This is a genomic window from Sulfitobacter sp. 1A13353, from assembly GCF_043557255.1.
Taxonomy (GTDB): Bacteria; Pseudomonadota; Alphaproteobacteria; order Rhodobacterales; family Rhodobacteraceae; genus Sulfitobacter; species Sulfitobacter faviae.
Genome location: NZ_JBIFFS010000007.1, coordinates 105295 through 159733, shown reverse-complemented (window position 1 = coordinate 159733; position 54439 = coordinate 105295). Strand labels below are relative to the sequence as shown.

The following is a 54439-nucleotide window of genomic DNA, read 5'->3' as shown; positions in this document are numbered from 1 at the left end:
AGCGCCAGCGCGCGCTCGACCTGCTCGCCGGTTGGTCGGGTGAGATGAACGAACACCTGCCCGAGCCGCTGATCTATGCCGCGTGGATCCGCGCCCTGCAGGACCGGCTGATCCGCGATGAGTTGGGACCGCTGGCCGAGAAGTTCACCCATATCCAGCCGCTCTTCATCGAACGCGCCTTTCGCGATGTGCAGGGCGCCGCGAAATGGTGCGACGTGCGCCAATCCGCCCCGGTGGAGACCTGCCACGACATGGCGCGGCTGGCGCTCGACGACGCGCTGTTGTGGATCAACGAGACATGGGGCACGCAGCTTGAATCCCTCCGCTGGGGTGACGCGCATCAGGCCACCCATGACCACCCGGTGCTGGGCGACGTGCCGCTGCTGCGCTATTTCGTCAACATCCGGCAGTCGACCTCGGGCGGGGACAACACCCTGCAACGCGGGCTGACACGCGGCACGGGCAAAGACCCCTTCTTTAACGTTCACGGCGCGGGCTATCGCGGGGTTTACGATTTCGCCGATCCCGACAGTTCGGTCTTTGTCACCTCAACCGGGCAATCGGGGCATTTCCTGTCGCGGCATTACGATGATATGGCGCAACTCTGGCGGCGGGGCGAATATATCCCGATGTCGCTGGACGCCGAACTGGCCCGCGCCGCCGCCGTGGGCGTGACCCGATTGGAGCCTGCCCAATGACCGCCCGCGTAATCTTGCTGAACAAACCCTATGGCGTGCTGTCGCAATTCACCGACAAAGGCACCGAAGGCAGCACCCGGCCCACCCTCTCCGCCTATGTCGATGAAAAGGGGTTCTATCCCGCAGGGCGGCTCGACCGCGACAGCGAAGGGCTTTTGGTGCTGACCGACCACGGCCCGCTGCAGGCCCGCATCGCGCATCCCAAATACAAACGGCCCAAGAGCTATCTGGTGCAGGTCGAAGGCACGCCGGATGCCGCGGCGCTCGACGCGCTGCGCAAAGGTGTCGAACTGAAGGACGGCCTTACGAAGCCCGCCCAAGTGGACCAGATCGACGCGCCCGATCCGCTTTGGCCCCGCGACCCACCGGTGCGCTTTCGCAAAACGGTGCCCGACGCTTGGCTGCGCATCACCATCCGCGAGGGGCGCAACCGGCAAGTGCGGCGCATGACGGCCCATGTTGGCTTGCCCACGCTGCGGCTGATCCGTGAAAGCGTGGGCGACTGGACGCTGGCCGGGCTGCAACCCGGCGCATGGCGCTGGTCGACCGAAACGGGCCGTTAGGTAAAGGCGCGGGTGATCGCCACACCCGCCGTCGCCGCCGTCCCGGTCAGGACCGAGCCCCAAGTGAAGTCGCGCGCGACCATGGCCCATGTCCAATCCTTGAGCGTCGCCAAATTGGTGAACTCATAGGTGCCATAGCCCATCGCCCCGATCAGCAACGCATTGCCAAAGACCCAGAGCAGCGAATGATCCTGCACCATCGCGGGCCAAGAGACGAACCACAACACCACGGCCACGAAGAAGGCATAGAAGATCAGCGCCGGGGCGATGCGGAATTCATCCAACAGCCAGTTGCCGATATCACGCTCGAACGCAGGTTTGATGAGATAGGTCAGCCCGAGATAGTCCAGCCCGAGAAAGATGACGACGGTTGAGAGGTAGAGGATAACGAGGGTCATGTGGCGCGCTCCGTTTCTGGTCATAGGACCATATGCGGCGCGACGCGCGGAATTCGATGCCGGGGGCGGCAAAATTTCACCGCCCATGGCAAACCCGTCAAATTTGCTGGAATTCCGCCTCTTGCCGCGCGGACCAGCGCACGGTGATCTCGAACCCGTCGTCGGTCTGGCGCTCGCCCTCGACCACGTCCTGCGCGAACAGCCAAGCGCGTTTCTTGCCGTCGGCGAAACCGAGGGTCAGCACAGCCTCGCGCACTGCACCTTGCAGCGCCTCGGCGATGGTTTCTTGCAGCGTCTCCAGCCCCTCGCCGGTGATGGCCGAGATCGCCAGCACATCATCGTTGCGCGCAGCACGGGCGCGCATGGCCTCGGCCCGGTCTTCGGGCAGCAGGTCCAGCTTGTTCCATACCTCGAAACTGCGGGTCTCTTTCGGGACGCCGAGAGAGGCGAGAATATCGCGCACGTTCTGCGCCTGCTCCTCGGTCTCGGCGTGGGAGACATCGCGCACATGGCAGATGATATCGGCGGCCAAAACCTCTTCCAGCGTGGCGCGGAAGGCGGCGACGAGTTCCGTGGGCAGATCGCTGATGAAACCCACCGTGTCGCTGAGGATGATCTCAGGCCCATCGGGCAACACGAGGCTGCGCATGGTCGGGTCGAGCGTGGCAAAGAGCATGTCTTTGGCCATGACCTCGGCCCCGGTCAAGCGGTTGAAAAGCGTGGATTTCCCGGCGTTGGTATAGCCCACTAGGGCCACGATCGGGAACGGCACCTTGGCCCGTGCGGCGCGGTGCAGGGCGCGGGTTTTAACGACTTTCTCCAACTGGCGCCGCAGGCGCACCAATTGGTCGTCGATGGCACGGCGGTCGGCCTCGATCTGGGTCTCACCCGGACCGCCGACAAAGCCCAAACCGCCGCGCTGCCGCTCAAGGTGGGTCCATGCGCGGACAAGCCGCGTGCGCTGATAGTTCAGCGCGGCCATCTCAACCTGAAGCACCCCTTCGCGGGTCGCCGCACGGTCGCTGAAGATTTCGAGAATCAGCCCGGTCCGGTCGAGCAGTTTGACGCCCCAAGCCTTCTCAAGATTGCGCTGCTGTACCGGGGTCACGGGGCCATCGACCAGCACGAGCTCGACCTCTGCCCCCTTCATGCGCTGATCGAGCTCCTCGATCTTGCCCTTCCCGAAGAGCATCCCGGCATGAACGGTGCGCAGGGGCACAACTTCGGATCCCACCACCTCAAGCTCAGGCAGCGCCTCGGCCAGTGCCACGGCTTCGGCCAGCGCGGGCTCGGGCGCGCGCCGGTCGTTGTCGGATTTGATATCAGGATGCAGCACCCAAGCGCGCGTTACGCGGGGCCCGTCGCTGTTGTCGATCTGAAATGCTGGACGGCTCAAGAAGCGTCTTCGCCCTCATATAGGCTGATCGGCTGGCTCGGCATGATGGTCGAAATCGCGTGTTTGTACACAAGTTGCGATTGACCGTCGCGGCGCAGCAGAACGCAGAAGTTGTCAAACCAAGTAATGACGCCCTGCAATTTGACGCCATTGATCAGGAAAATTGTCACCGGTACTTTGGTCTTGCGAACGTGGTTTAGGAACGCATCCTGAAGGTTCTGTCTGTCTGACGCCATCGTAGTCTCGCCTTTTGTTCTTGCTGGCGTCCGCGTACCGGACCCCCCCATTGCCTCAAGTATGGAGTGCGAAAGCGTGAGTTTCCAGCCCCAATATCAGTGGACTAGGGCGGATCATGGGGCAAACGTGTCAAGCGCGCCACAAATTCGGGGTCATCAGCGCAATAATCGCCAAGGTTTCGAGCCGCCCCAGCACCATGGCACCGCTGAGGATGACTTTGGCCGCCAATCCCAGCTCGATCAGGTGAATGGGTTTGTCGGCGGCATGTTCGATCAGCGGCCCCGTGGTGGAGAGCGTAGCCACCGACATGACGACTGCCGCATCGAAGGAGGCGCCGGTCAGGGTCAGCAGCAGGGTCACCCCGGCCAGTGACATGGCGAAGAGCATGAAGAAGATCCAAGCGATGAAAGCCCCGTTGCTTTGCAAACGCCGCCCGGCCGCCCCCGCCCCGCTGACGGAGTTGGGATAGACCAGCCGGTCCATCTCGCGCACGCCGTTTTGGTAAAGCGCAAAGACCCGCAGCAGTTTCACCCCGCCCGCCGTGGTGGCCACCCCGCCGCCGATCAGCGCAAGCCCCATGAGCACCAGCCCCGGCGTGCGCAGCCCCGACCAATTCTGCGCATCGGCCCAATGCTCAGAGACGAAACCGGTGGTCGACAGGAAGGACAGCACCGTGAACAGCCCGCCCCAAAGCGCGTGCAAGGCGCGGGTGCCGTCGACCTCGACCTCCACCTCAAAAGCGCCAATCCAATGGCGCGCGAACAGCAGCAGCGGCACACCGATCACCACCAAAAGCCCGATGCGAAACTCAGGATCGGTCATCAGCCCGCCTTGGGTTGCGGTGACGGTATCCTTGGAAAAGGTCAGCCGCGACAGGGCGAAAAGCATGAAGAGCATCATCACCGCCTCGCCCGTCACGCCGACCTGCGCCTCAGCCACACCGCCGATGGGCGAGATGCCCGAGGTCGCCATGACCGACATGGCATGGCAAAGCGCCACCAAGGCCGTCTCTCCCCCGATGACGAGCAAGAGCCACAGCAGAAGTGTCAGCCCGAAGTAGATCGGCAGCAGCGCCTGCGTGGTGCGCAGCAGCCGTTGGCGCGGGGTGATCCGGCCCATCCGCGTGTTGATCCGGTCATCAGGCCGCCCCGGCTCGGCCTGCGCCGTGACCTCAAAGCCCCCCAAATGCAGCGGGGCCAGAATGGCCGAGGCCGTGACCCACATTAGCAGCCCGCCCATCCAGCCAACCTGCGCGCGCCACAGATGCAGCGTGTCGCTCAACCGTTCGGGGTTGAACATGGTGGCCCCAGTGGTGGTCAGGGCGCTGACCATCTCGAAATAAACATTCACGAAACGCGTCGTCGGCAGCGCCTCAAGAAAAGGCACCGCAAAGAACACCGGCAGCAACACAAAGGCCGAGAGCAACGACAAAAGCGGCCCGAGCGCCCCGTCCAAAGGTTTGCGCCCGGCATGGGCGATGGCGATCAGCGTGAAGGCCACAAGCCCCAAAAGCCCCGCATAAAGAAAGGCGCGGCTGGCCAAATGATCGTTCATCACCAGCCCGTGGATCGACGGCAAGATCATCGACAGGGCGGAGACGCCGAACAGCTGCAAGAACAGTGGCAGCTGCACAATCTCCCGGCGGATGCCGGCCGGGCCTATGCGGGTCGGTTGCGTCACAAAGGCGCTCCTGCGCTTAGAAAAAGTCGATCGAGACCTGCAAAAGCTGTTCGACCCGCGGCACATCCTCGGCCAGAGCAAAGAGGGCGACCACATCGCCTTCGTCGATCCGCGTGCTGCCCAAGGGGCGAATGACCTTGCCTTCTTTGCGCAGCATGCCGATCAAAACCCCTTCGGGGAAGTCGATTTCCGAGACTTTCTTGCCCGCAAGGGGCGAGGTTGACAGCACTTCGGCCTCAATCACCTCGGCCTCGGCGTCACCGATGGAATAGACCGCCCGCACCCGGCCATGGCGGATGTGACGCAGGATCGAACTCACTGTCGTGGCGCGCGGGTTGATATAGGCGTCGATTCCAAGGTGGGTCATCAGCGGCACCAGCGTCGGGTCGTTGATCAGCGCGATGACATAGGGGCAGCCCTCGGCCTTGGCGCGGACGCAAGACAGCATGTTGGTCTTATCGTCGTCGGTCACCGCCAGCATCGCATCGGCGCGGCTGATGCCCGCCTCGGCCAGCAGCGCCGCATCCAGCCCGTCGCCATTGAGCACGATTGTTCGTTCCAACCCTTCGGCAGCGCGCTCGGCGCATTTGCGGTTCTTCTCAATCATCTTGGTGCGCACGCGCAGCGGCCCGGCCTCAAGGTGCTGCGCCACGGTCAGGCCGACATTGCCGCCGCCCACGAGCACGACACGCTCTTGCTTGGTGGTTTGCTTGCCGAAAATCTCCATCGTGCGGGCGATGTCGTCGTGATGCGAGAAGACATAGCAATCATCGCCGACGAAAAGCTGGTCCTTCGCCTCGGGCGCGAATAGCGTGCCATCGCGGCGCACGCCCACGACGACTGCACGGAGGGTTGAGAAGAGATCGGTGAGCTGCCGCAACGGCGTGTTCACCACCGGGCAATCGCTGTCGATCGAAATGCCCAAAAGCTGCGCCTGCCCCTCCATGAAAATCTCGGTATCGAAAGCGGCGGGCGCGCTGAGCCGTTGAAGCGCGGCGGTCGCGACCTCCTTCTCGGGGGAAATCACCACGTCGATCGGCATGTGATCGCGGCGGTAGAGATCAGAGTAAATCGCGTCGAGATAGGACTGGCTGCGCAGCCGCGCGATCTTGCGGTTGATGCCAAAGACCGAATGCGCGACCTGACAGGTCACCATATTGACCTCGTCCGAATGGGTCGCCGCGATGATCATCTCGGCGTCGCGCGCGCCTGCACGGTCCAGCACATCGGGGTAGCTGGCGAAGCCGGCGATGCCCTGCACATCCAACGTATCGGTGGCGCGGCGGATCAATTCTGCATTGCTGTCGACCACGGTCACATCGTTGCGCTCTCCGCTGAGGTGACGGGCGATCTGCCACCCCACCTGCCCTGCGCCGCAAATGATGATTTTCATGAAGGCTTCCTTACCCTGAGCAAAGATCGTGTGAGGGTTGTCTTAGGTCGGTTAGAGGGCATGACAGATGGGTTGGCAAGGGTCAAATCAATTGTCTTTGCCCCGCAACGGCGGCATGATGGGGCCATGAAACCGATATCTCCCCGCCCCTCCCGCTCCGCTTTCGCCCTGACCTTTGTCGGCTTGGCGGCGGCGGCCTGTGCGCCGCTCAACACCTATTACAAACCGGGCGCGAGTATCGCGCAGGTCAATCGCACCACCACCGCTTGCGAGGTTCAGGCCCTGCGCGACGTGCCGATCTCGACGCAAATCCGCCGCGAACCGCCACGCTATGTGCCCGCGCGGCGCCACTGCGATGCCGACAACAATTGCACCACACGGGGCGGTTTTTATGTACCGGGGGAATTGGTGACCTTTGACCCGAACGAAGACCTACGCAACCGGGTCGAGGCGCAATGTATGGCCGACAAAGGTTTCGCGCCCGTGTCGATCCCCGCCTGCCCACGCAATGTGGCCCGCGCCGCACCGACGCGCGCGACGACCACGCTGCCCGCGCTCAACCCCAAGTCCTGCGTGATCCGCAACAGCGATGGGTCGTTCCAGATCGTCACCCAAGGGTGACGCAAGCGCGCGCGGGGCAGCCCCCGCGCGCAACCGGCGGGGTTTAACCCGCCGCTTCGACTTCCTCGTCCACATGGGCCACGCGCACGCCCGCTTTGGCCGAGGTCACGACGCCGAGCGATTTCAGCTTGCGGTGTAGGGCGCTGCGCTCCATCCCCACGAAATTCGCGGTGCGGCTGATGTTGCCGCCGAAACGGTTTATCTGGGTCAGCAGATATTCCCGCTCAAACGCCTCGCGCGCTTCGCGCAGCGGCAGCGTCGCCAAGGCGCCTGAAAGCACCACGCGCCCCTCATCGCTGCCATTCTCTTCTTCGCCCGGCAGTTCCCGCGCTTCGATCGGGCCGGTGCCATCGCCAAGGATCAGCACCCGTTCGACAAGGTTCTTGAGCTGGCGCACGTTGCCCGGCCAAACCATCGTCTGCATCAGCGCCACGGCGTCTTCGGTCAGCGCGCGCTGCGGCAAACCTTGCGAGGCGTTGAATTCCGCGATGAAATGTTCGGCCAGCAGCGGGATATCCTCCCGGCGCTCTTCAAGCGAGGGCACGGCGATCGGCACGACGTTCAGACGGTGATAGAGTTCCTGCCGGAAGGTATCAGCCTTGATCGCCTGATCAAGGTCGCGGTTCGTCGAAGAGATCACCCGCAGATCGACCCGGACCTTATCCGTCCCGCCAACGCGGGTGAATTGTTGATCGACCAGCACCCGCAGGATCTTGGACTGGGTGCCAAGCGGCATGTCGGCGACCTCATCGAAATAGATCACCCCGCCGTGGGCCTGTTCCAGCAACCCCGGCTCGACTCCGCGGTCCGGCGTTTCGCGGCCAAAAAGCACCTCTTCCATCCGGTCGGGCGCCACCCCGGCGCAGTTGACGGTGACAAAGGGCGCCGAGGCGCGGGCGGAATGGGCGTGGATATAGCGCGCGGCCACTTCCTTGCCCGATCCGGCGGGGCCGGTCAGCATCACGCGGCCATTGGATTTGGTCACCTTATCAAGCTGGCCCAGCAGAGCACGATAGGGCGCGGAGGTGCCGATCATCTCGGAGGTTGCCACATCACGGCGCTTGAGGTTCTGGTTCTCCCGGCGCAGACGCGAGGTTTCCATCGCGCGGCGGATCACCACCAGCAACTGATCGATGTTGAACGGCTTTTCAATAAAATCGTAAGCGCCCTGTTTGATCGCTGCCACGGCAATCTCAATATTGCCATGGCCCGAGATGATCACCACCGGCACATCCGGGTTGTCGCGTTTAACGGTTTTGAGGATGTCGATCCCGTCCATGCGGCTGTCTTTCAACCAGATGTCGAGGATGATCAGGGCCGGTGCCTCGGTGTTGATCTCGGCCATCGTCTCATCCGAATTGCTGGCCAAGCGCGTGGCGAAACCTTCATCCTCAAGGATGTCCGAGATCAGCTCACGGATGTCGCGTTCGTCGTCTACAATCAGAATGTCACTCATCTGCCTTATCCCCTTGGTCTGTCGTTGCGTCGATGGCCAAGGGCAGCGAAATGACTGCCATGGCACCGTTATGGTCTTGCCCGTCGAATGCGGGCGCGGTTTCGAGCGTCAGGCTGCCGCCGTGTTCCTCGATAATCTTTTTGACGATGGGCAGGCCCAGACCGGTGCCCTCGCTGCGCGTGGTCACATAGGGCTCAAACAGCCGGGCGCGGTCTTCGGGCAAGCCAATGCCATTGTCGGCAATGGTCAGCCGCAAGAGCCGGTTCTCGGGCGTGAGCGTCACGCGGATCTGCGGTGCATGCCCTTCAGGCGCACCCTCTTTCTTCAGGCTTTCAATGGCTTCGCCTGCGTTCTTGATCAGATTGGTCAGCGCCTGCGAAATCATCGTGCCGTCGATATTGGCCATGATCGGCTCTGCGGGCAGGTCGAGTTTGATCGCCACGTCTTCCTGTCTGCTCTGCTGAAGCAGCACCGCGTCGCGCAGCAACTGCCGGATGTCCTGACGGCTGGTTTCCGGCTCCGGCATCCGCGCGAATTTCGAGAATTCATCCACGATGCGCCGCAGGTCGCCCGTCTGGCGGATGATCACGCCTGTCATCTGCTCCAGCGCGTCGTCATCCCCCTCGGCCATCTTGGGGCCGAACTTGCGGCGGATGCGCTCGGCACTCAACTGGATGGGCGTCAGCGGGTTCTTGATCTCATGCGCGATACGGCGGGCCACATCGCCCCATGCGGCCATGCGCTGCGCCGAGACCAGATCGGTCACATCGTCAAAGGCCACCACATAGCCCTCAAGATCGCCATCCTTGGACCGGCGGGTCGCCATGCGGACCAAGAGGTTCTCCATCGCCCCTTGGCGCGAGACCTTAACCTCGGCCTGCGCCACCTCATCCGAGGCGGCCTTTACCGTCTCGAACAGCGGGCCGAACTCCGGCACCGCAAGGGTCAGCGGCAGGCTTTGCTGATCTTCGGACCAATCCAGCAGCCGCATGGCCGAGCGGTTGACGAACGTCACGCGCCCCTCGGGGTCCAGCCCCACCACGCCCGAGGTCACCGAGCTTAGCACGGAATCGAACAGGCGGCGGCGGCGTTCGATCTGGTCAGTATTCTCTAACAGCGTCTCCCGCTGGCCCTTCAACTGCCGGGTCATCTGGTTGAAGTAGCGGCCCAGCATGGCGATCTCGTCATCGCCTTCTTCTTCGCGGACCTGCACGTTCAAATCGCCCGCGCCCACCTGCTGCGCGGCCCCCGTGAGCCGCCCAACCGGGCCGGAAAGCCGTTCGGCAAACCACAGGCCCAGCCAAACGGCGGCCAGAATGAGGATCACCGCAAAGCCTAGATAGACAAGGGCGAATTCGAACAGCAGCCGCCCGCGTTCGGATTCAAGCTGTTGGTAGAGGCGCACCGTCTCCTTGGTTTCATCCAGCAGGGCGAGAATTTCACCATCCACCGCACGGGAGACATAGAGAAAACGATCGACATAGGCGTCCATCGGCACCAGCGCGCGGAATTCATTGTTGGGCCAGTCCTCGATGACCAAAAGCCCCTCTTCGCTGGCGGTTTCCAGCTGCGCCTCGGTGGGGGCCTCGAAATCAAAGAGATAGGACCGATCCCCCCGTGCCCGGATCTGCGCGGTGCTGTCGATCAGAAAAGCTTCGCGCAGGCCCCGTTGGATTTGCCGCTGGCCCTCGCCCAAAAGCTCACTGTCGCTGAGGTTAATGCCCTGTGCCCGGGCGCTGTCGATGCTGCGGGCAAGGGTCTGCGCGTCCAAGATCAGCGCCTCGCGCTGCTCGGCCTCGTAAGCCTCTGCCGCTGCCAAAGACGAGCCGACCACGCCACTGACCCGGTCGGAAAACCAGCCTTCAAGCCCGACATTCACCGTAAGCCCCGCGAAAATCGCCACGGTAACCGTCGGGATCAGCGCCATCAGCGCAAAGACCCCCGTCAACCGCAGGTGCAACCGCGACCCCGCCGATTTGGCGCGCCGTGCCGAGATCAACCGCCCGACTTGGATCAGCACCAGCGCCGCCACCAGCAGCACATAGACGAGGTCGGACAAGAGAATGAGCCGCAGGTTGAGCGTATCCGCCCCCTGCCCCAGAGGCCCGAGTGCCAAATAGGTCGCCAGCGCCAAGACCGGCCCCAGCACCACCAGCCCGAAGGTGGACCAATTGCGCAGCCGCTTGACCCGCCTGAGACGCCCCAACCGCTCGAGCTTGAACCTGCGTGACCGGGTTGCCACCCGCATACCTCACCGATGTTGTGATGCATCGCTGCATCAACCGCCATATTATGTGATCCTGAACGGGGGAGTTCCCCGATGGCCACTGTTATGTGGCTCTTTTACATCATCTTGCGGCCCCGTGTCACCTCAATATCGAGGTCGGTGATCTTCTTGCGCAAAGTATTTCGGTTAATACCCAGCAAAGCGGCACATTTCGCCTGGTTCCCTGCCGTCGCGGCAAGGGCGATTTCGATCATCGGCAGTTCAACCTCACGCAGAATCCGCGCGTAGAGACCCGGCGGCGGCAGCATGGAGCCGTGCAGATCAAAGTAGCGTTGCAAATGCCGCTCGACCGAGGCGCCCAGCCGTTCGGTATCCGCCTCGGTCTGCATCGGTGCCGGACCGCTTTGCGCGCCCAGCAACTGCTCAGCCTCGCTCGCCGTGATCTCGGCCGCTTGACTGGCCAGCGCGAGTTGCCGCATCGCATGTTCCAACTGGCGCACATTGCCGGGCCATGGGAATTTCAACAGAATCTGCGCGGCCTTGTCCGACAGCTTGCGCGGCGAGGCAGGGCCGGGATTGGCGCGGGCCAAGAAGTGGTCGGCCAAAAGCGGGATATCCTCGACCCGATCCCGTAGGGCGGGCACTTCGAGGGTCGCCCCCGACAGACGGTAATAGAGATCGCGGCGCAGCTTGCCCTCTTGCATCGCGGCATCCAGATCGCTTTGGCTGGTGGCCATGAAACGCGGCGCGTCATCGCCCGGCGCGTCCATCATCCGCACCAGACGGGCTTGAATATCCTGCGGGAAATCCGCGATCTCGTCGATCATCAGGGTGCCGCCGCCGACCCGCGCCAGCACCCGCGAGGGGCCTTCGATATCCGCAAGATCGGCATCCGTCACGGTCACGAACGGCAGGCTGCGGCGATCAGAGAAGTCGTGAATAGCCCGCGCGATCAGTGACTTGCCCGAACCGCTCTCGCCCCAGATCAGCACCGGCAAGTCGGTGTTCATCACCCGCGCCACGGTGCGGTAGAGCGCTTGCATCACCGGGGTGCGGCCAATCATCGGCAGATCATCACGCTCTGCGTCGATCTCAGCACTGTCATCGGCGGCGGCTTTACGGCTCAGCGTGGTGCGCTGCTCCAAGGCGCGCGCCGTGCGTTTCATCAGGTCCGGCAGGTCGAAGGGTTTGGGCAGATAGTCAAAGGCTTCGGCCTCTGCCGCCTTGATCGCCGTCATGATCGTGTTCTGCGCCGAGATCACGATCACCGGCAGGCCGGGCCGGTCCTGCGCGATTTTCGGCAGCATTTCCAATCCGTTGCCATCGGGCATGACCACGTCAGAGATCACCGCATCGCCCTTGCCCTCGCTGACCCATCGCATCAGGGTGGTCAGGCTTGAAGTGGCGTGCACCTTGCAGCCCGCGCGGGTCAGCGCTTGGGTCAGAACGGTGCGGATCGTGCGGTCGTCATCGGCGACGAGGATGGTGCCATCCATGTCAATTCTCCTTAAGGGCAGCGGCGCCTGCGCGCGGCAGCGAAATGCGGAATGCGGTTCGACCCGGGGCGGAACTGACAGAAATCCAGCCTCCGTGGTCTGAAATGATTTTGCTCACCAAGGCGAGGCCCAGCCCAGTGCCATTCTCCCGGCCCGAGACGAAGGGATCGAAAACATCGGCGCGGATATGATCCGGCAGGCCGGGGCCATCGTCGATCACTTCGATCTGGAGGGGCAGCGGCTGGCCATCCCCATCGGCGCGGCGCAGTTGGAAGCCATGCTCATAGAAACTGCGCAGCCGGATGGTTCCCCCCGCCTCGCCCGCCGCCTCAGCCGCGTTGCGAATAAGGTTGAGCAAGACCTGCAAAAGCTGGTCCTTGTCGCCAAGCGCGGGCGGCAGCGAGGGGTCATAATCCTCGGTGATTTTCATGTGCGAGCCGAAGCCGAGCAGAGCCGACCGGCGCGCGCGGTCCAACACGTCATGCAGATTCACGGGCTTGCGCTCAGGCGCCGTCAAATTTCCGAATTGCTCGACCTGCTCCAGCAGTTTCACGATACGGCGGCTTTCGGCGACGATCAGATCGGTCAGTTCCAGATCATTCTTGGACAGGTTCATCGACAAAAGCTGCGCCGCGCCGGTGATCCCGGCCAGCGGGTTCTTGATCTCATGGGCCAGCATCTCGGCCATGCCGATGGCGGATTTGGCGGCGGATTTCACGCTGTGATCTTGGGTGATGCGCCCGGCCAATTCGCGCGGCGTGATCATCAAGACCATCTCACCTGCGCCGCCCACCAGCGGGGCGATCTGCAAGCCGCACTGCAAGGGCGCGCGCTGCATCGCGCCCACATCCACGTCATTGACGAAAAGCGGCGTGCCTTGCAGCCGCGCACGGGCGAATGCGGCCTCAAGCGGGTGATCCACTGCGATCAACTGCCAGATCGACTGCCCGATCGTGGCCCGGGCGGAGGCATTAAGGAAGCCTTCGGCTGAGGGGTTCAGATCGACGACCTGGTCATCGGCACCGACGATGAAAGCAGGCACCGGCAGAGAGGTCCAAACCTGCCGCTCCGGGGTCTCGCTTCTCATGCTGCGGCCCGGGGTTGGGCGGTGGCGGCGTCATATTGCATGGCCTCCGCGATGAGATCGAAAGTGGTTTTCACCTCGCGCGCCGTGAGCAGCGCGCGGCGCAGATCGGCAGGGGTGGCGCAGTGATCCATATACCAGCCCAGATGTTTGCGCGCGACCTTGGCACCCAGTTCGGCCCCGTAGAAACGCAGCATCTCGTCGTAATGTTCGGCCACCATCTCGGCCATCGCCTGCCCTTGCGGGATCATCGGCTTGGGCCGTCCGTGCAGATCATGGGCGATCTGCGCCAGCAGCCACGGCCGACCTTGCGCACCGCGGCCCACCATCACACCGTCCGCCCCCGACAGCCGCAGCGCCGTGCGCGCCGTGTCACTGTCGATGATGTCGCCATTGGCGATGACGGGAACATTCACGGCCTCTTTCACCGCCCGGATCGCGGCCCAATCGGCGCGGCCCTTGTAGAACTGACAGCGCGTGCGCCCGTGAATTGTGATCATCTGCACGCCCACCTCTTCGGCCCGTTTGGCGATCGGGGCGGCGTTGAGCATGTTGTCGTCCCAGCCCAGCCGGGTTTTCAGCGTCACCGGCACCTTGACCGCGCCGACCACCGCCTCGATCAGCCGCAGCGCGTGATCGGGGGTCTTCATCAGTGCCGAGCCGGAGGCGCCCTGCGTCACCTTCTTGGCCGGGCAGCCCATGTTAATGTCGATGATCCGCGCGCCCATCGCCTCAACCATGCGGGCGGCTTCGGCCATCGGTTCGGCCTCGCGCCCGGCAAGCTGAACGGAGGTGCCGACAACATCCAGCCCCAGCTCCGCTTTCTCACGCGTGCCGGGGCGGCGGCTGAGCAACTCTTGGCTGGCGACCATCTCGGACACGACCAATCCGGCCCCGAATCGTGCGACAAGGCTGCGATAGGGCAGATCGGTGATCCCGGCCATCGGGGCGAGGAATACCGGCGGGTCGAATGTCAGGGGGTCGGCGGTCACGTGCTTAATCCTTGTGCGGTCCCTTGCTGTGTAGCTCTGCCACGGGGTGACCTCAATAAAACTACCCTGAAAAGCAGCTATGCGCCAAGGCACTGCCCATTTTTTAGGCAGTCACCCCAGATTGCACCCCGCCGCCGCATTGCCTAGACAGGGCCATGTTCGCCAGCTTTTCCGGATTGCCCAAATGAGTATCGCAGCTCTGATCGTTGCCGCAGGTCGCGGCAGTCGCGCCGGCGGTCCGCAGCCGAAGCAATGGCAGGCGCTGGCGGGGGCGCGGGTGATCGACCACACGATCGCCGCCTTTCGCGCCCTGCCCCAGATCACTGAAATCGTGCTGGTGCTGAACGCGGACGACATGGATCAGGCGGCGGCATTTACGGCGGATGGCATCACCGTCACCACCGGCGGGGCGGACCGCGCGGCCTCGGTCCAACGCGGGCTTGCGGCGATCCAGCAGGCGACGAAGGTGCTGATCCATGACGCCGCGCGGCCCTGTGTTTCGGCTCAGATCATCTTAGGTGTGATCGACGCGCTTAACCAACATCAAGCCGCCGCGCCGGGGCTGCCCGTGAGTGACGCGCTTTGGCAGGGGCACGAAGGCCGCGTCACCGGCACCCAAGACCGAAGCGCCCTTTTCGCCGCGCAAACACCGCAGGGCTTTGACCTCGCCGCGATCCGTGCGGCGCATACTGCTTATAATGGCCAAGCGGCGGATGACGTTGAGGTCGCCCGCGCTGCTGGCCTGACCGTTGCCATCACCCAAGGCAGCGCTGATAACCTGAAAATCACCCGGCCCGAGGATTTCGCCCGCGCCGCCCGCATATTGGAGACCCGCATGGACATTCGCACCGGCAACGGATTTGACGTGCACGCTTTCGGCCCCGGAGATCACGTGACCCTCTGCGGCATCGACATCCCACATACCAACGGGCTGGTCGGCCATTCCGACGCCGATGTGGCGCTGCACACGGTAACCGACGCCATTTACGGCGCGCTTGCACGCGGCGACATCGGCCAGCATTTCCCGCCGAGTGATCCGCAGTGGAAAGGCGCGCGCAGCGATATCTTCCTGCGTCACGCCGCAGAACTGGCGCGCGACATGGGCTTCACCCTAACCCACGTCGATTGCACGCTCATTTGCGAGACGCCCAAGATCGGCCCGCATGTGCAGCCGATGCGCGCCGCGATGGCCGAGATGCTGGGGATTGAGATCGACCGCGTTTCGGTCAAAGCCACCACGAGCGAGCGCCTCGGCTTTACCGGGCGGGGCGAAGGCATCGCCTGTATGGCAACGGCAACATTGGTGAAATCATGACCGCAGCACATCTGATCGCGACGCTTCTGGGCGTTGGCCACATCCGCCCCGCGCCGGGCACTTGGGGGTCGCTCATCGCCCTGCCCTATGCTTGGCTATTGCATGTGTTGGGGGGCTTTCCGCTGCTGGTGATCGGGCTTCTGGTGGCCATTCCCTTGGGCTGGTGGGCCACCGGGCGCTACACCGCGGGCGGGCCGGATCATGACCCCGGAGAGGTGGTGGTCGATGAATTGGTTGGCCAGTGGATCGCGCTTTTGCCGCTCTCCTATGCCGCATGGTCAATGCAAATCCCGATCCTTGCCATGTGGCCCGGTTGGATCGCCGCCTTCGCGCTGTTCCGGCTGTTCGACATCACCAAACCGCTGATCATCGGCTGGGCCGACCGTCTGGGCGGGCCTTGGGGCGTGATGCTGGACGATATTTTTGCCGGGGTTTTCGCGGCGCTCGGCGTCATGGCGCTGGCCGCGCTTTATCACGGGGTGCTGTAAATGAGCCTTGCCACGCAACTGTTGGAAAAGGCCCGCGAAACCGGTGCGATGGTCGCCTGTGCGGAAAGCTGCACCGGCGGCATGCTCGCCGCCGCGCTGACCGATCTGCCGGGCTCCTCAGCGCTGCTGGACCGGGGTTTCGTCACCTACACCAATGCGGCGAAGATGGCGATGCTGGGCGTGTCGGAGGAGACGCTGGCGGATTGGGGTGCGGTGTCGGAACAGGTCGCCGCAGAAATGGCAGCAGGCGCACTGGCGCGGTCCGAAGCGCGGATCGCCGTCTCCGTCACCGGCATCGCAGGCCCGGGCGGATCAGAGCACAAGCCCGAGGGCCGCGTCTGTTTCGGCCTTGCCACGGCAGCCGGGGTTCAGACAGAAACGGTGGAATTCGGCGCGCAGGGCCGTGATGCCGTGCGCTTGGCCGCCCGCGACCATGCGCTCGGCCTTTTGCTGCGAGGCTTCGCGGCGCTTTAACCCTTGGGGCCGTAAAGCTCTTTCGCGCGGTTCTCAAAGGCGCGCACGATGCGTTGCATCGCCTCGTTGAAAACCACCCCGATCACCTTTTGCAGGATCGCGTTGCGAAATTCGAAATCGACAAAAAAATGCACCTGACAGCCTTCGAGATTATCCTCGAAATGCCAGTTTGACTTCATATACTTGAAGGGTCCGTCGAGGTATTCCGTATCGATCTTCTTGGCCTCGGGCCACAGCACGACGCGGCTTGTAAACCGCTCCCGAAAGACCTTGAACGAGATCACCAGATCGGCGTCCATCACCCGATGATCGCCGCGGTCCTCGTCGCTGCGGATGCGCGCGGCGGCGGTCCAAGGCAGGAATTCAGGGTAGCGGCCCACATCGGCGACAAGATCATACATCTGTTGCGCGCTATAGGGCAGTTGGCGGGTCTCTGAGTGCGTAGGCATTGCGTTCCGTAGCGTTGCGGGTTAACCCCCTATTTCACGTCTCAACCCCGCAGATTCAAGGGCAAAACCATGGCACACGGGCCTTATGTCATCGACGAAATGATTTCGGCCAAGGCCATCGCGGCGCGGATCGAAGATCTTTGCCGTGAGATTCACGGTGAATTCAACGGCACCGATAAATTGGTCGTGGTCGGCCTGCTGCGCGGCTCTTTCGTCTTCATTGCCGATCTGGTGCGCGAGTTGGACCTGCCGATCGAAGTCGATTTCCTCGAAGCCTCCAGCTATGGCGACGGCATGGAGAGCAGCCGAGAGGTGCGCATTCTTAAAGACTTGCGCGGTGCCATCGAAGGGCGCGACGTGTTGGTTGTCGAAGATATCGTCGACACTGGCCACACGCTGCATCATGTCACCAACCTGCTGCGCTCGCGTGAGCCTGCGCGGTTGAAATCCATCGCCCTGCTCGACAAACCCACCCGGCGTGAGGTCGACCTCAAGGCGGATTGGACCGGCTTTGAAATCCCCGATGAATTCGTTGTGGGCTATGGCATCGACTTTGCCCAACGCGACCGCAACCTCCCCTTCATCGGGAAAGTCCGCTTTACGTGATGGACCCGCGGTGGCTGCTGCGCATGTCCCAATGGGCGCGCAATCCACCTTCGGGCAAACGCGTGATCTTGGTCCTTGCGATCATCGCCGCCGCCCTTGCCGTGGGGCTTGTCGAATGGCTGGGCTATTGGCCTGACTGGGCCGCAGCAGAGCGTATCCCCCGCCGGTTCTGACCCCGCCCGCAGTCTTATCCCGCTGATCACATTTTTGTTTTTTGCGACCTGCCCTTGCCATGTTACGCTGCGGCAAGAAAAGGGAGATGACCATGCATTTGACCAAAAGCATTACCGCCATTGGTATCAGCGCCGCCTTGATTGCCACCGCAGGCTTCGCCGCCAGCCATAGTGAGAAAGCCGCCAGTGCGGCGGTGAACGCGCGCCATGCGCAGATGCAACTGATTGCCTATCATACCGGCATTCTGGGCGGCATGGCCAAGGGCGAGACGGAGTATAACGCCGAGATGGCCACCGCTGCCGCGACCAATCTGAACGCCGCCGCCGGTTTCGCGCCGGGCACCCTCTGGCTCAAAGGGACCGAGCAAGGCGCTGTCGAAGGTTCCCGCGCCAAGGCCGAAATCTGGAGCGATCCCGAAGGGTTCAACGAAGCGCTGATGGCGCTGGAAACCGCCAGCGCGGATATGATCGAGGCCGCGGGCACCGATCTGGATGCGCTGAGGGCGGGCATGGGCGCAATCGGCAAGGCTTGCGGCGCTTGCCATGACGATTACCGCGGCCCCAAGAACTGATCCTTGCGACGGGTCATTCCTATACTGCTGGGCTGTGCCGCTCTCGGCGCGGCCCTTGGCTGGGCGCTCACCCGGCCCGATCCGCTTGAGCCTTCCTATGGTGCCGGGCTGACACCGGACCCGGAGGCGGGTGCGCTGGTCTTTGCCGCCGGCGGCTGCGTTTCCTGCCACGCCGCACCCGAAAGTGAAGAGGATGAGAGGCTGGTGCTGGCCGGGGGGCTGCCCTTCGCCAGTGATTTCGGCACCTTCCACGCGCCCAATATCTCCCCCGACCCGGATCATGGCATCGGCGACTGGACCCTGCCAGAATTCGCCCGTGCCGTGACGCGGGGCGTCTCGCCCGAGGGGCAGCATTATTACCCTGCCTTTCCATACACGGCCTACCAACACCTCGCCCCGCAGGATGTGGTGGACCTCTTCGCCTATATGCAGACCCTGCCCGCCTCGGATACGCCGAGCCTGCCGCATGAGGTGGGATTCCCCTTCAATATCCGCCGCGGGCTTGGCGCATGGAAGGCGCTGTTTTCACATGATGATTTCGTGATGGCCGACGCGCCCGATGCTGAGGTCGAACGCGGGCGCTATCTGGTCGAAGGGCTTGCCCATTGCGGCGAATGCCACACCCCGCGCAATGCCTTGGGCGCGCTTGACCGGGGCGCTTGGCTGACCGGCGCGCCGAACCCTTCGGGCAAGGGGCGTATTCCCGGCATCACACCGGATCAGCTTGATTGGTCAAAGGCCGATCTCGTGGCCTATTTCACCTCCGGCTTCACACCGGAATATGACAGCGCGGGCGGTGAGATGGCCGAAGTGGTCAGCAACCTCGCGCAGCTCCCCGAAAGCGACCGCGAAGCGATTGCGGCCTACCTCAAAGCCCTGCCCGGCGGTTAACGCCGGGCGCGTCTTTTCGATCAGGCGATACCGAGTTTGCGGTTCCGCGCCTCGCGCAGACGCGCGAAATCGTCGCCCGCGTGATAGCTCGACCGGGTCAGCGGCGTGGCCGAGACCATGAGAAAGCCCTTACCGTACGCCGCCTTTTCGTAAGAGGTGAACTCTTCCGGGGTGACGAACCGGTCCAGCGCATGGTGCTTGGGTGTCGGCTGTAGATATTGACCGATGGTGAGGAAATCGATGTCGGCAGCGCGCATGTCTTCCATGACCTGAATGACCGCTTGGCGGTCTTCGCCCAAGCCCACCATGATGCCCGATTTGGTAAACATCGAGGGGTCCAACTCCTTGACCCGCTGAAGCAGGCGGAGGGAGTGGAAGTAACGCGCGCCGGGGCGTACCTCGGGGTAAAGGCCCGGCACGGTTTCAAGGTTGTGGTTGAACACATCCGGGCGCGCTTCGACAACCTTTTCAAGGGCTTCGGGCCCGCAGCGGATGAAATCCGGTGTCAGGATTTCGATTGTCGTGTCGGGGCTGCGGTGGCGCACGGCGCGGATCGTCTGGGCGAAATGCTCTGCCCCGCCGTCTTCGATATCGTCGCGGTCAACGCTCGTGATGACCACATGGTTCAGCCCCAGTTTGGCGACCGCATCGGCCACGCGGCCCGGCTCGAACACATCCAGCGCCTCGGGCGGCTTGCCGGTGGCGATGTTGCAGAAAGTACAGGCGCGGGTACAGACCTCGCCCATGATCATCATCGTGGCGTGGCCCTGAGACCAGCATTCACCGACATTGGGGCAGCCCGCCTCTTCGCAGACCGTGGTCAGCTTGTTGTCGCGCATGATCCGCGCGGTTTCGGCATAGCCTTTGCCGCCGGGCGCTTTGACCCTGATCCAACTCGGTTTTTTCGGCTGGGCGTTGTCGGGCTTGCGCGCCTTTTCGGGGTGGCGCTGTTCGGGTATCTTCAGATCGCGCATCGGGGGCCTCTGATCATTGTGTCGCGCCCTGTTTATCACAGTCCTTAACCCGATGGCCACCTACTGCATACGCCCCCGCGACAAGGCTGCCATGCACAGGCGGCATCGCCCTAGATCGTTGATTTAGAACGTTGAAATGTAAACGTAAAATTACAATGCAGTTGCAGCATTGCGAGAGTTGCTCAGGCTTCCTATATGAGCTACCAAGCCACAAAGATTCCAATCCGAGAAAGAGAGACGCGATGAAACCCGGTATCAATGTCCCCAACGTCACCTTCAAAACGCGCGTGCGCGACGATAGCATCGAAGGGTCCAACCCCTTCCGCTGGGAAGACAAAACCAGCGATGATTTCTTCAAAGGCAAGCGCGTTGTGCTCTTCTCCCTCCCCGGTGCCTTCACCCCGACCTGCAGCACCTACCAGCTGCCCGGGTTCGAAAACAATTTCACCGCTTTCCAAGAACATGGCATCGACGCGATCTATTGCCTGTCGGTCAACGACAGCTTTGTCATGAACAAGTGGAAAGAGATGCAGGGCGTCCAGAACATCGACGTGATCCCTGACGGTTCGGGCGAATTCACCCGCCGCATGGGCATGTTGGTCGCCAAAGACAACCTTGGCTTCGGCCCGCGCAGCTGGCGCTATGCGGCCATCATCAACGATGGTCAGATCGAAGCATGGTTCGAAGAGCCCGGCATCCGTGACAACCACGACGAAGACCCCTACGGCGTTTCCAGCCCCGAGACCCTGCTGGAATACCTCGAAAACCAAAAGCAAACCGAAGCGGCCTAAGCGCCCTTTGCATGACCGGATCGGGCTATCTGGCCCGGTCCTTTTGACCCGACAGGCCTCACCGCACCTAGTATCTCGCGCGCAATTCTCCGGTCAGCCCCTCCCCCACTTCCTTCAGCGTCTCGGCCAGTTGCGCCGCCCAACCGCTGCCCGGCGTGCCAGCCCGGCGGACCAGCCCGATTTGCCGCGCAGGTTCCGGCGCGCCGAAACGGTGCAGGCGCAGCCCCGGTGCGGCATCAAGCTCGGTCTTGGCGGCGATTTCGGGCATCAGGGTCATGCCAAACCCCGCCTCCACCAGCCGCGACAGCGTGGCGAGGGAGGACGCCCCGGTGTGAATGCCCGCCTGCGTGCGGTCGCGCTGGCAAACCTCCAGCGCCTGATCGGTGAGGCAGTGGCCGTCCTCCAGCAACATCAGCGGTGTGCGGGCCAGATCGGTCGGGCGGGCGACATCCGCCCCCGCCATCCGGTCGGCGGATCCCGCCAGCAGAAAGCGATCCTCGAAAAGCGGCACCTCGGCGAGACCCGTTTCGCCCGAGGGCACCGCCATCACCGCCGCATCCAGCGCCCCGGCGCGCAGATCGGCCAGCAATTGATCCGTCTGCGCCTCGCGCACCTCCACGCGAAGCGAGATATCCTGCGCCCGCAACGCGGCCAACACGCCGGGCAAAAGATAGGGCGCTACGGTCGGGATTAGTCCGAGATTCAACGTGCCCGCCAGCCCCACCTGCTCCCGCGCCGTGGCCTCCAACAGCTTGGCGCGGCGCAGGATATCCTCGGCACGGGTCAGCACCTCGCGGCCCAAGGGCGTCAGCACCGAAGCGCGGCTCTGCCGCTCGATCAGCCGCCCGCCAAGCGTTTCCTCCAAAGTCCGAATCTGCACCGACAGCGCAGGCTGGGAGATATTGCTCGCCTCCGCCGCCCGTCCGAAGTTGCCCAAGGTCGCCAGCGCCCGAAAGTATTCGAGTTGTTTCAGGGTAAAGTTCATAACTTTTAACTATCGAAATTTTATAAAACTGCAATTGGAAATTATGGGCAGAATGGATCATGTTCCTGTCAGACACCAACCGAGGGGAACCCAAGATGAGCAAGCGTCTCACCACCACCGCCGGCGCACCGATGCCGACAAACGACACCAGCAAGACCGCGGGCGCCCGTGGCCCGGTGCTGCTGGACGACTACCAACTGATCGAGAAGCTCGCCCATCAGAACCGCGAGCGTATCCCCGAGCGTGCCGTTCACGCCAAGGGCTGGGGCGCCGAGGGCACCTTCACCGTGACCCATGACATCAGCCAATATAGCTGTGCGGCGATCTTCTCCGAAGTGGGCAAGACCTGCGAAATCATCTCGCGCTGGTCCACCGTGGCGGGCGAGCTTGGCGCCGCCGACAGTGAGCGTGATGTGCGCGGCTTCTCGGTAAAATTCTACACCGAAGAGGGCAACTGGGACGTTGTGGGCAACAACACCCCGATCTTCTTTGTCCGCGATGCCTATAAATTCCCGGACTTCATCCGCACCCAGAAACGCCACCCGCGCACCAACCTGCGCTCGCCCGAGGCGATGTTCGACTTCTGGGCGGCGCAGCCCGAATGTGTGCACCAGGTCACCATCCTGATGTCCGACCGCGGCATCCCGGTGAACCCGATGCATATGCACGGCTACGGCAGCCACACCTATTCGATGTGGAACGCCAAGGGCGAGCGTCACTGGGTGAAGTTCCACTTCCGCTGCCAGCAGGAAATCCGCAACCGCACCAATGAGGATGCGGAAAAGCTGATCGGGTCCACCCGTGAGAACTTCCAAGAGGATCTCTTTAACGCGATCGAAGGCGGCGACTACCCGAAATGGGAGCTGAACATCCAAGTCATGCCCGAGGAAGAGGCCGAGACCTGCGGCTTCAACCCCTTTGACCTGACCAAGGTTTGGCCGCATGCGGATTACCCGCTGATCCCCGTCGGCATGTTGGAGTTCAACCGCAACCCTGACAACTACTTCCAGAGCATCGAGAACGCCGCCTATTCGCCGTCGAACAAAATCCCCGGCATCGGCTTCTCGCCCGATAAGATGTTGCAGGCGCGGGTGTTCTCCTATGCGGATGCGCACCGCTACCGTCTTGGCACGCATTACGAGGCCCTGCCCGTGAACGCGCCCAAGGCCGCGCCGATGCATCACTACCACAAGGACGGCGCGATGCGGTTCTTCCCGCAGCAGACCGGCCACCCGGACGCCTATTACGAGCCGAACCAATACGAAGGCTCGGCCCGTCCCGATCCATCGGTGCAAGAACCACCGCTGCGCATCTCGGGCGATGCGGACCGCTATGTGCAGGAAGAGGCGGATGCCGATTACGTCCAGCCGCGCAAGCTCTATACCGAAGTGTTCGATCAGGCGCAGCGTGACCGTCTGCACGAGAACATGGCCGGTGCCATGGCGCCCTGTTCGCAATCGGTGAAAGAACGCTGGTATGCGGTGCTCGAGAAAGTGCACCCCGACTATGCCGCCGGTGTGCGTGCCGCTTGCGAGAAAGACGAAGTCGCGATCTCGGTCACAGATGAGACGCCGACAAAGGTCGCAGACTAAAACAACGGGGGCGGCAGGGTTATCATCCTGCCGCCCCTTCTTTACCCGACCCGCATTTACCCGATCATCGGGCCACCCGGCCCCACGGTTTCATCGTAATGCCGTTTCAGCCGCATGAGTGCGATCCGAAGCACGATCTTGCCCGAACGCGCGGACCAGCCGAGCCGCTTCTCGGTGGTCTCCAACCCCTCCAGATAGCAGCAACAGCGCAGCACCACGTCCGACAGGCCGGGGCCGAGGTCGGCCATGGCATCGGCCACCCTCTTGCGCGCCTCCGCCGCGGCCATGGCGCCTGCCCCATCTCGCCCGCCGCTGGGTTTGGCGCCGAGGGTCAGGAAATGGTCCCAGTTCTGCGTAATCTCACCGCCCATCTGCGCCAGTTCGAAATCTTCGCGCAGCCTTTCGCCCGCATGGACCAGCCCCTCGTTCAAGAAGGGCGCGCCGGATTTGTCGCGCCGCCGGGCGAGGGTCGAAAGCGGGCTTTCGGACAGGCAATAGCGGCCACGGCGCGGGGCCGTATCCGCATCTGCGCCCAAGTCTGCGGCGGGCGCGTCGGGCCCGCCCAGAAACGCGGTCTGATCTTCGGCAAAGCCGTCTGCGGCTGCACCCTGCTCTTCAAGCATGCGCCGCAGCGCCGCGCGCCCCGCGCTGGTGATATGATAGCGTGTCACCCGGCCTGTGCTGCCCGGCGCGATCCAATCTTTCAGCGCCATCGCCTGCGCCACGGCGCTGTCGACCACGGCGGTGCGTGCGCCCGGGCCGGTGTCCGTCTCGCGCAGGACGACGGCCTTTTCCATCCCTTCGGCCACGGCAAGGATCGCGCCTGCCTCATGCAGGCGCCGCAGGACGCGCAGCGCCTCGGCGGCGAAAGTGTCTTCGTCAAGAAGGGGGGCGGCGGGTTTCATCATTGTCGCTGTCTTTCCTGCTGGGGGGCCAGCAGTACAATCCAAGGCGCGCCGCACCGCCCCGAGCCTGCGCAGGGCGGCATCCACCAGCGGATCGTCGCGCCGTGTCTCGATACGGCGGATTTGGCGCATGATGGTCGAGGCATGACAGCCAGCTTGGCGTGCCAAGGCCCGGATCGGGGCGCCGGTCTCCGTATGTGCGAGGTAATGCAGGGCTCCGTGCGGCACCCATCCCGGCAGGACGGACTGTTGAATTTGGTGATGCGCCTTCAATTGACTGCCACTTCCATTTTGGCGGGTCCCCAAGCTGGGTGAGTTATCCCCAGAGTTATTCACAACCTATGGATGTTTTGGTTACCCGTTCGTTAAAATTGTCGCATTTGGCAATGATTGTTTCCAAAAGGTAAACGCCATCGAAAGGCGCCGTTCGCCGGGAACCCGCAACACGCAACACCCGGAAAGGTTGTGCAACACTTCACCGATCCGGGGTGATTCACCCCTCAGAAATCGGAGAGTGTGATGCAAGATCTACTGACCATGTTGCAAAAACTTCACCGCCCGCGGCTCTTGATGCGGGCCGCCCGCATCGGGGCCGAGGACTACCGCCGCGGCACCCATTTGCCACGGATACTGGGCTTTGGCATATTGCCACGCCACGGCACCGCGCTGATCAAACTGATCGAGATCGAGGCCGCGTTGGACACCCAGCGCAAGACGGCGGATGCAAGCTATAGTCTGATCCGCCATGTAGATGTTCTTATTGCCATGGTTGGCGAGGCACGGTTCCTGAAGGCCGCGATGATGCCCAGCGCCTGAATTGCGATGCGGGGGATCGCCCCCGCCGCAAAGCCTTAGCTAAAACTATCGGGTTCCGCCGCCTTACGGGTCGCGACAAAGGCATCGAGCGCTTCGCGAATGGCTGGATCCAGCGCGGGCTGCTGATAGTCGGCCAGCATCTTTTCGACCCGCGCGGTGGCAAGGCTCTGCGTGTCGCGCGCGCCCTCGTCCGACCAAGTCTCGAAGGGTTTGTAGTCCAACAGATCCGACTTCCAAAAGGCATCTCGGAAATTGCTCTGCGTATGGGCGCAGCCGAGGTAATGCCCCCCCGGCCCCACTTCGCGGATCGCGTCCATGGCCTGTGCGTTTGCGTCGATCTCCACCCCACGGGCAAGGTGATGCAACGTGCCCAGTTGATCCGCATCCATGACGAACTTCTCGAAAGAGGAAACAAGGCCCCCTTCCAGCCAGCCACAGGCGTGCAGCATGAAGTTCACCCCTGAGAGCAATCCCATGTTCAAGCTGTTCGATGTCTCATAGGCCGCCTGCGCATCGGGCAGTTTCGAGCCGGTGAAAGACCCGGCGCTGCGGTACGGAAGGTTGAGCCTGCGGGCCAGTTGCCCAGCGCCATAGGTGATATGCGCAGCCTCGGGCGTGCCGAACGTGGGCGCGCCGCTGTTCATGTCGATGGAGGTGACGAAAGCCCCCATGATCACCGGCGCCCCGGGGCGGACCAGTTGGCTATAGGCGATGCCCGCCAGCGTCTCGGCCAAGACCTGTGTCAGCGTGCCTGCTACACTCACCGGCGCCATGGCCCCCCCGACGATAAAGGGCGAAATGATACAGGCCTGATTGTTCTCGGCATAGACCTTGAGCGCGCCCATCATCACATCGTCGAACGTCATCGGCGAGTTGATGTTGATGAGCGAGGTCATCACCGTGTTTTCCTGCACGAAGTCCTTACCGAACAGGATACCGCACATGTCGACGGAATCCTGCGCCCGGCTGGGTTCGGTCACCGATCCCATGAAGGGTTTGTCGCTCAGCGTCATATGGGCATGCAGCATATCAAGGTGACGTTTGTTCACCGGGATATCTGTCGGCTCGCATACCGTCCCCCCCGAGTGGTGCAGCCATTTGGACATATAGCCCAGCTTCACGAACTTCTCGAAATCCGCCATCGTGGCATAGCGCCGCCCCCCTGCGGCATCGCGCACAAAGGGCGGGCCATAGACGGGGGCGAGCACAAGGTTCCTCCCCCCGATCACCACATCCCGATCTCGGTTGCGGGCCACTTGGGTGATCGTCGAAGGCGCGGTGGAACAGAGCTTGCGTGCCAGCCCCCGTGGGATACGCACCCGCTCCCCCTGAACATCGGCCCCGGCCTCACGCCAGAGCGCCAATGCCTCGGGGTTGTCGGGAAAGTTCACGCCGATCTCTTCCAGCACCGCATCGGCGTTCTGCTCGATGATCTCCAGCGCCTCTTCAGTCAGCACTTCGAAGTTCGGGATATTCCGTTCGATATAGCGCGCTGTCTCGAAAGAGACGGCTGTGCGTGACGCGCGTCTTGCTGCACCACCACCGCCGCGTACCCGTCGTGCTGATTCCGCCATTGCTCTATCCTTCCCGCAAGTCTTGGCCCGTCACTACCCCATTCCCGGCAGGCGCTTCGCGCGGATAACGCCCCCTAGCGGCAAAAAGCGACATCGCGTGCCGTCCCCGCGCCACTTGCGCGAATTAAACGCGGGCGGCACCGGTCTTCGGCCTGCTAGAGACTTGCCAGAGCGCGCGCACGGGCCTAATCACAGCCCCATGACAGATATCACCCATGACCGCCTTCTCATCATCGACTTCGGCAGCCAGGTCACGCAGCTTATCGCGCGTCGCCTGCGGGAGCTGAATGTCTTTTGCGAAATCCACCCGTTCAACACGGTGGACGAAGCCTTCCTCAAGGAATTCGCGCCTAAGGCGGTGATCCTGTCGGGTGGCCCGTCCTCGGTGTTTGCCGAAGGCGCGCCGCGTCCGCCGCAGGCCGTTTTCGAACTGGGCGTGCCGATCCTTGGCATCTGCTATGGCCAGCAAGTCATGATGCACTGCCTTGGCGGCCATGTGGAGCGCGGCCATGGCACCGCTGAATTCGGTCGGGCCTTTGTCACCCCCACGGGCCAACAGCTTGATCTGCTCGAAGGCTGGTTCGCCACCGACCGCGAACAGGTCTGGATGAGCCATGGTGACCACGTCAGCAAGATCGCCCCGGGGTTCGAGGTCTATGGCACCTCCCCCAACGCGCCTTTCGCCATTACCGCCGATGTTGAGCGTCACTTCTACGCGGTGCAGTTCCACCCCGAGGTGCATCACACCCCCAACGGTCCGCGCCTGTACGAGAACTTCGTGCGTCTGGCGGGCTTCAAGGGCGACTGGACCATGAGCGCCTACCGTGAAGAAGCCATTGCCGCGATCCGCGAGCAGGTCGGCGACCAAAAGGTGATCTGCGGCCTTTCAGGTGGCGTCGACAGTTCCGTTGCCGCGGTGCTGATCCATGAGGCCATCGGCGACCAGCTCACCTGCGTCTTCGTCGACCACGGTCTGCTGCGTAAAGGTGAGGCCGAAGAGGTCGTCACCATGTTCCGCGACCACTACAACATGCCGCTGATCCACGCCGACGAGCAGGAGCTGTTCTTGGGCGAGCTGGAAGGCGTCAGCGACCCCGAGACCAAGCGCAAGATTATCGGCAAGCTCTTCATCGACGTGTTCCAGAAACATGCCAAGGAAGTGGGCGATGCGACCTTCCTTGCCCAAGGCACGCTCTACCCCGACGTGATCGAAAGCGTCTCCTTCTCCGGCGGTCCCTCGGTCACCATCAAGAGCCACCACAATGTCGGCGGCCTGCCCGAGAAGATGGGCCTGAAACTGGTCGAACCGCTGCGTGAACTCTTCAAAGACGAGGTGCGCGAACTGGGCCGCGAGTTGGGCCTGCCGCCCTCCTTCATCGGTCGCCACCCCTTCCCCGGGCCGGGTCTTGCGATCCGCTGCCCCGGTGAGATCACCCGCGAGAAACTCGACATCCTGCGCGAAGCCGATGCGGTCTATATCGACCAGATCCGCCGCCATGGGCTTTATGACGATATCTGGCAGGCCTTCGTGGCGATCCTGCCGGTGCGCACCGTGGGCGTGATGGGCGATGGCCGGACCTATGACTTCGCCTGCGCCCTGCGTGCGGTGACCTCGGTCGATGGGATGACGGCGGATTACTACCCCTTCTCGCATGATTTCCTTGGTGAAACCGCCACACGGATCATCAATGAGGTGCCGGGCATCAACCGCGTGACCTATGACATCACCTCGAAACCTCCGGGCACCATCGAGTGGGAATAAAATGCGGGTGGCCCTGACCGGCCACCTACGCTGCGCCACCCGGGCCGAGGCGGATCGGGTGCGCGCAGGGCTCGACGCGCATCTGCGTCTCACCCGGGCCGAGCCGGGCTGCCTGCGCTTCGACGTGACCCCGACCGACGATCCCCTTGTCTGGCAGGTATCGGAGCTCTTTACCGACCGGGCGGCCTTTGAGGCGCATCAGGCCCGTGCCGCAGCATCGGACTGGGCGCGGCTCACCGCCGGGATCGCCCGCGACTATCAGATCACAGAAACCACATGAGCCCCACCTTTCGCGCTGCACTCTGGATGATCGGCTCCATCGGGTCATTCTCAACCATGGCCGTGGCGGGGCGCGAACTCTCGGCGCGGTTCGATACTTTCGAGGTGATGCTTTACCGCAGCGTGATCGGCGTAATCATCGTGCTGTCGCTTGCCGGTGCCACGGGCGCGTGGCGGCAGATCAACACCCGCAACTTCGGCCTGCAACTGCTGCGCAACCTTGCGCATTTCACCGGGCAGAACCTGTGGTTCCTGGCCGTGTCGCTGATCCCGCTGGCACAGGTCTTCGCGTTGGAGTTCACGTCGCCGCTATGGGTCATCGTCCTGTCAATCTTCCTGCTGGGCGAACGGCTGACCGCGACACGGGCGCTGGCCGCCATCATGGGGTTCATCGGCATCCTGATCGTGGCGCGGCCCGATATCGGCAACCTCAACACCGGCATTCTGGCGGCGGCGGGCTGTGCCGTCTTCTTTGCCCTGACCAATGTGCTGACCAAACGGCTAACGCGAACCCAAGGGATCACCACGATCCTCTTCTATCTCACCACGTTGCAACTGCTGTTCGGCTTGATCGCGGCGGGCTACGATGGCGATATCGCCAGCCCCACGGCTGAGACGATGCCCTTCCTGTTGCTGGTCGGCGCCTGCGGCCTGCTTGCGCATTACTGCCTGACCAACGCACTCAGCCTCGCCCCCGCGACCGTGGTGGTGCCGATTGATTTCGTGCGCCTTCCGGCCATCGCGGTTGTGGGCATGCTTCTCTATGCCGAAGCGCTGGATATCTGGGTCTTCGTCGGGGCCGCGATCATCTTTGCTGGTAACTACCTCAACATCTGGTTTGAGACCCGCAAAGCACACCCAAGGTAATGTTTGCGCAGATTTCAACCTGACCCAAGGTCAGTGATTGACGCAAACGGCAGCAATCCGCTTAGATCGTTTCTAACCTGTGCCGGGGAGGAACCGCACAGAAGTCTTGGGAGGAAAGCAAATGAAAACCTATTTCTTGGCAATTCCGGCACTGTTGGCATCTACGGCAATCGTTCAAGCTGGCGGCATCGATCGGTCGGGCCAATCCATCAATGCCCTGTTTGAAAGCGGGCGCTATGCGGAGTTCAGCTTTGGTGCAATTTCGCCCGATACAAGCGGCACATCTACAGCGGCAGTGCCACCGCCGTTCGGTGCTGGTGCCAATTCTGGTGACATGACGTCGAGCTACCTCCAGTTCGGCGCGGCCTATAAGGCCGACATCAACGAACGTTTGTCCTATGCCATCATCTATGACCAGCCCTTTGGCGCGGATGTCGATTACCCCGCTGGTACGGGCTATTATGCTCAGGGCTCGCAGGCCGATCTTGACAGCCACGCGCTGACCGGGCTGCTGCGCTACCGGATGAACGACAACTTTAGCGTTCATGGTGGCGTTCGCGTCCAGAGCATTGAGGCTACTGCGACCGTTCCATTCGTCACAGACACCAGAGGTCCGTTTGCTGGAGCGCCGTATCGTGTTGACGGTGACCGCGATATCGGGGTCGGCTATGCCGTGGGCTTCGCTTACGAAAAGCCCGAAATCGCGATGCGGGTCTCGCTGACCTACAATTCCAAGATCAAGCACGACGTGGATACGACCGAGAACTCTGTACTCGGCGGCCCTAATCAATCGACCACAGAGATCGAGACGCCGCAGTCGGTGAACCTTGAATTCCAGACCGGCATCGCGGAGGACACACTGCTCTTTGGCGGAGTTCGCTGGGTCGACTGGTCAGACTTCGACATTTCGCCCGCGAACTATGGCACGCTGACCCGCGGTGGCTCGCTCGTCAGCTACGATGACGACGTTTTCACCTACTCGCTCGGCGTCGGCCGCCGTCTGAACGACAACTGGTCGGTCTCGGCCTCCGTCGGCTATGAGAAGTCCAACGGCGGGTTCGCCTCCAACCTCGGGCCGACCGATGGCAACAAAAGCCTCGCTCTGGCTGCCGTCTATACTCGCGACAACATGAAGATCACCACCGGCGTGCGCTACGTCAACATCGGTGATGCAGAGACAACTTTGAACGGTGTGAATGCATCGGGCGAGTTCGAAGACAACGATGCTCTGGCCTTTGGTGTGAAAGTAGGCTTCACCTTCTGATCCACACCAGAACTGTTGAGATTACGCCGCCTGAGCCTCTCGGGCGGCGTTTTTTATGCATGCGCATCTTTCGGGTCGTGCCGATCAATGGAACAGCCTAAACCCAAGCCATGATCACACAGAAAACCATCCCCCCGCGCGCTTGGATCGAAATGGGCTGTCTCGCCCTGCTCTGGGGCGCGTCCTTTGTCGCCGTGCGGGTGGCCTTGGATGAGATCGGGCCGCTGACCTCGGTCGCTCATCGGGTGTTCTGGGCGATGTTGGTGCTTTGGGCCGCCGTCGCCACCATGCGCCTGCCACTGCCGCGCGACCCGCGCATCTGGGCGGCCTTCCTGCTGATGGGGCTTTTGAACAATGTGATCCCCTTTTCGCTGATGGCATGGGGGCAGCTGCACATCCCCTCGGGGCTGACCTCGATCCTCAATGCCGCCACCGCGATCTTTGGCGTGCTGGCCGCCGCCATCTTTCTGGCGGATGAGCGGATCACCCCGCGCAAGGCGATTGGCGTCTGCCTTGGCTTCGCCGGCGTCAGCACCGCTATCGGATTGGAAAATCTCACGAATTTCGACCTCGGCAGCCTTGCACAACTGGCCGTGCTGGGCGGGGCGATGTCCTATGCCATGGCCGGTGTCTGCGCACGCAAACTGCTGCCGGGCCAGCCGCCGCAACTGGCCGCCGCCGGGATGCTCACCGGAGCCACGCTGATCATGCTGCCGCTGGCATGGGTGGCGGAGGGACCGCTGACGCTCAACCTCGCCCCCGCCACGCTCATGGCCATTGCCTATTACGCGCTAGCTGCCACCGCGCTGGCCTATCTGCTCTACTACCGTGTGCTCGGCATGGCGGGCAGCAGCAACCTGATGCTGGTCACGCTGCTGGTCGCACCAGTCGCGATCCTCTTGGGCGCTTGGCTGCGTGATGAGACCCTGCGCCCCGCTGCCTATGGCGGTTTCGCCCTTCTCGCACTTGGGCTTCTGGTGCTCGATGGCCGCATCTGGCGTCTGGTGAAACACTGGGGTAGTCAGGGGAAACGAAGCACTTAACCTTGGTGATACATGCTCTACCCCACGGCTGACGATTGGCGCGCGGCGCCGCGGCGCAAAGTTCTGATCTTCGGCATGTCGGGCTTGGGCAAGACCCATCTCTCCAGCCTGCTGCGCGCCAGCGGGGATTGGTTTCACTACTCCATCGACTACCGCATCGGCACCCGCTACTTGGGCGAGCTCATCGCCGACAATGCCAAGGCCGAGGCGATGAAAGTGCCCTTCCTGCGCGACCTGCTGCTGAGCGATAGCATCTACATCGGATCGAACATCACCTTCGACAATCTGTCGCCCGTGGCGACATGGCTGGGCAAACCGGGCGACCCTTCGCGCGGCGGGCTGCCGATGGAAGAATACGCCAAACGGCAACAGGCCTTCCGCCGGGCCGAGATCAACGCCCTGCAAGACACCGCCTATTTCGCCAACCGCGCCGAGGCGCTCTATGGCTATCCGCATTTCATCTGCGACACCGGTGGCTCGATCTGCGAATGGGTCGACCCCGAAGACCCGAACGACCCGCTCCTGCGGCAATTGGCCGAGGAATGTCTGCTGGTCTGGATCAAGGGCGACGAGGCCCATACCGAGGAACTTATCCGCCGCTTTGACAAAGCGCCCAAGCCGATGGCCTATCAGCCCGAATTCCTCGCCCGGGCATGGGCTGATTATCTGGCCGAGAAAAACATCACCGAGGATGCGGTGAACCCCGACGATTTCATCCGCTGGACCTATGCCGCCGCCCTGTCGCACCGCCAACCGCGCTACGCCGCCATGTCGAAATGGGGCGTCACGATCACCCCTGCCGACATCGACGCGCTGAAAGCTCCCGAAGACTTTACCGACCTCATTGCCCGCCACCTGCCCGCGGGCGGTTGAACCCGCCCCGCCCAAGATTATCTGACTGCACTGGCTACCCCTGAAAGACCTGTCTCATGCCCATCAAGATCCCCTCCCGCCTGCCCGCCTTCGACGTTCTGCGCAACGAAGGGGTCATGGTGCTGGACGAGGAACTGGCCTCGCGGCAAGACATCCGCCCCCTGCGCATCGCTCTGCTGAACCTGATGCCCAAGAAAATCCAGACCGAGAACCAGTTTGCCCGGCTGATCGGTGCGACACCCTTGCAGATTGAACTGAGCCTCATCCGCATGTCCGACCACCGGACCCGCAACACCGCCGCCGAACATATGGAAAGCTTCTACCGCCCCTTTGAGGAGATGAAGGCCGAGAAGTTCGACGGGCTGATCATCACCGGCGCACCGATCGAACATCTCGACTTTGACGAGGTGACCTATTGGGACGAGCTGCGCGAGGTGATGGAATGGACCCAGACCAACATCCACTCCACCTTTGGCGTCTGCTGGGGCGGCATGGCGATGATCAACCACTTCCACGGCGTCAAGAAACACATGCTGAGCGAAAAGGCTTTCGGCTGTTTCCGGCACCGCAACCTCGCGCCCGCCTCACCCTATCTGCGCGGCTTTTCGGATGATTGCACCGTGCCCGTCTCGCGCTGGACCGAGATGCGGCAAGACGAGGTTGACGCCCATCCCGGCCTGACCACGCTTTTGGGCAGTGATGAGGTTGGCCCCTGTCTGATCGAAGACCCCGCGCACCGCGCGCTCTATGTCTTCAACCATTTTGAATACGACCGCGACACGCTCAAGCAAGAGTATGACCGCGATGTCGAGAATGGCGTGCCGATCAACGTGCCCTGCAACTACTACCCCGAGGATGACCCCGCGCGCACGCCGGTGAACCGCTGGCGCAGCCATGCGCATCTGCTTTATGGCAATTGGATCAACGAGATATACCAAACCACCCCCTTTGATATGAATGAGATCGGCCATTAAACTGCTGCTTGCCCTCCTCCTCGGGCTGGCGCTGCTTACCGCGCTCGTCCAATGGCGCGCCGCGCGGCATGAGGCGCGGGCCGAGGCAAGCCATCCGCCTGAGGGGGAAATCATCACGGTCGACGGCCTGCCAGTCCATGCCAAGATCATCGGCAGCGGGCCGGATCTGGTGTTGATCCACGGGGCCAGCGGCAACCTGCGCGATTTCACTCTAAGCTTCGCTGAGCGGCTGAGCGACCGCTACCGCGTCATCATGTTCGACCGTCCCGGCATGGGCTATACCGCCCGCCTCCCCGGCGCGCGCGGCGCGTGGAACCCGCTGGGCGAGTCGCCACAGGAACAGGCCGCCCTTTTGCTGAAAGCGGCGGATCAACTGGGCGTCGAAAACCCCATCGTGCTGGGCCATTCCTTTGGCGGGGCCGTGGCGCTGGCTTGGGGGCTGCAACGCCCTGATGAGACCGCAGCGCTGGTGCTGGTCTCTGCCGTGTCGGAGCCTTGGCCCGGCGGTCTGGGCTGGCTCTATAACGTCAGCGCCTCACGGCTTGGCGGTGCGCTCTTTATCCCAGCCGTCACCGCCTTTGTGCCAGACAGAGTGGTGCAAAGCAGCATCGCGGCGATCTTTGCCCCACAACAGCCGCCCGAAGGCTATGCCGATCACATCGGCACGGGCCTCACCCTGCGCCGCAGCGCCAGCCGCGCCAATGCGCAACAGGTCCACCAGCTTCGCCCCCATGTGGTTGAAATGGCAGCGCAATATGACCGCCTGACCATGCCGGTCGAGATCATCCACGGCGATGCCGATACCATTGTGCCGATGCATATCCACGCCGAGGAACTGATCAAAGACATCCCCGACGGCGCCCTGACCCGCCTGCCCGGCATGGGCCATATGCCCCATCACGCCGACCCGCAGGCGGTGGTCGATGCCATCGACCGCGCCGCCGCCCGTGCCGGTTTGCGTAAAGCGCCTTAACATCCCATATTGAAACAAGAACAACCCGCAAGGAGCGCCCATGGACCTGCCCTTTGACGGCGCAATCAGCGCCTTTTACGAAAACGACGCCCCCGAGGACATCCGCCAAGCGATCCAGCGAGCCGACAAGGACGATATCCTTTCGCCCAGCTATCCGCATGACGAACGTCTGTCACGCAAGACCTATGAGCGCGACTATGACCGTTTGCAGATCGAGATGGTCAAACTGCAATCATGGGTGCGCGAAACCGGGCAGCGGGTGGTCATGGTTTTTGAGGGCCGCGACGCCGCTGGCAAAGGCGGCACGATCCGCCGTATGCGCGAAAACCTGAGCCCGCGGTCTGCGCGGGTGGTGGCCTTGTCGAAACCCACTGAAACCGAACAGGGCGAGTGGTATTTTCAGCGCTATATCAAACACTTGCCCACGGCGGGCGAGATGGTTTTCTATGACCGCTCTTGGTACAATCGCGGGGTGGTGGAAAAGGTCTTTGACTTCTGCACCCCCGAACAGCGCGCGCATTTCTTTGAACAGGTCACCCCGTTCGAGCAGATGCTCGTCGAAGACGGCATTCACCTGATCAAGTTCTGGCTCAACGTGGGCCGGGCCGAGCAGTTGCGCCGCATGTTGTCGCGCGAGTCCGATCCGTTGAAACAGTGGAAACTCAGCCCCATCGACGTCCAAGGTCTCGCGAAATGGGAGGAGTATTCCGCCGCCATCGCCGAGACACTGCTGCGCAGCCACACGGATGAAACCCCGTGGACGGTGATCCGCTCTGACGACAAACGTCGCGCCCGTCTGGCGGCCATGCGCCATCTGCTGCACCGTTTCGACTATCCTCAGAAAGACGCCAAGGCGATCGGCAAGATCGACGATGAAATCTGTGGCAGCCCGGACATCTGGGATGCCTAAGCGCGGCTACCATCATGGCAACCTGCGCCAAGCGCTGATCGACGCGGCGCTTGAGTTGATCGAGCAGCGCGGCCCCACGGGTTTCACCCTTTCCGAGGCCGCCAAACGCGCGGGCGTCACCCCGGCGGCGGTCTATCGCCATTTTGAGGGCCGCGAAGACCTCATCGCCGAGGCCGCGCATCAAGGCTATGATATCTTTGCCGATTTGATGGAATTCGCCTATCAATCCGGCCAGCCCTCGGCGCTCAAAGCCTTTGAGGCGACGGGCCGCGCCTATCTCGCTTTCGCCCGCAAACATCCCGGCCATTACATCGCGATGTTCGAATCCGGCATCTCGGTCAACCGTACGCCGGAACTGGCCCATGCCGCCAACCGCGCAAATGCGGTGCTGGAACGCGCGGCCACAGACCTCAGCCAACATATCCCGGCGGACAAACGCCCGCCTGCCTCAATGTTCTCAGCCCATATCTGGGCGATGAGCCATGGCGTAGTTGAGCTTTTCGCCCGCAACTCGCCCGGGCGCGCCTCACCCTTCCCGCCCGATGACCTACTGGAAACCGGGATCGGGATTTATCTGCGGGGCTTGGGGCTGGTCAGCCCCGACGAATGAGGGCGGCGGCCCTTAGGCCGCCACTGTCATCTCCTGCAAGACATTCGCCGCAATCTCGAACGAGCGCAGGCGCGCGGCGTGGTCGTGAATCTGCCCGGTCAGGATCAACTCATCGGGGCGATGCTGCGCGATCAGCGTTTCCAACTGGCGTTTCACCGTCTCAGGACTGCCCACGGCAGAGATGCGCAATGCGTGGTCGACCCCTTGGCGCAGGCCCGCGCCGATCTCGGCATCGATGTCGCGCACCGGGGCCGGAAGCTTGCCGGGGCGGCCAGTACGCAGACGGGCGAAAGCCTGCTGCATGGTGGTCCGCAGATAGGCGCCCTCCTCATCCGTTTCGGCGGCAAAGACGTTCACCGCCAGCATGAAACGCGGTTCGGGGCAGGCTTCGGATGGTTTGAAATCCCGGCGATAGATCGCCGTGGCCTCTTCCAAGGCGTCCGGCGCGAAATGCGAGGCAAAGGCATAGGGCAACCCGAAATGGGCCGCCAATTGCGCACCATAGAGCGAGGAGCCGAGGATCCAGATCGGCACATACGTCCCCTCCCCCGGATGGGCGCGGACCGGTGCGCTGGGATCGGGCGCACCCAGATAGGCCATCAACTCGGCCACGTCATCGGGGAATTGATCGCCCGCGCTCATGCCCCGGCGCATGGCGCGCATCACCGCCTGATCCCCGCCCGGCGCGCGGCCCAGCCCCAGATCGATCCGGTCGCCATGAATCGCCGCAAGCGTGCCGAACTGTTCGGCAATGGCCAAGGGCGCATGGTTGGGCAGCATCACCCCACCCGCGCCGACGCGGATCTCTTTCGTGTGATCCGCCACATGCCCCAGCAGAACCGAGGTCGCCGCCGAGGCGATGCCGGGCATATTATGATGCTCCGCCATCCAAAACCGGTGATAGCCCTTGGCCTCGGCCAGTTGTGCCAGAGCGACGGAATTGGCGATGGCGGTGGTGGTGTCCGACCCTTCGGGCACTGGCGCAAGATCAAGAACTGAATACTGCATGACTGTCTCCTGTGTTGGGGCTGATATAGGCAGGCACAGCCCCGCCCGGAACCACGTCGCCCCAGAAAAACCAACGACTTGGGCGAAATTTCCGTCGATCACAATGTTATGTTCTAACGCATGCCAGATATGCGCAATCGGGCCTTGCCGCCCCCCGGTGAGCGCCCTATCCGATGGGCCTTCACAACCTGACCTCGCCAGTCGCAGACAAGCTATGGTCCAAAACTAGGCAAATGCCATGAATATCAAACATCTTATCGGGTTCGGCCTCACCGCCGGGCTGCTCTCCTCTGCTGCCTATGCGCAGGAAAACGTCACTACCGGTTTCGACCCGGTCATCGAAGACCGCAGCATGACTTCCATGGTTGGCTGGACCGCCGGCGTCTCTGCCGCGACACGGTTCAACACGTCGGATGATTTCGATCACCTCGAAAACGAAGTCGAAGGTTTTGTCGAACTGACCTACGGCGGCTTCCACACCGGGCTGAGCGCGACTTCGCTTTACCAAGACCCCAGCGATGACGTCGAATTCGAAGCAAACCTCGGCTACGGCGCGGACTTCGGTCAGGATCTCAGCTGGGATCTGACCTATGGCTACATCTGGCTGAACGATTCCAAAGACCACAGCGAAGAGATTACCGCGACGCTGGGCTTCCCCATCGGGCGTGACGCCTCGGGCGCATTCGCCGTGATCATCGACCCCGACAATGGCGAAAGCGATCAGGAAGTCGCGTTTGAAGCGCCCCTGTCCGAGCGTTGGACCGCCGTTGGCCTCATCGGCAACAGCGACCGCGACGACAACATCTATGCCGAAGCCGGTGCCGTTTATGACTTCGGTGACGGCGTCACCTTCGAAGCGCTTTACGAAGACACCAACGATGGCGACGGCGTGCTGGGCTTCACCGTGAGCTACGAAATCGGCGGCTAAGCCGTCTCGGGATCAGAAGCGATCCGACCCTAAGGCCGCTGCGGGAGACCGCGGCGGCCTTTTTCGTATCCCGCGGCCAACCCTGCTTACCGCAACGAAAAAGGGCCACCCCGGAGGGCAGCCCTTTCGCAAACTTGATCGGTAAGCTTAACGCTTGGAGAACTGGAAGCTCCGGCGCGCTTTGGCCTTACCGTATTTCTTACGCTCGACGACACGGCTGTCGCGGGTCAGGAAGCCTGCCGCTTTCAGCGCACCGCGCAGGGAGGGATCGTAGAGCTGCAGCGCTTTGGAGATGCCGTGCTTGACCGCGCCCGCTTGACCGGACAGACCGCCACCTTTGACAGTCGCGATCACGTCGAACTGGCCTTCGGTGTTGGTGATGCCGAACGGCTGCGCGAGGATCAGCTGCTGCACGGGGCGCGCGAAGTATTCGTTCTGCGGCTTGCCGTTCACGATGACCTTGCCGGAACCGGGCTTAATCCAAACGCGGGCGACCGCGTCTTTACGCTTGCCGGTGGCATAGGCGCGGCCCAGTTCGTCACGAACCGGCTCACGGGGGGTCACTTCGGTCTCGGTGCCCTGCGCGCCGCCGATGTTGTCGGTCACGGCTGCTTCCAGACCGTCGAGGGATTTGATTTCGTCAGCCATGCTCATGCACTCCGCGTGTTTTTCTTGTTCAGGGATTTGACATCCAGAACTTCGGGGCTCTGCGCCTCATGGGGGTGTTCGCTACCTGCATAGACGCGCAGGTTGGTCATGATCTGGCGGCTCAGGCGGTTGCCGGGCAGCATGCGCTTGACCGCTTGGGTCACAACACGCTCAGGATGCGCGCCTTCGAGGATCTGTGCCTTGGTGCGCGATTTGATGCCACCGGGGTGGCCGGTGTGCCAGTAGAAGTGCTCTTCGCGCTTCTTGCCGGTCATCTGCACCTTGTCGGCGTTGATGACGATCACGTTGTCGCCGCAATCCATATGCGGCGTGAAGGACGGCTTGTGCTTGCCGCGCAGGCGCATGGCAACGATCGAGGCGAGACGGCCCAGCACGACGCCTTCGGCGTCGATGATGATCCATTTCTTGTCGATATCTGCCGGTGTCGCAGAAAAGGTTTTCATGGATGAATTCCCGTTTGAGGTTGGTCGGAACGAGGAATCCCCGCCCGGTGTCTGATGGTGGCGTTATAAACACCTGCATCGCCGGGTCAAGCGCATCAATACCTGATTTTATTTTCGAAAACAATGTGTTATGATTTAGGTATAATAATACCCCATATTTCTACACGCTGATCTGCTCCGGTGGATTGTCCAGAAGGCAGCGCAGCCGCTGCATCGCTGCCTCGAAAGAGCGCAGGGAGACATGGGCGTTCACCGCAATGCGCACCGCATGGGGTGCGCGGCCATCGCGCAGGGCGAATTCATCGGCCGAGCGGATCTGCACGCCCTGCGCCTCTGCCGCGCGGCAGAACCCGGCGGCCCGCCACCCCGGCGGCAGTTGCAACCAGAGGAAGGGCACATCGCGCGACCATTCCAAATCGTGGCCGCCCAGATGATTCACCGCCACTTCGACATATTCCGCCAGTCTTTCGCGAATATCCGCGCAGATCGTCTTGAGCCGTGGGTCCGTCAGGAGAATCCGCGTGGCTTCGGCCAAGGGACGCGCGAGGCCGAAATAGCCATATTCCGCAACCCGCCGCAGGTCCGCCGCGCGGCCTGCGGGCGCCAGTGCAAACCCCACCCGCAAGGCAGGCGTCAATTCCTTTGAAATCGAAGAGACATGCCAGACATGCTCGGGCCAGAGCGAGCGATAGCTCGGCGCGCGGGCGAGGCCCATGCGGTAGCAATCATCCTCCAAAATCTCCAACCCATGCCGTTTGGCGACTTCCAACAGCGCACGCCGCCGTTCAAGGCTGGTGTGGCTGCCCGTGGGGTTATGCACCTCCGGCGTCGTGCAAAAGACCTGCGCCCCGCTGTCGCGCGCGGCCTTGTCCAGCGCCTCTGGCAGCACGCCCTCTGCGTCCATCGCCACCCCAACCACCTCGGCGCGCAACACCTCTGCCGCGCGGCGAAACCCGGCGTAGGAGAGGTCTTCGACCAGCATCACCGGCTTCGGCCCCGAGAGGATCGCTTGCAGTACCAATACAATCCCGCTCTGCCCGCCATGCGACAGCACGACGTCACGCTCGCTCAGCGGCCCGAGGGCGAGATGCGACAGCCAGTCGACCACCGCTTGCCGCACCGGGGCATAGGCGTCGCGGGTGGGATAGTTCATCAGGTCCTCGCCTGGCACATCCGCCACCTGCCGCAGGGCGCTGCGGATCAGCGCCACCTGCCCCATGTCCGGCAGGCGCGGGCTGAAGAGGCTGACCGCATCCGTATCGGCAACCTCCAACTCCTTGATCCAACTATCTTGTTCGCGATTCCAGACATCTTCGCGGATGGCCGCCTGCGGCGGGGCGACAAAGGTGCCACGGCCCACCTCGGCCTCTAGCAGACCCTCATCGGTGAGGATGGTATAGGCCCGCGCCACGGTGCCGGGGGTAATCCCCAATTGCCACGCCAGTTCCCGCACCGGCGGCAGCTTATCCCCCACCGCCAGAGCGCCGGAGTTGATCCCCTGCCGGATGGTCAGCGCGACGAGCTTGTACTTCGGCCCCTGCCCCTCGGCCAGTGTCGGCTGCCAAATTGTACCCATTACAATATTCCTGTGGTCAAATTGTATCGCGCTTTGTACCGTTGTATCTGTAGACATTCTACACTTTGTGTCAATACAATTTTGCCGATACAATTTCAAGGAGTTCCCCCATGACACAGGCACGCCCCCTTACCGCTGATGCAATGACATTGACGACATACCGCGCCCTGCCGGTCCCTGCGGTGATTGCGCTGCGCTTTGCGGCGGTCGTGACCACATGGGCGGCCCGCCGACGCACCCGGATCGCGCTTGCCGCGCTTGAACCGTGGGAGCTTGAAGATGCGGGACTTACACCGGAACAAGCCTCGGCCGAGGCTTCCCGCGTGTTCTGGCAGGCGTAGCTTCCCTGTGGCGACTGCCAGACCTCTTCCTCGGGCCGGGTTTTCCCGGCCCTTTTTTGTGGCCTTTGAGAATTCCTCGGCCCGGTCTCAAGCCGCAGGCGCCGGGCCATCGCCTGCCCGCCCCGGCGGGCTGGCGATTTGGTGAGGCTGGGCGCATTTGCGAGAAGGCGCATCACGGCTGCGCCATAAAGTGGCATGGACCGGCGTCGCAATCGCCACCCCACGGTCAGGCGCTGGCCCTAAACTCTGCCCCTCACCCCATCGACGCTGGCGGAATCGCATAGGTCAGCCCGGCCCGCGCGACCGGCCTGTCCGACCCTTCGGAATAGATCAACACATCCGTCACCGACAGCTGCCGCCCCAGCTTCAGCAGCTTGGCATGGGCCACCAGCGGCACATCCGCCAGCGGTTTGCGCATGAAATCAATCGAGCAATTCGTCGTCACCGCCAGCGCCTTGGGCCCGATCATCGCCAGCGTCACCAGATAGGCCGAGACATCCGCCAGCGCGAACATCGACGGGCCGGAAACAGTCCCTCCGGGCCGCAGATGGCGACGGCTGGTCAACAGGCGCATGGTGATCTCGTTCTCGGCCACATGATCCACGGCGAAATCATCCGCCACCTGATCGAACACCTCCCGCATGAAGGCCTCCAACGCCTCCGCATCCATCACCACGGCCATACTTGTCCTCCCTGCTGTCCTCGGCGTAACGTTGGCGTGATCAACCGGGGAGGGCAAGGTGGCAATTCTTGACGTTACGGCACGCGGGCCGGTGACCCACCTGCGCATGAACGCCCCCGAACGGCTGAACGCCCTGTCGGACGAAATGCTGGCCGCCCTGCACGCGCGCTTCGACCAATTGGCCCAAGACCGCGCCACGCGGGTCATCGTCCTTTCCGGCGCCGGCAAAGCCTTCTGCGCGGGCCACGACCTGCGCCAAATGACCGCCATGCGCCAAGCCGAAGACGGGGGAGCGGCGGGCTTCAAAGACCTTTTCGACCGCTGCGCCGCCCTGATGGCCCGCATCCAAAGCCTGCCGCAGCCCGTCATCGCCCAAGTGCATGGCATCGCCACCGCAGCGGGCTGCCAATTGGTCGCCACCTGCGATCTGGCCATCGCCGCGGATGACTGCCGCTTTGGCGTCAACGGCGTGAACATCGGCCTTTTCTGTTCGACCCCCATGGTCGCCCTGACCCGCAACATCCCGCGCAAACAGGCGTTTGAGATGCTCACCACCGGTGAGTTCATCTCTGCCCCTCGCGCTGCTGAACTGGGCCTGATCAACCGCGCCGTGCCGGGGGACCAACTGACCCAAGAAACCGAGGCACTGGCCGAGAAGATCGCCGCCAAACTCGGCACCGCCGTCGCCCATGGCAAAGGCGCCTTCTACCAACAAATGCAGATGGCCAGCGAACAAGCCTACGCCTTCACGGGCGAGGTCATGGTCCGCAACATGCTCGAGGCAGAAACACGCGAGGGCATCGACGCCTTCTTGGAAAAACGCCGACCCGATTGGCCCCAATGATTGTTTCCAAAACCGCCAGCCTTTGTTGCCACGCTGGGGCTGGCAAATCTGGCGAAATCACGGCATAGTTATGTTAGGGCATAGAAACCCTGATGATTTTGGGTCGCCACAGGCGGAAGGTCCCTCCGGGTCAGCCTCTCACTGACCGACCATTCCCGCCGCGGCGACCCCAAAACCATTCCTCTCCCGCAGCCTCATCGCCCCTTCTTGCCTGTTGCGTGCGGCGCTGCCCTGCCCTACATCGCCCCCATGACAGATACATTGCACATCATCGGCGGCGGCATGGCCGGATCAGAGGCGGCTTGGCAAGCGGCGAACGCGGGCGTGAAGGTCGTGATCCACGAGATGCGGCCCAAGGTCGAAACCTTCGCCCACCAAACCGGGCTTCTGGGCGAGATGGTGTGCTCCAACTCCTTCCGCTCGGATGATGACGAACAGAACGCCGTCGGCCTGCTGCATTGGGAAATGCGTGCCGCCAACGGGCTGATCATGGCCTGCGCCGACAAAAACCGCCTGCCCGCAGGCGGCGCATTGGCGGTGGACCGCGACCCCTTCGCGCAGAGCGTGACAGACACGCTGCTCGCCCACCCCAACATCACCGTCGAATATGGCGAGATCACCGAACTGCCGCGCGACGGCAAATGGATCATCGCGACCGGTCCGCTGACCTCGGGCAAGCTCGCCGAAGCCATCGCGGCTGAAACCGGCGCCGAGGCGCTGGCCTTTTTCGACGCCATCGCGCCGATCGTCTATTTCGACAGCATCGACATGTCCAAAGCTTGGATGCAGTCGCGCTATGACAAGGGCGAGACCGAGGAAGAGCGCACCGCCTACCTCAACTGCCCGATGGACAAGGAGCAATACGAGGATTTCATCGACGCGCTTTTGGCCGCCGAAAAGACCGAGTTCCGCGAGGGCGAAACCGCAGGCTATTTTGACGGCTGCCTGCCCATCGAAGTGATGGCCGAACGGGGCCGCGAAACCCTGCGCCACGGCCCGATGAAACCCGTGGGGCTGACCAATCCGCACCAGCCCAAGGTCAAGGCCCATGCCGTGGTGCAATTGCGCCGCGACAATAAACTGGGCACGCTGTACAATATCGTCGGCTTCCAGACCAAGATGAAGTACGGCGCGCAAACAGATGTTTTCAAACGCATTCCGGGGCTGGAAAACGCGCGCTTCGCCCGTTTGGGCGGCATCCACCGGAACTCCTTCATCAACTCGCCGACACTGCTCGACGACCAGATGCGCCTGCGCAGCCGCGACAATATTCGCTTTGCGGGTCAGATCACCGGTGTCGAAGGCTATGTGGAAAGCGCCGCCATGGGCCTGCTGGCGGGCCGCATGGCCGCCGCTGAAATCAAGGGCGGCAGCCTGCCCACCCCGCCCGACAGCACCGCCATGGGCGCGCTGATCACCCATATCACCGGCGGGGCCGAGGCAAAAACCTTCCAACCGATGAACGTGAACTTCGGCCTCTTCCCCCCGGTCGAAGGGCTGAAATCGGGCCGCCGTGGCCGCAAGGACCGCTACAAAGCCTATACCGACCGCGCGAAGGCCGATTGGCAAACATGGCTTAATCAAGGTTAACGCCACAGGGGTTAACACTGGATCCTCCCGCCCATCCCCCATATCCTAGGGGCATGACACAGCATTTTTTCGACAAGGCCTATGCGGCGCGGGACACCAATGTGATCCGCAGCCTCTATGACGAATGGGCAAGCAGCTATGACGAGGACATCAAGGCGCAAGGCTATGCCACGCCCGACCGCGCCGCTGCCACGCTCGCAGAATTCCTCGACGACAAAGAGCAGCCGATCTTCGACATCGGCTGCGGCACCGGGCTGTCCGGCGCGGCGCTGAAACAGGCGGGTTTCAGCACCATCGACGGCGGTGATGTATCCGCTGCCATGCTGGAGCAAGCGCGCAAAAAAGGCATTTACCGCAACCTATTAGAACTCGAAGTTGACGCGCCGCTTCCCTTTGCGCCCGGAACTTATGCAGCGATCAGCGCCATCGGTGTGATCGGCCCCGGTGCGGCTCCGATCACCCTCTTCGATACGCTCATGCATGGGTTAGAAAAGGGCGGTAAGCTCCTATTTTCACTAAATGAAAAGGCGCTGGAAGATCGCGGTGCTTTGGGCATGATCCACGAATGGACCGATTGCGGCGCGGCGATCCTTCTCTTTGCCGAGGAAGGGCCGCACCTGCCCGGGATCGACATGAAGTCTACCGTATATCTGATTGAAAAGAATTGACTCTCACCATCAGATTCGCGCCATCCCCGACCGGTCCACTGCACCTCGGCCACGCCTATTCCGCACTCTTGGCCCATGATCTGGCAACGGCGGCAGGGGGCGATTTTCTGCTGCGGATCGAAGACATAGACCAATCCCGCGCGCGTGCGCATTGGGAGGCGCAGATCTACGAAGACCTCGCATGGCTGGGCATCGACTGGCCGCAACCCGTCATGCGGCAATCGGATCGAATGGCGGCCTATCAAGCCGCCCTAGATGCCCTCTGGTCGCGCGGTCTGCTCTATGCCTGCACCTGCAACCGCCGCGACATTGCCGCTGCCACCAGCGCGCCGCAAGAGGGAGCAGAACCCGTCTACGGCCCCGATGGCCTCATCTACCCCGGCACCTGCCGCACGGCAGGCCACCCCAAGAGCTCCGGCGCGCTGCGCCTTGATATGCGTAAGGCACTGGAAACCCTTGGCAATACCAAGCTAAGCTTCACCGAAAACGGCCAGGGCCCGAATGCCGAAACCGGAAAGATCACCCTTTCCCCCGATCAGTTGATCGACACGGTCGGGGATGTGGTCTTGGCCCGCCGCGACATGGGCACGTCCTATCACCTTTCGGTCGTGCTCGACGACGCCGCGCAGGGGGTGACGCTGGTCCCGCGCGGGGCCGATCTGTTTGAGGCGACCTACATTCATGTGGTGCTACAGGCATTGCTCGATCTGCCGACGCCGCTCTATCACCACCACCGCCTGATCCGCGATGACAGCGGCAAACGACTGGCCAAACGTGATGACGCCCGCGCCATCGCGCTCTATCGCGAGAACGGCGCCACGCCCGACGAAATTCGTGAAACCGTCGGGCTTTAGCGCACGGTCTTAATCCATCGGCTTCATCAGTTCGACCTCTTCACCGTCCTGAATGCCCGTGTAAAAGCAGCTCCGCCGCCCGGTATGACAGGCCGGCCCGGTCTGATCCACCATCACCAACAGGCAGTCCCGGTCACAATCGACGCGCATCTCGACCAGCTTTTGCACATTGCCGCTGGTTTCGCCCTTCACCCAGAACGCCTGCCGCGAACGGCTCCAATAGGTGACCTTGCCGGTCTCGAGGCTGCGCGCGATGCTCTCAGCATTCATCCACGCCAGCATGAGCACCTCATGGGTCTCGGCGTCCTGCGCGATGGCCGGGATCAACCCCGCTTCGTTAAACTGAAGGTTTGCAGGATCAAATGTCATCGGGCACCTCGTGGAAATATTTGCATCTGTCTCTGCGGCGCTTATGTAGGGTTTCAGCACGAAAAGGAACAGCCCATGTCGGATGAGACGGACCTCATCAAGCTCTACTCCGCGCGCATTCTCGCGCTCGCGGCCGAGATCCCCCACTTGGGCCGCATGGAGGCCCCGCAGGCAAGTGTGAAACGCCGCTCACCGCTCTGCGGCTCCACCGTGACGGTCGATGTGCGGGTTGAGGATGGGCATCTGGCCGAGATGAAGCAGGACGTGAAAGCCTGCGCTCTGGGGCAAGCCGCCGCCGCCGTGGTGGGCGATGCCGCCCCCGGCAGATCGCTCGCGCAGATCACAACTGCACGCGATCAACTGCGTGCCATGCTTAAAGGCGAAGGCCCGGTGCCGGATGCCCCTTTCGACGGTTTCGAAGTGCTGACCCCCGCCACGGCCTATAAAAACCGCCATGCCTCCATCATGCTCAGCATCGAAGCATTGACGGAAGCGATGCAAGAGGCCGAAGCACCTGCCGAAGCGGGCGAACGCTGAACGCGGCCAACCTCAGCCCGCTTTCCCCACTGAAAAACTAAAAAAACGCCGCACATCCTGCGAAGGATGGCGGCGTCAGTCGGCGTGCCTCATGTGGGACCCACTTTGCCGAAACCCGACGCGGACAGGCAAGTCGGAGCATCAAATTGGGACGGATGCAGCGGCAAAACGGCATGAGAGCCTTGGCAGAACTCAGATAAAGGCGGGCAGATGCAGACCCACCACCAGCATCACGATCAAAGCGGCGGCCCCTGCTGCATCTTGCAGCAATGTGGCCTGTGATCTGACGGCGATAGATTTTAGGGCAGTGTAAGTCATCATCAGTACCTCCTTATCTGTGTTGCTCCTTTGTTCTCATCTCTCCACCCGCAAGTAAAGAACTTTTTGAGAACATTCGCGAACATAATGATGTTCTGATCTCTAACCCACTGTTATTAAACGGATCGCCTCATCCTGCCGCATGAGCCACAAAAGCAGTCTCACAGCCTTGCCGCGTGGCCCTTCGAGGCTGGGGTCATCGGCCAAAAGCTTGCGGGCATCCGATTGCGCCACCGCCATCAGGCCCGCCTGCCGCTCCAAATCCGCCACGCGGAAACGCGGCACGCCGGACTGCGCCGTGCCAATCAGATCCCCCGTGCCGCGCATCTTCAGGTCGGTTTCGGCGATGACAAACCCGTCCTCGGATTCGCGCAGCACCTCAAGCCGCTGGCGGCCCGTCTCACTCAGCGGCGCTTGATACATCAAAAGGCAGGTCGAGGCGCCTGAGCCCCGCCCGACGCGACCCCGCAACTGGTGCAGCTGCGCGAGGCCGAAAATTTCTGCCCGTTCCACCACCATGATTGTTGCATTGGGCACGTCGACACCCACTTCGATCACTGTCGTGGCCACCAGCACCTTGGTCTCCCCCGATTGGAAGGCGCGCATGGCGGCGTCCTTCTCGGCGGGCGGCATCTGGCCGTGGACCAGCCCGACGACGCCCTCGCCCAGAGCGGCGCGCAGACGTTTAAACCGGTCCTCCGCCGCCGTGAGATCACTGACTTCGCTTTCCTCGACCAGCGGACACACCCAGTAGCATTGCCGCCCCTCGCTGATTGCATGGCGCATCCGGTCGATGACCTCATCCATCCGTGCGGTCGAGACGAGCGCGGTGCGAATGGGCTGTCGCCCTGGGGGCTTTTCATCCAAAATCGAAACATCCATATCGCCGTATTGCGCCAGCGCCAGACTGCGCGGGATCGGCGTGGCGGTCATCACGAGCACATCGGCAAGCTTCCCCTTACGGCCCAGTTCCAGTCGCTGCCGCACGCCGAAACGGTGCTGTTCGTCAACCACGGCGAGGCGCAGATCGGCAAAGCTGACATCCGCCTGAAAGACCGCGTGGGTGCCGACGAGGATCTGGATATCGCCGCGTTCCAGCGCCGCGAGCTTGGCCCGACGCTCGCCCCCCTTGTCGCGCCCGGTGAGCAGTTCCAGCACAACGCCCGCCTGCTCCGCCAGCGGTTGAAGCCCCATAAGGTGCTGACGGGCAAGGATTTCCGTCGGCGCCATCAGCACCGCTTGTCCCCCCGCCTCAACCGCGCGCAAGAGCGCCATGAAAGCCACCAGCGTCTTGCCCGCCCCCACATCGCCCTGCAACAGCCGGTTCATCCGGGTCTCGCGGCCCATGTCGGCGGTGATCTCTTCGATCGCGCGCTGCTGCGCGCCTGTGGGGCGATAGGGCAAGGAGGACAGGACCCTTTGTTGCAGCCGCCCGTCGCCCCGATTTGCCCGCCCCATCTTGCGCCGTTCATTCTGTCGCGCCAGCGCCAAGGTCACCTGATGGGCGAAAAGCTCGTCATAGGCCAACCGCTCGCGCGCGGGCGCGGTGGCGGTCAGATCCTCGGCCTTCCGCGGATCATGGGCGGCCTCTGCGGCGGCAGCGAAATCGGGCCAGCCGGCCTGCGCCACCTGCCCCGGATCGGCCCATTCGGCGACCACGGGCAGCCGTTTCAACGCGCCGCGGGTGGCCTTGTACATCAGCTTTTGCGTCAACCCGGAGGTCAGCGGATAAACTGGCTCAAAATCGGGAATGCTGCTGGCCTGATCCTCCGGCACCGCGAAATCGGGGTGGACCATCTGCGCCATCCCGTCGAAAAATTCCACCCGGCCCGAGACGTTGCGGCGGCTGCCTTCGGGCAATTGGCGCTGCCAGTAATCGCCCCGCGCGTGGAAATAGACCAGTTGAAAACTGGTCTGCGCGTCCTCGACCATGATGCGATAGGCGCCGCCCTTGTTGCGGGCCGGGCGATGCGCACCGATGGTGACCGCGACGGTCAATGTCGCGGGCAGATGCGCGTCCTTCACACTGTCGCGCAGACGGCGGTCGATGCCGGAATGCGGCAGGGTAAAAATCAGATCGCGCGGCGCTTGGATGCCCAATTGCCCCAGCACCTGCGCGGTCTTAGGCCCCACCCCTTCGAGCGTTTCCAGCCCGGCGAAAAGCGGGAAAAGCTGTTCCGGTCTGCCGCTCATTGGCCGTCGATCAGGGCCAGCCAGCCGTCTTCATCCAAGGTCTCGATCCCCAGTTCGGCGGCCTTTTTGGCCTTGGACCCCGCCCCCGGCCCCGCGACCAGAATGTCGGTCTTGCCGCTGACCGAGCCCGAAACCTTGGCCCCCAAACGCTCCGCCCGGGCCTTGGCCTCGGCACGGCTCATCTTCTCCAAGGTGCCGGTGAAGACGACCGTTTTGCCCGCCACGGGGCTGCCTTCGGTGTCGGGCCGCTCGGCAGGAATCACGGTCAGATGGGCCACCAACCGGACGATGGAGGCGCGCTCCGCCTCCTGCGCGAAGGCCGACACGAGCGAGCCTGCCATGACGCTGCCCACCCCATCGACGCCGATCAGATCGTCCCACGCCGGGCCGTCCAGCCCGCGGGCCTCGGCCATGGCGGCCTCGAAACTCTGCCAATCGCCGTAGTGGAGCGCGATCAGGTTCGACGCCGCCTCGCCCACATGGCGAATGCCGAGGGCAAAGATCAGCCGCGCCATGGGAATTTCACGCCGATCTTCAATGGCTTGGAACAGATTTTCGGCCGATTTCGGCCCCCAGCCTTCGCGGTTCTTCAACTGCTGCACGCCGCTGCCGTAACGCTCTTTCAGGGTGAAGATATCCGCAGGCTCTGCAATCCAGCCGTCGTGGTAGAACTGTTCGACCTGTTTGGCCCCCAAGCCATCAATGTCAAAGGCTTTGCGGCTCACAAAATGGATCAGCTTTTCAACGGCTTGGGCCGGGCAGATCAGCCCGCCCGTGCAGCGCCGCACCGCATCGCCCGGCTCGCGGATCGCATCCGATCCGCATTCCGGGCAGGCGGTCGGAAAGACGAAAGGCGCCGCATCCTCGGGGCGTTTCGACAGGTCAACATCGGCCACTTTGGGGATCACATCGCCCGCGCGGTAAATCTGCACCCAGTCACCGACGCGCACATCCTTGCCACCGCGGATTTCGGCGCCCTTGCTGTCGAGCCCTTTGATGTAATCCTCATTGTGCAGCGTGGCGTTGGAGACGACGACACCGCCCACCGTCACCGGCTGCAACCGCGCCACGGGGGACAATGCGCCGGTGCGCCCGACCTGAATGTCGATGCTTTCAAGCCGGGTCCATGCCAGTTCGGCGGCAAATTTATGGGCCACGGCCCAACGCGGGGTGGTCGAGCGAAAGCCGAGCCGGTCCTGCAGGGCAAGGTCATCGACCTTGTAGACCACGCCGTCGATATCATAGCCAAGCGTGGCGCGCTGCGCCTCGATCGTCTCATAATGGGCGACCATATCGCCCGGCCCCTCGCAAAGCGCGGTCAAAGGGTTGGTCGAGAACCCCAGTTCCGCCAAACGGTCAATGGCGCCTTTTTGGGTGTCGGCCAAGGGCGCCGAAAGCGCGCCCCAAGCATAGGCGAAGAACCGCAGGGGCCGCGCGCGGGTGATTTCGGGGTCTAATTGGCGCAGCGATCCGGCGGCGGCATTGCGCGGGTTGGCGAAAGTCTTGCCGCCCCTTTCCGCCTGCCGCGCGTTCAGGGCCGCGAAATCGGCGTGGCTCATATAGACCTCGCCGCGCACCTCCAGCAGATCGGGCGCGTTCTTGAGCTCTTGCGGGATGTCTTGGATCGTGCGGGCGTTCGCGGTGACATTCTCGCCCACAGCGCCATCGCCGCGGGTGGCGGCCTGGACCAGCACGCCGTTTTCGTAGCGCAGAGAAAGCGACAGCCCGTCGATCTTGGGCTCGGCCGTATAGGCCAGCGGCGCATCGGCGCCGAGGCCGAGGTATTTGCGAATCCGCGTGTCGAATTCGGTGACTTCCTCGGCATCGAAAGCATTGGCGAGCGAGAGCATCGGCACCGCATGGCGTATCTTCCCAAAACCTTCGGCGACCGGCGCGCCGACCTGTTCGGAGGGGCTATCGGCGCGCTTTAGGTCAGGGAAACGCGCTTCGATCTCGGCATTGCGGCGTTTGAGCGCGTCATATTCCGCATCGGAAATTTCCGGCGCATCTTCCGTATGATAGGCGCTGTTCGCCGCGCTCAACACCTCGGCCAGCCGGGCCAATTCCGTCTCTGCCTGCGCTTTGGTCAGCGCTTCAACCTCGATCTGGGATGTCACGATCTGCCCCCGATATTGTCATCTGTCGCTTAGATAGGTGGCGATCAGGGGCAGGTCTAGCGATTTCAGGGCGAATGATTTCGAGCCCGAGCCGAGGGGGATCAGGCGCTGGCGGCCAAATCCATCTCGACCGGGTCAGGATCGCGCAGCACATAGCCGCGGCCCCAGACCGTCTCGATATAGCTCTCCCCGCCAGTGGCTTGGCTCAGCTTTTTGCGAAGTTTGCAAATGAATACATCGATGATCTTCAACTCAGGCTCATCCATGCCGCCATAGAGGTGGTTGAGAATTATATCACTATTCCTTGCCCGTCAGTTGCTTAGGTTTGAAAATTCAAAGGACATAGCGAAAACGAACGGTGAAACTTATACCGCATGTGGAACGCCCTAGAGGTCTGCGCGAAGTTTGCCGCGACCAATAGCTTACGGGGAAACCGGATGCATCGCGGGGCTATGGTTGCCGATGGTTAGCGGGGAGATTGGAAACGCTTTCGCGCCCACTTTGTTGCAAACAAGCTGCCAAAGAACAGCGCCCCCATGGGGAGCAGAACGGGCCAAGCTAAACAGCCGGGCATAGCAAAGCCAACCCACCAACCCGCCTCCTTCCAATCAATCGCGTACCAGATGCCCAGCCCCACCCATACGGCTGCAATGCCCGCTAGGTAGATCGGGAAGAATTCAACAGGTGTCATGTCTCTCTCCTATTGGGGCTTAGAACGGCGCAACGTGACAACGCGCGGGCCTATCTCGACCTTGACGCCATACAATGCCAGCGCCGCGTCAACCTTGGCCTTTGTCTCATCCGATCCGCGCTGCCCTGCCAAGAATGCCCGCAAGGTAGGCGCAGGCAATCCCGCCGCCTCTGCAAGCTGCTCATCGGTAATGCCAGCTAGGACGCGGGCCGCTCTATATTCTCTACGTTGCATGTGTTATTTTTTATACGAAACCCGCTTGACTGTCAATGCCGGATGGTGTATCAATAATTATACACAGAAACGGGAGAGAATGACATGACCGCCAACGAACTCAAGCAAGCCGCAGCCCTCGCAATCCTCGCAATGTCTGACAGCGACAAAGAGGCGTTTATCGCAATGATGGAAGGCGGCAACGACGATGCAGCCACAACCGCAGCGCAGTCTTTCGCGATTGAGGGCGCACAGCGTCAGGTGAGAATGGCGCACATGGCGCTGGAAAGCAGCAGCATCATGGGCGACCTGACAGAAGCGGTTTATGACACAATGGCGGCGGCGTAAGCCCCGCCCCTACAGGCAGGATATTAGGAGACGCGCATGGCTTGGGACCACAAATACAGACGACTTGAAGAAGGTGAAACGATAATGGAAGGGGATGAGGTTCAGGAGGACGATCCGTTTGGCTGGCGTCCTACTATTTGCGCAGGCAAGAAAGCGCCCTCGCCGCTGTACACATCGCACCGCGTTTATCGCAGGAAGGTTTCCCCCGACCACGCGGAAGCGGCTAGAACACAAGACCCAAGGGGTTGCGATAGTGGCGGCAAGATTGAGCCAGTGTTCGACTCCGAGGACGACTAGCCCCCCGCATACATGGAGAAGACGATGAACGGCGACCCAACAAAACCTTGGAACGGCCCAGACCGCAACGACCCGACGAAACCTTGGAACGGGCCTGACGCTGGCAACCCTTCTAAGCCGTGGAACCAGCCCTAACCCCCTCGGGGCCGACACAAAGGAGAGAGACGATGAACATTGAGCTAGCAATACTGATCCCTTGGGTAGCAATTACCGTCGGGGCCGTCGGGCTTGCCTACACCCTCGCAGGCGGGGCTGTGGCGTTCGGGGTCTTGCTTGTTATCGGGTTATTTCTTCTATGGCAAAACCTCTAACCCCACCCCCTTAGCGCAGAAAGGATAGAGACATGGCGGCACACATGCGAGACGATGATGAAGTTTGGATCGTTTATTGCAGCGGAGACTTCGTAGCAATCTTAGACAACGAACAGGACGCCGAGAATATGTGTTCGATGCTAGGCCAGTGGTACACATGGAAGCGGTTTCAGGCCAGCACAGGAGTCACCCATGACTGAGACAGCACCGGAGCGGATATGGGCGACACATAGCGAGACGTGGGGCGCTGTTGAGTTGGGGCAATGGGCTGACACTGTTCGCCACAAAGGCGGGGAGGAATACGTCCACCATTCTCTGCTGGATGAGGCAGTGAAGGCGCTGGAAATGGTGACCGCTCAGATTAGCCCCGGCGACGATAGGCTAGACGATACATTTGCGGACTTCACAGGCGAGCAAACGGAACAGCTTTTCGCCACTCTCGCCAAGCTAAGGAGCAAGCCATGACCAATGCAAACGCATTACCGATACAAGAGCGGCTGCGGGCCGTGCAAGCCACCTGTGAGGAATTTGGGGACGGTGCCAGACCCACGCTTACGCTGGTGCGTGACGCCGCCGACAGGATAGACGCGCTAGAGAAGGCGCTGCGGGGTTGCCTCAACTACATGGAGAACACAGAGGCGGAGTTTGGCATCACGCTTGATAGTGCTGACGCCGCCCGCGCCGCGCTTGGGGAGGGGGAGTGATGGACCGCTTTATTTCATGGCTTTACACCCGCCGGATATGGGGGCCGCGCTGCCCTGACTTTGACCCGGATTGCCACACTTGTCGCCGATGGGCAGAGCATGACGATATGTTTGACGATAACAGCCCTATCCCCCTGTAACCGCCGATAACAGCCTAATTCCAAAAGCCGTGATTGAGCGTCAACAGCCGCCCGCCGCCCTTGCGATAGGCAACGCCGATCATTTCGGAGGGGCTGTTGTACAGGTTTTCCCGCGCATGGCGTCCTAGGGGTGCAATCGCCCGAACCTGATTGAACGTCATGCCGGTTTCATCCATCGCCCGCTCTTTCAGGCGGTG

General features: G+C 62.5%; 61 protein-coding genes and 1 pseudogene (2 of these 62 running past the window's edge). 35 read left to right on the top strand and 27 right to left on the bottom strand.

Annotated features, from left to right (window positions below; genetic code table 11):
- A protein-coding gene (locus tag ACGYLO_RS16990; RefSeq protein ID WP_271687374.1) for a penicillin acylase family protein crosses the window boundary here: on the top strand, positions 1–698 show its 3' portion. Its footprint begins 1771 nt before the window's first position; the window shows 698 of its 2469 coding nt (coding positions 1772–2469); its start codon lies beyond the left edge, outside the window; the stop codon is at positions 696–698.
- A complete protein-coding gene (locus tag ACGYLO_RS16985; RefSeq protein ID WP_271687376.1) occupies positions 695–1261 on the top strand; it encodes a pseudouridine synthase in 567 nt (188 codons plus the stop codon). The genes ACGYLO_RS16990 and ACGYLO_RS16985 overlap by 4 nt, the downstream gene beginning before the upstream one ends.
- Here ACGYLO_RS16985 and ACGYLO_RS16980 read toward each other — a convergent pair.
- From ACGYLO_RS16980 to trkA, 5 genes are all read right to left on the bottom strand, one after another.
- Positions 1258–1659, bottom strand: coding sequence for a DUF2177 family protein (locus ACGYLO_RS16980; RefSeq protein ID WP_271687377.1), 402 nt, complete (start codon positions 1657–1659; stop codon positions 1258–1260). The two genes, ACGYLO_RS16985 and ACGYLO_RS16980, sit on opposite strands and share 4 nt — an antisense overlap.
- A 97-nt stretch (positions 1660–1756) precedes the next feature.
- Positions 1757–3055: a GTPase HflX gene (gene hflX, locus ACGYLO_RS16975; RefSeq protein ID WP_271687378.1), complete on the bottom strand. Its 1299-nt coding sequence runs from the start codon at positions 3053–3055 to the stop codon at positions 1757–1759.
- Positions 3052–3291: an RNA chaperone Hfq gene (hfq, locus tag ACGYLO_RS16970; RefSeq protein WP_007119530.1), complete on the bottom strand. Its 240-nt coding sequence runs from the start codon at positions 3289–3291 to the stop codon at positions 3052–3054. Before hfq ends, hflX begins: the two co-directional genes overlap by 4 nt.
- 130 nt (positions 3292–3421) lie before the next feature.
- On the bottom strand, positions 3422–4972 hold the full coding sequence (locus tag ACGYLO_RS16965; RefSeq protein WP_394374178.1) for a TrkH family potassium uptake protein: 1551 nt from the start codon (positions 4970–4972) through the stop codon (positions 3422–3424).
- A gap of 16 nt (positions 4973–4988) precedes the next feature.
- Positions 4989–6365 carry a Trk system potassium transporter TrkA gene (gene trkA / locus ACGYLO_RS16960; RefSeq protein WP_271687392.1) on the bottom strand — a complete coding sequence of 459 codons (1377 nt, stop codon included), beginning with the start codon at positions 6363–6365 and terminating at the stop codon, positions 4989–4991.
- A gap of 126 nt (positions 6366–6491) precedes the next feature.
- Here trkA and ACGYLO_RS16955 point away from each other — a divergent pair, with 126 nt between their 5' ends.
- Positions 6492–6986: a hypothetical protein gene (locus ACGYLO_RS16955; RefSeq protein WP_271687394.1), complete on the top strand. Its 495-nt coding sequence runs from the start codon at positions 6492–6494 to the stop codon at positions 6984–6986.
- A 43-nt stretch (positions 6987–7029) separates the two neighbouring features.
- On the opposite strand, the gene ACGYLO_RS16950 is transcribed toward ACGYLO_RS16955, so the two are convergent.
- The 5 genes from ACGYLO_RS16950 to dusB form a co-directional block, all read right to left on the bottom strand.
- Positions 7030–8442, bottom strand: a complete 1413-nt coding sequence (locus ACGYLO_RS16950) for a sigma-54 dependent transcriptional regulator (protein ID WP_209218858.1) — start codon at positions 8440–8442, stop codon at positions 7030–7032.
- Positions 8435–10690: a PAS domain-containing sensor histidine kinase gene (locus ACGYLO_RS16945; RefSeq protein WP_271687397.1), complete on the bottom strand. Its 2256-nt coding sequence runs from the start codon at positions 10688–10690 to the stop codon at positions 8435–8437. The genes ACGYLO_RS16950 and ACGYLO_RS16945 overlap by 8 nt, the downstream gene beginning before the upstream one ends.
- A gap of 95 nt (positions 10691–10785) precedes the next feature.
- Positions 10786–12165 (bottom strand): response regulator, encoded by a 1380-nt coding sequence (locus tag ACGYLO_RS16940; RefSeq protein WP_067264060.1) that lies wholly within the window; start codon positions 12163–12165, stop codon positions 10786–10788.
- 1 nt (position 12166) lies between these two features.
- Positions 12167–13252, bottom strand: coding sequence for a nitrogen regulation protein NR(II) (locus tag ACGYLO_RS16935; RefSeq protein WP_271687400.1), 1086 nt, complete (start codon positions 13250–13252; stop codon positions 12167–12169).
- Entirely contained in the window at positions 13249–14241 is a 993-nt protein-coding gene (gene dusB, locus ACGYLO_RS16930) for a tRNA dihydrouridine synthase DusB (protein WP_276154320.1), read from the bottom strand. The genes ACGYLO_RS16935 and dusB overlap by 4 nt, the downstream gene beginning before the upstream one ends.
- Positions 14242–14425: 184 nt before the next feature.
- Between dusB and ACGYLO_RS16925 the strand changes: the two genes are divergently transcribed.
- The 3 genes from ACGYLO_RS16925 to ACGYLO_RS16915 are packed head-to-tail and all read left to right on the top strand — an operon-like array spanning position 14426 to position 16518.
- Positions 14426–15556, top strand: coding sequence for a bifunctional 2-C-methyl-D-erythritol 4-phosphate cytidylyltransferase/2-C-methyl-D-erythritol 2,4-cyclodiphosphate synthase (locus ACGYLO_RS16925; RefSeq protein WP_271687401.1), 1131 nt, complete (start codon positions 14426–14428; stop codon positions 15554–15556).
- Complete coding sequence (locus ACGYLO_RS16920) at positions 15553–16044, top strand: phosphatidylglycerophosphatase A (RefSeq protein ID WP_067264054.1); 492 nt, start codon at positions 15553–15555, stop codon at positions 16042–16044. Before ACGYLO_RS16925 ends, ACGYLO_RS16920 begins: the two co-directional genes overlap by 4 nt.
- Positions 16045–16518, top strand: coding sequence for a CinA family protein (locus ACGYLO_RS16915; RefSeq protein ID WP_271687403.1), 474 nt, complete (start codon positions 16045–16047; stop codon positions 16516–16518).
- On the opposite strand, the gene ACGYLO_RS16910 is transcribed toward ACGYLO_RS16915, so the two are convergent.
- Positions 16515–16967 carry a type II toxin-antitoxin system RatA family toxin gene (locus tag ACGYLO_RS16910; RefSeq protein WP_168613460.1) on the bottom strand — a complete coding sequence of 151 codons (453 nt, stop codon included), beginning with the start codon at positions 16965–16967 and terminating at the stop codon, positions 16515–16517. The genes ACGYLO_RS16915 and ACGYLO_RS16910 overlap by 4 nt on opposite strands.
- A 69-nt stretch (positions 16968–17036) precedes the next feature.
- Here ACGYLO_RS16910 and hpt point away from each other — a divergent pair, with 69 nt between their 5' ends.
- From hpt to ACGYLO_RS16890, 4 genes are all read left to right on the top strand, one after another.
- A complete protein-coding gene (hpt, locus tag ACGYLO_RS16905; protein WP_067264049.1) occupies positions 17037–17573 on the top strand; it encodes a hypoxanthine phosphoribosyltransferase in 537 nt (178 codons plus the stop codon).
- The gene (locus ACGYLO_RS16900) at positions 17570–17746 is read left to right on the top strand and encodes a hypothetical protein (RefSeq protein ID WP_271687404.1); all 177 of its coding nucleotides are present in this window, start codon (positions 17570–17572) and stop codon (positions 17744–17746) included. Before hpt ends, ACGYLO_RS16900 begins: the two co-directional genes overlap by 4 nt.
- 92 nt (positions 17747–17838) lie before the next feature.
- The gene (locus ACGYLO_RS16895) at positions 17839–18318 is read left to right on the top strand and encodes a cytochrome c (RefSeq protein WP_271687405.1); all 480 of its coding nucleotides are present in this window, start codon (positions 17839–17841) and stop codon (positions 18316–18318) included.
- A gap of 3 nt (positions 18319–18321) precedes the next feature.
- On the top strand, positions 18322–19209 hold the full coding sequence (locus tag ACGYLO_RS16890; protein WP_271687407.1) for a cytochrome c: 888 nt from the start codon (positions 18322–18324) through the stop codon (positions 19207–19209).
- A 20-nt stretch (positions 19210–19229) separates the two neighbouring features.
- Here ACGYLO_RS16890 and lipA read toward each other — a convergent pair whose 3' ends face one another.
- A complete protein-coding gene (gene lipA / locus ACGYLO_RS16885; RefSeq protein ID WP_271687409.1) occupies positions 19230–20183 on the bottom strand; it encodes a lipoyl synthase in 954 nt (317 codons plus the stop codon).
- Between the two features lie 242 nt (positions 20184–20425).
- On the opposite strand from lipA, the gene ACGYLO_RS16880 reads away from it, so the two are divergent.
- Positions 20426–20974, top strand: a complete 549-nt coding sequence (locus ACGYLO_RS16880; RefSeq protein WP_168612956.1) for a peroxiredoxin — start codon at positions 20426–20428, stop codon at positions 20972–20974.
- A 67-nt stretch (positions 20975–21041) separates the two neighbouring features.
- On the opposite strand, the gene ACGYLO_RS16875 is transcribed toward ACGYLO_RS16880, so the two are convergent.
- Complete coding sequence (locus ACGYLO_RS16875) at positions 21042–21959, bottom strand: hydrogen peroxide-inducible genes activator (RefSeq protein ID WP_168612957.1); 918 nt, start codon at positions 21957–21959, stop codon at positions 21042–21044.
- Positions 21960–22054: 95 nt separating this feature from the next.
- Between ACGYLO_RS16875 and ACGYLO_RS16870 the strand changes: the two genes are divergently transcribed.
- Positions 22055–23551, top strand: a complete 1497-nt coding sequence (locus ACGYLO_RS16870) for a catalase (protein ID WP_168612958.1) — start codon at positions 22055–22057, stop codon at positions 23549–23551.
- A 56-nt stretch (positions 23552–23607) separates the two neighbouring features.
- On the opposite strand, the gene ACGYLO_RS16865 is transcribed toward ACGYLO_RS16870, so the two are convergent.
- Positions 23608–24696: a DUF6456 domain-containing protein gene (locus ACGYLO_RS16865; RefSeq protein ID WP_271689978.1), complete on the bottom strand. Its 1089-nt coding sequence runs from the start codon at positions 24694–24696 to the stop codon at positions 23608–23610.
- A gap of 279 nt (positions 24697–24975) precedes the next feature.
- Between ACGYLO_RS16865 and ACGYLO_RS16860 the strand changes: the two genes are divergently transcribed.
- Positions 24976–25272 carry a DUF6477 family protein gene (locus tag ACGYLO_RS16860; RefSeq protein WP_271687411.1) on the top strand — a complete coding sequence of 99 codons (297 nt, stop codon included), beginning with the start codon at positions 24976–24978 and terminating at the stop codon, positions 25270–25272.
- A 35-nt stretch (positions 25273–25307) separates the two neighbouring features.
- Here the strand turns inward: ACGYLO_RS16860 and ACGYLO_RS16855 are convergent, their stop codons facing one another.
- Positions 25308–26846 carry a trimethylamine methyltransferase family protein gene (locus ACGYLO_RS16855; RefSeq protein WP_271687412.1) on the bottom strand — a complete coding sequence of 513 codons (1539 nt, stop codon included), beginning with the start codon at positions 26844–26846 and terminating at the stop codon, positions 25308–25310.
- Between the two features lie 199 nt (positions 26847–27045).
- Here ACGYLO_RS16855 and guaA point away from each other — a divergent pair, with 199 nt between their 5' ends.
- The 10 genes from guaA to ACGYLO_RS16805 all read left to right on the top strand — a co-directional run bounded on the left by guaA (position 27046) and on the right by ACGYLO_RS16805 (position 36401).
- Positions 27046–28608, top strand: a complete 1563-nt coding sequence (gene guaA / locus ACGYLO_RS16850; RefSeq protein WP_168612961.1) for a glutamine-hydrolyzing GMP synthase — start codon at positions 27046–27048, stop codon at positions 28606–28608.
- A 1-nt stretch (position 28609) separates the two neighbouring features.
- On the top strand, positions 28610–28888 hold the full coding sequence (locus ACGYLO_RS16845) for a putative quinol monooxygenase (protein ID WP_271687413.1): 279 nt from the start codon (positions 28610–28612) through the stop codon (positions 28886–28888).
- Positions 28885–29754 (top strand): DMT family transporter, encoded by an 870-nt coding sequence (locus ACGYLO_RS16840; RefSeq protein WP_271687414.1) that lies wholly within the window; start codon positions 28885–28887, stop codon positions 29752–29754. The genes ACGYLO_RS16845 and ACGYLO_RS16840 overlap by 4 nt, the downstream gene beginning before the upstream one ends.
- A gap of 121 nt (positions 29755–29875) precedes the next feature.
- On the top strand, positions 29876–31018 hold the full coding sequence (locus ACGYLO_RS16835) for an OmpP1/FadL family transporter (protein ID WP_271687415.1): 1143 nt from the start codon (positions 29876–29878) through the stop codon (positions 31016–31018).
- 110 nt (positions 31019–31128) lie between these two features.
- Positions 31129–32061 (top strand): DMT family transporter, encoded by a 933-nt coding sequence (locus ACGYLO_RS16830; RefSeq protein ID WP_271687417.1) that lies wholly within the window; start codon positions 31129–31131, stop codon positions 32059–32061.
- A 12-nt stretch (positions 32062–32073) separates the two neighbouring features.
- Positions 32074–32934: an ATPase gene (locus ACGYLO_RS16825; RefSeq protein WP_271687418.1), complete on the top strand. Its 861-nt coding sequence runs from the start codon at positions 32074–32076 to the stop codon at positions 32932–32934.
- 56 nt (positions 32935–32990) lie between these two features.
- Positions 32991–33908, top strand: a complete 918-nt coding sequence (gene metA / locus ACGYLO_RS16820; protein WP_271687420.1) for a homoserine O-succinyltransferase — start codon at positions 32991–32993, stop codon at positions 33906–33908.
- Positions 33892–34881 (top strand): alpha/beta fold hydrolase, encoded by a 990-nt coding sequence (locus tag ACGYLO_RS16815; protein WP_271687421.1) that lies wholly within the window; start codon positions 33892–33894, stop codon positions 34879–34881. Before metA ends, ACGYLO_RS16815 begins: the two co-directional genes overlap by 17 nt.
- Positions 34882–34921: 40 nt before the next feature.
- Positions 34922–35791: a polyphosphate kinase 2 gene (ppk2, locus tag ACGYLO_RS16810; protein ID WP_271687423.1), complete on the top strand. Its 870-nt coding sequence runs from the start codon at positions 34922–34924 to the stop codon at positions 35789–35791.
- Complete coding sequence (locus ACGYLO_RS16805; RefSeq protein ID WP_067266873.1) at positions 35784–36401, top strand: TetR/AcrR family transcriptional regulator; 618 nt, start codon at positions 35784–35786, stop codon at positions 36399–36401. The genes ppk2 and ACGYLO_RS16805 overlap by 8 nt, the downstream gene beginning before the upstream one ends.
- 12 nt (positions 36402–36413) lie before the next feature.
- Here the strand turns inward: ACGYLO_RS16805 and ACGYLO_RS16800 are convergent, their stop codons facing one another.
- Positions 36414–37409, bottom strand: a complete 996-nt coding sequence (locus tag ACGYLO_RS16800; RefSeq protein ID WP_271687425.1) for an LLM class flavin-dependent oxidoreductase — start codon at positions 37407–37409, stop codon at positions 36414–36416.
- Between the two features lie 238 nt (positions 37410–37647).
- On the opposite strand from ACGYLO_RS16800, the gene ACGYLO_RS16795 reads away from it, so the two are divergent.
- Positions 37648–38337, top strand: a complete 690-nt coding sequence (locus ACGYLO_RS16795) for a hypothetical protein (protein ID WP_271687428.1) — start codon at positions 37648–37650, stop codon at positions 38335–38337.
- Positions 38338–38484: 147 nt separating this feature from the next.
- Here ACGYLO_RS16795 and rpsI read toward each other — a convergent pair whose 3' ends face one another.
- The 3 genes from rpsI to ACGYLO_RS16780 form a co-directional block, all read right to left on the bottom strand.
- A complete protein-coding gene (gene rpsI / locus ACGYLO_RS16790; protein WP_271687429.1) occupies positions 38485–38985 on the bottom strand; it encodes a 30S ribosomal protein S9 in 501 nt (166 codons plus the stop codon).
- A 2-nt stretch (positions 38986–38987) separates the two neighbouring features.
- Positions 38988–39449: a 50S ribosomal protein L13 gene (gene rplM, locus ACGYLO_RS16785; protein WP_067266879.1), complete on the bottom strand. Its 462-nt coding sequence runs from the start codon at positions 39447–39449 to the stop codon at positions 38988–38990.
- A gap of 160 nt (positions 39450–39609) precedes the next feature.
- Positions 39610–41025: a PLP-dependent aminotransferase family protein gene (locus ACGYLO_RS16780; RefSeq protein ID WP_271687431.1), complete on the bottom strand. Its 1416-nt coding sequence runs from the start codon at positions 41023–41025 to the stop codon at positions 39610–39612.
- Between the two features lie 110 nt (positions 41026–41135).
- Between ACGYLO_RS16780 and ACGYLO_RS16775 the strand changes: the two genes are divergently transcribed.
- A complete protein-coding gene (locus ACGYLO_RS16775; RefSeq protein WP_271687433.1) occupies positions 41136–41366 on the top strand; it encodes a DUF1127 domain-containing protein in 231 nt (76 codons plus the stop codon).
- Positions 41367–41619: 253 nt separating this feature from the next.
- On the opposite strand, the gene ACGYLO_RS16770 is transcribed toward ACGYLO_RS16775, so the two are convergent.
- Positions 41620–42048: a PaaI family thioesterase gene (locus tag ACGYLO_RS16770; RefSeq protein ID WP_271687434.1), complete on the bottom strand. Its 429-nt coding sequence runs from the start codon at positions 42046–42048 to the stop codon at positions 41620–41622.
- Positions 42049–42106: 58 nt separating this feature from the next.
- Between ACGYLO_RS16770 and ACGYLO_RS16765 the strand changes: the two genes are divergently transcribed.
- From ACGYLO_RS16765 to gluQRS, 4 genes are all read left to right on the top strand, one after another.
- Positions 42107–42892: an enoyl-CoA hydratase gene (locus ACGYLO_RS16765; protein WP_271687436.1), complete on the top strand. Its 786-nt coding sequence runs from the start codon at positions 42107–42109 to the stop codon at positions 42890–42892.
- 249 nt (positions 42893–43141) lie between these two features.
- Positions 43142–44482, top strand: a complete 1341-nt coding sequence (gene trmFO / locus ACGYLO_RS16760; protein WP_271687437.1) for a methylenetetrahydrofolate--tRNA-(uracil(54)-C(5))-methyltransferase (FADH(2)-oxidizing) TrmFO — start codon at positions 43142–43144, stop codon at positions 44480–44482.
- A gap of 53 nt (positions 44483–44535) precedes the next feature.
- Positions 44536–45150, top strand: coding sequence for a class I SAM-dependent methyltransferase (locus ACGYLO_RS16755; RefSeq protein WP_271687438.1), 615 nt, complete (start codon positions 44536–44538; stop codon positions 45148–45150).
- On the top strand, positions 45147–46004 hold the full coding sequence (gene gluQRS / locus ACGYLO_RS16750; protein WP_394376945.1) for a tRNA glutamyl-Q(34) synthetase GluQRS: 858 nt from the start codon (positions 45147–45149) through the stop codon (positions 46002–46004). The genes ACGYLO_RS16755 and gluQRS overlap by 4 nt, the downstream gene beginning before the upstream one ends.
- A gap of 9 nt (positions 46005–46013) precedes the next feature.
- Here gluQRS and hisI read toward each other — a convergent pair whose 3' ends face one another.
- Positions 46014–46373 (bottom strand): phosphoribosyl-AMP cyclohydrolase, encoded by a 360-nt coding sequence (hisI, locus tag ACGYLO_RS16745; RefSeq protein ID WP_271687442.1) that lies wholly within the window; start codon positions 46371–46373, stop codon positions 46014–46016.
- Between the two features lie 75 nt (positions 46374–46448).
- Between hisI and ACGYLO_RS16740 the strand changes: the two genes are divergently transcribed.
- Positions 46449–46910, top strand: coding sequence for an iron-sulfur cluster assembly scaffold protein (locus ACGYLO_RS16740; RefSeq protein ID WP_271687444.1), 462 nt, complete (start codon positions 46449–46451; stop codon positions 46908–46910).
- Positions 46911–47102: 192 nt separating this feature from the next.
- Here the strand turns inward: ACGYLO_RS16740 and ACGYLO_RS16735 are convergent, their stop codons facing one another.
- The 5 genes and pseudogenes from ACGYLO_RS16735 to ACGYLO_RS16715 form a co-directional block, all read right to left on the bottom strand.
- Positions 47103–47231: a hypothetical protein gene (locus ACGYLO_RS16735; protein ID WP_269451604.1), complete on the bottom strand. Its 129-nt coding sequence runs from the start codon at positions 47229–47231 to the stop codon at positions 47103–47105.
- A gap of 99 nt (positions 47232–47330) precedes the next feature.
- On the bottom strand, positions 47331–49421 hold the full coding sequence (gene recG, locus ACGYLO_RS16730; RefSeq protein ID WP_271687446.1) for an ATP-dependent DNA helicase RecG: 2091 nt from the start codon (positions 49419–49421) through the stop codon (positions 47331–47333).
- Positions 49418–51538 carry an NAD-dependent DNA ligase LigA gene (gene ligA, locus ACGYLO_RS16725; RefSeq protein WP_271687448.1) on the bottom strand — a complete coding sequence of 707 codons (2121 nt, stop codon included), beginning with the start codon at positions 51536–51538 and terminating at the stop codon, positions 49418–49420. Before ligA ends, recG begins: the two co-directional genes overlap by 4 nt.
- 101 nt (positions 51539–51639) lie before the next feature.
- Positions 51640–51834, bottom strand: a pseudogene (locus ACGYLO_RS16720) (helix-turn-helix domain-containing protein); the annotation flags it as partial.
- A 170-nt stretch (positions 51835–52004) separates the two neighbouring features.
- Positions 52005–52229, bottom strand: a complete 225-nt coding sequence (locus tag ACGYLO_RS16715; RefSeq protein WP_394376944.1) for a hypothetical protein — start codon at positions 52227–52229, stop codon at positions 52005–52007.
- 318 nt (positions 52230–52547) lie between these two features.
- Here ACGYLO_RS16715 and ACGYLO_RS16710 point away from each other — a divergent pair, with 318 nt between their 5' ends.
- The 5 genes from ACGYLO_RS16710 (at position 52548) to ACGYLO_RS16690 (ending at position 54102) form a co-directional block, all read left to right on the top strand.
- Positions 52548–52790, top strand: coding sequence for a hypothetical protein (locus ACGYLO_RS16710; RefSeq protein WP_394376943.1), 243 nt, complete (start codon positions 52548–52550; stop codon positions 52788–52790).
- 36 nt (positions 52791–52826) lie between these two features.
- The gene (locus ACGYLO_RS16705; protein WP_394376942.1) at positions 52827–53087 is read left to right on the top strand and encodes a hypothetical protein; all 261 of its coding nucleotides are present in this window, start codon (positions 52827–52829) and stop codon (positions 53085–53087) included.
- Between the two features lie 167 nt (positions 53088–53254).
- Entirely contained in the window at positions 53255–53398 is a 144-nt protein-coding gene (locus ACGYLO_RS16700; RefSeq protein WP_394376941.1) for a hypothetical protein, read from the top strand.
- A gap of 192 nt (positions 53399–53590) precedes the next feature.
- Positions 53591–53863, top strand: coding sequence for a hypothetical protein (locus ACGYLO_RS16695; RefSeq protein ID WP_394376940.1), 273 nt, complete (start codon positions 53591–53593; stop codon positions 53861–53863).
- Positions 53860–54102, top strand: a complete 243-nt coding sequence (locus tag ACGYLO_RS16690; protein ID WP_394376939.1) for a hypothetical protein — start codon at positions 53860–53862, stop codon at positions 54100–54102. The genes ACGYLO_RS16695 and ACGYLO_RS16690 overlap by 4 nt, the downstream gene beginning before the upstream one ends.
- A 154-nt stretch (positions 54103–54256) precedes the next feature.
- Here the strand turns inward: ACGYLO_RS16690 and ACGYLO_RS16685 are convergent, their stop codons facing one another.
- A protein-coding gene (locus ACGYLO_RS16685; protein WP_394376938.1) for a hypothetical protein crosses the window boundary here: on the bottom strand, positions 54257–54439 show its 3' end. It continues 948 nt past the right edge of the window; the window shows 183 of its 1131 coding nt (coding positions 949–1131); the start codon falls outside the window, past its right edge; the stop codon is at positions 54257–54259.

What these genes read in the sequence shown, in the direction of transcription:
- ACGYLO_RS16985 (WP_271687376.1), top strand. Translation starts at nt 695, where the DNA reads ATGACCGCCCGCGTAATCTTGCTGAACAAACCCTATGGCGTGCTGTCG.
- ACGYLO_RS16980 (WP_271687377.1), bottom strand. Translation starts at nt 1,659, where the DNA reads ATGACCCTCGTTATCCTCTACCTCTCAACCGTCGTCATCTTTCTCGGG.
- hfq (WP_007119530.1), bottom strand. Translation starts at nt 3,291, where the DNA reads ATGGCGTCAGACAGACAGAACCTTCAGGATGCGTTCCTAAACCACGTT.
- trkA (WP_271687392.1), bottom strand. Translation starts at nt 6,365, where the DNA reads ATGAAAATCATCATTTGCGGCGCAGGGCAGGTGGGGTGGCAGATCGCC.
- ACGYLO_RS16955 (WP_271687394.1), top strand. Translation starts at nt 6,492, where the DNA reads ATGAAACCGATATCTCCCCGCCCCTCCCGCTCCGCTTTCGCCCTGACC.
- ACGYLO_RS16950 (WP_209218858.1), bottom strand. Translation starts at nt 8,442, where the DNA reads ATGAGTGACATTCTGATTGTAGACGACGAACGCGACATCCGTGAGCTG.
- ACGYLO_RS16945 (WP_271687397.1), bottom strand. Translation starts at nt 10,690, where the DNA reads ATGCGGGTGGCAACCCGGTCACGCAGGTTCAAGCTCGAGCGGTTGGGG.
- ACGYLO_RS16940 (WP_067264060.1), bottom strand. Translation starts at nt 12,165, where the DNA reads ATGGATGGCACCATCCTCGTCGCCGATGACGACCGCACGATCCGCACC.
- ACGYLO_RS16935 (WP_271687400.1), bottom strand. Translation starts at nt 13,252, where the DNA reads ATGAGAAGCGAGACCCCGGAGCGGCAGGTTTGGACCTCTCTGCCGGTG.
- ACGYLO_RS16925 (WP_271687401.1), top strand. Translation starts at nt 14,426, where the DNA reads ATGAGTATCGCAGCTCTGATCGTTGCCGCAGGTCGCGGCAGTCGCGCC.
- ACGYLO_RS16920 (WP_067264054.1), top strand. Translation starts at nt 15,553, where the DNA reads ATGACCGCAGCACATCTGATCGCGACGCTTCTGGGCGTTGGCCACATC.
- ACGYLO_RS16915 (WP_271687403.1), top strand. Translation starts at nt 16,045, where the DNA reads ATGAGCCTTGCCACGCAACTGTTGGAAAAGGCCCGCGAAACCGGTGCG.
- ACGYLO_RS16910 (WP_168613460.1), bottom strand. Translation starts at nt 16,967, where the DNA reads ATGCCTACGCACTCAGAGACCCGCCAACTGCCCTATAGCGCGCAACAG.
- hpt (WP_067264049.1), top strand. Translation starts at nt 17,037, where the DNA reads ATGGCACACGGGCCTTATGTCATCGACGAAATGATTTCGGCCAAGGCC.
- ACGYLO_RS16895 (WP_271687405.1), top strand. Translation starts at nt 17,839, where the DNA reads ATGCATTTGACCAAAAGCATTACCGCCATTGGTATCAGCGCCGCCTTG.
- lipA (WP_271687409.1), bottom strand. Translation starts at nt 20,183, where the DNA reads ATGCGCGATCTGAAGATACCCGAACAGCGCCACCCCGAAAAGGCGCGC.
- ACGYLO_RS16880 (WP_168612956.1), top strand. Translation starts at nt 20,426, where the DNA reads ATGAAACCCGGTATCAATGTCCCCAACGTCACCTTCAAAACGCGCGTG.
- ACGYLO_RS16875 (WP_168612957.1), bottom strand. Translation starts at nt 21,959, where the DNA reads ATGAACTTTACCCTGAAACAACTCGAATACTTTCGGGCGCTGGCGACC.
- ACGYLO_RS16870 (WP_168612958.1), top strand. Translation starts at nt 22,055, where the DNA reads ATGAGCAAGCGTCTCACCACCACCGCCGGCGCACCGATGCCGACAAAC.
- ACGYLO_RS16860 (WP_271687411.1), top strand. Translation starts at nt 24,976, where the DNA reads ATGCAAGATCTACTGACCATGTTGCAAAAACTTCACCGCCCGCGGCTC.
- ACGYLO_RS16855 (WP_271687412.1), bottom strand. Translation starts at nt 26,846, where the DNA reads ATGGCGGAATCAGCACGACGGGTACGCGGCGGTGGTGGTGCAGCAAGA.
- guaA (WP_168612961.1), top strand. Translation starts at nt 27,046, where the DNA reads ATGACAGATATCACCCATGACCGCCTTCTCATCATCGACTTCGGCAGC.
- ACGYLO_RS16845 (WP_271687413.1), top strand. Translation starts at nt 28,610, where the DNA reads ATGCGGGTGGCCCTGACCGGCCACCTACGCTGCGCCACCCGGGCCGAG.
- ACGYLO_RS16840 (WP_271687414.1), top strand. Translation starts at nt 28,885, where the DNA reads ATGAGCCCCACCTTTCGCGCTGCACTCTGGATGATCGGCTCCATCGGG.
- ACGYLO_RS16835 (WP_271687415.1), top strand. Translation starts at nt 29,876, where the DNA reads ATGAAAACCTATTTCTTGGCAATTCCGGCACTGTTGGCATCTACGGCA.
- ACGYLO_RS16830 (WP_271687417.1), top strand. Translation starts at nt 31,129, where the DNA reads ATGATCACACAGAAAACCATCCCCCCGCGCGCTTGGATCGAAATGGGC.
- ACGYLO_RS16825 (WP_271687418.1), top strand. Translation starts at nt 32,074, where the DNA reads ATGCTCTACCCCACGGCTGACGATTGGCGCGCGGCGCCGCGGCGCAAA.
- metA (WP_271687420.1), top strand. Translation starts at nt 32,991, where the DNA reads ATGCCCATCAAGATCCCCTCCCGCCTGCCCGCCTTCGACGTTCTGCGC.
- ACGYLO_RS16815 (WP_271687421.1), top strand. Translation starts at nt 33,892, where the DNA reads ATGAGATCGGCCATTAAACTGCTGCTTGCCCTCCTCCTCGGGCTGGCG.
- ppk2 (WP_271687423.1), top strand. Translation starts at nt 34,922, where the DNA reads ATGGACCTGCCCTTTGACGGCGCAATCAGCGCCTTTTACGAAAACGAC.
- ACGYLO_RS16805 (WP_067266873.1), top strand. Translation starts at nt 35,784, where the DNA reads ATGCCTAAGCGCGGCTACCATCATGGCAACCTGCGCCAAGCGCTGATC.
- ACGYLO_RS16800 (WP_271687425.1), bottom strand. Translation starts at nt 37,409, where the DNA reads ATGCAGTATTCAGTTCTTGATCTTGCGCCAGTGCCCGAAGGGTCGGAC.
- ACGYLO_RS16795 (WP_271687428.1), top strand. Translation starts at nt 37,648, where the DNA reads ATGAATATCAAACATCTTATCGGGTTCGGCCTCACCGCCGGGCTGCTC.
- rpsI (WP_271687429.1), bottom strand. Translation starts at nt 38,985, where the DNA reads ATGGCTGACGAAATCAAATCCCTCGACGGTCTGGAAGCAGCCGTGACC.
- rplM (WP_067266879.1), bottom strand. Translation starts at nt 39,449, where the DNA reads ATGAAAACCTTTTCTGCGACACCGGCAGATATCGACAAGAAATGGATC.
- ACGYLO_RS16780 (WP_271687431.1), bottom strand. Translation starts at nt 41,025, where the DNA reads ATGGGTACAATTTGGCAGCCGACACTGGCCGAGGGGCAGGGGCCGAAG.
- ACGYLO_RS16775 (WP_271687433.1), top strand. Translation starts at nt 41,136, where the DNA reads ATGACACAGGCACGCCCCCTTACCGCTGATGCAATGACATTGACGACA.
- ACGYLO_RS16770 (WP_271687434.1), bottom strand. Translation starts at nt 42,048, where the DNA reads ATGGCCGTGGTGATGGATGCGGAGGCGTTGGAGGCCTTCATGCGGGAG.
- trmFO (WP_271687437.1), top strand. Translation starts at nt 43,142, where the DNA reads ATGACAGATACATTGCACATCATCGGCGGCGGCATGGCCGGATCAGAG.
- ACGYLO_RS16755 (WP_271687438.1), top strand. Translation starts at nt 44,536, where the DNA reads ATGACACAGCATTTTTTCGACAAGGCCTATGCGGCGCGGGACACCAAT.
- hisI (WP_271687442.1), bottom strand. Translation starts at nt 46,373, where the DNA reads ATGACATTTGATCCTGCAAACCTTCAGTTTAACGAAGCGGGGTTGATC.
- ACGYLO_RS16740 (WP_271687444.1), top strand. Translation starts at nt 46,449, where the DNA reads ATGTCGGATGAGACGGACCTCATCAAGCTCTACTCCGCGCGCATTCTC.
- ACGYLO_RS16735 (WP_269451604.1), bottom strand. Translation starts at nt 47,231, where the DNA reads ATGATGACTTACACTGCCCTAAAATCTATCGCCGTCAGATCACAGGCC.
- recG (WP_271687446.1), bottom strand. Translation starts at nt 49,421, where the DNA reads ATGAGCGGCAGACCGGAACAGCTTTTCCCGCTTTTCGCCGGGCTGGAA.
- ACGYLO_RS16715 (WP_394376944.1), bottom strand. Translation starts at nt 52,229, where the DNA reads ATGACACCTGTTGAATTCTTCCCGATCTACCTAGCGGGCATTGCAGCC.
- ACGYLO_RS16710 (WP_394376943.1), top strand. Translation starts at nt 52,548, where the DNA reads ATGACCGCCAACGAACTCAAGCAAGCCGCAGCCCTCGCAATCCTCGCA.
- ACGYLO_RS16705 (WP_394376942.1), top strand. Translation starts at nt 52,827, where the DNA reads ATGGCTTGGGACCACAAATACAGACGACTTGAAGAAGGTGAAACGATA.
- ACGYLO_RS16700 (WP_394376941.1), top strand. Translation starts at nt 53,255, where the DNA reads ATGAACATTGAGCTAGCAATACTGATCCCTTGGGTAGCAATTACCGTC.
- ACGYLO_RS16695 (WP_394376940.1), top strand. Translation starts at nt 53,591, where the DNA reads ATGACTGAGACAGCACCGGAGCGGATATGGGCGACACATAGCGAGACG.
- ACGYLO_RS16690 (WP_394376939.1), top strand. Translation starts at nt 53,860, where the DNA reads ATGACCAATGCAAACGCATTACCGATACAAGAGCGGCTGCGGGCCGTG.